Origin of the sequence: Microcoleus sp. Pol7_A1 (genome assembly GCF_036701085.1) — a bacterium.
Lineage (GTDB): Bacteria > Cyanobacteriota > Cyanobacteriia > Cyanobacteriales > Microcoleaceae > Microcoleus > Microcoleus asticus.
In genome coordinates, this window is the sequence record NZ_JAUBQD010000024.1 from 1 (window position 1) to 57671 (window position 57671).

The 57671-nt window shown below is 45.1% G+C and carries 57 protein-coding genes and 1 pseudogene (1 of these 58 running past the window's edge); 29 read left to right on the forward strand and 29 right to left on the reverse strand.

The genetic code is table 11. The annotated features are described in order from the left end of the window. Positions 1-160 precede the first annotated feature (160 nt). The 4 genes from QUA20_RS15200 to ubiG all read right to left on the reverse strand — a co-directional run bounded on the left by QUA20_RS15200 (position 161) and on the right by ubiG (position 3318). A complete protein-coding gene (locus QUA20_RS15200) occupies positions 161-898 on the reverse strand; it encodes an alpha/beta hydrolase (RefSeq protein ID WP_333189640.1) in 738 nt (245 codons plus the stop codon). 129 nt (positions 899-1027) lie between these two features. Further along, the gene (gene fldA / locus QUA20_RS15205; protein WP_333189641.1) at positions 1028-1540 is read right to left on the reverse strand and encodes a flavodoxin FldA; all 513 of its coding nucleotides are present in this window, start codon (positions 1538-1540) and stop codon (positions 1028-1030) included. Positions 1541-1702: 162 nt separating this feature from the next. Then, the gene (locus QUA20_RS15210; RefSeq protein WP_333189642.1) at positions 1703-2029 is read right to left on the reverse strand and encodes a cupin domain-containing protein; all 327 of its coding nucleotides are present in this window, start codon (positions 2027-2029) and stop codon (positions 1703-1705) included. A 443-nt stretch (positions 2030-2472) separates the two neighbouring features. Continuing rightward, on the reverse strand, positions 2473-3318 hold the full coding sequence (ubiG, locus tag QUA20_RS15215; RefSeq protein WP_333189643.1) for a bifunctional 2-polyprenyl-6-hydroxyphenol methylase/3-demethylubiquinol 3-O-methyltransferase UbiG: 846 nt from the start codon (positions 3316-3318) through the stop codon (positions 2473-2475). Positions 3319-3545: 227 nt separating this feature from the next. Between ubiG and QUA20_RS15220 the strand changes: the two genes are divergently transcribed. Continuing rightward, positions 3546-4277: a TIGR04283 family arsenosugar biosynthesis glycosyltransferase gene (locus QUA20_RS15220; RefSeq protein ID WP_333189644.1), complete on the forward strand. Its 732-nt coding sequence runs from the start codon at positions 3546-3548 to the stop codon at positions 4275-4277. A gap of 14 nt (positions 4278-4291) precedes the next feature. Here the strand turns inward: QUA20_RS15220 and QUA20_RS15225 are convergent, their stop codons facing one another. The 4 genes from QUA20_RS15225 to QUA20_RS15240 all read right to left on the reverse strand — a co-directional run bounded on the left by QUA20_RS15225 (position 4292) and on the right by QUA20_RS15240 (position 7826). Continuing rightward, positions 4292-5344 carry an acyltransferase gene (locus QUA20_RS15225; RefSeq protein ID WP_333189645.1) on the reverse strand — a complete coding sequence of 351 codons (1053 nt, stop codon included), beginning with the start codon at positions 5342-5344 and terminating at the stop codon, positions 4292-4294. A gap of 345 nt (positions 5345-5689) precedes the next feature. Next, on the reverse strand, positions 5690-6376 hold the full coding sequence (locus QUA20_RS15230; RefSeq protein ID WP_172191282.1) for a DivIVA domain-containing protein: 687 nt from the start codon (positions 6374-6376) through the stop codon (positions 5690-5692). Beyond that, complete coding sequence (gene coaD, locus QUA20_RS15235; RefSeq protein WP_172191284.1) at positions 6259-6837, reverse strand: pantetheine-phosphate adenylyltransferase; 579 nt, start codon at positions 6835-6837, stop codon at positions 6259-6261. The genes QUA20_RS15230 and coaD overlap by 118 nt, the downstream gene beginning before the upstream one ends. 161 nt (positions 6838-6998) lie before the next feature. Beyond that, the gene (locus QUA20_RS15240; RefSeq protein WP_333189646.1) at positions 6999-7826 is read right to left on the reverse strand and encodes a M15 family metallopeptidase; all 828 of its coding nucleotides are present in this window, start codon (positions 7824-7826) and stop codon (positions 6999-7001) included. Between the two features lie 55 nt (positions 7827-7881). On the opposite strand from QUA20_RS15240, the gene QUA20_RS15245 reads away from it, so the two are divergent. After that, positions 7882-8025 (forward strand): hypothetical protein, encoded by a 144-nt coding sequence (locus QUA20_RS15245; protein WP_172192866.1) that lies wholly within the window; start codon positions 7882-7884, stop codon positions 8023-8025. A 26-nt stretch (positions 8026-8051) separates the two neighbouring features. On the opposite strand, the gene QUA20_RS15250 is transcribed toward QUA20_RS15245, so the two are convergent. The 3 genes and pseudogenes from QUA20_RS15250 to QUA20_RS15260 all read right to left on the reverse strand — a co-directional run bounded on the left by QUA20_RS15250 (position 8052) and on the right by QUA20_RS15260 (position 8963). After that, the gene (locus tag QUA20_RS15250) at positions 8052-8234 is read right to left on the reverse strand and encodes a helix-turn-helix transcriptional regulator (protein ID WP_333189647.1); all 183 of its coding nucleotides are present in this window, start codon (positions 8232-8234) and stop codon (positions 8052-8054) included. 36 nt (positions 8235-8270) lie between these two features. Then, entirely contained in the window at positions 8271-8633 is a 363-nt protein-coding gene (locus QUA20_RS15255; protein ID WP_333189648.1) for a transcriptional regulator, read from the reverse strand. Continuing rightward, positions 8623-8963: pseudogene (locus tag QUA20_RS15260) on the reverse strand (type II toxin-antitoxin system RelE/ParE family toxin). Before QUA20_RS15260 ends, QUA20_RS15255 begins: the two are co-directional and overlap by 11 nt. Before the next feature lie 269 nt (positions 8964-9232). Between QUA20_RS15260 and typA the strand changes: the two are divergent. The 3 genes from typA to QUA20_RS15275 all read left to right on the forward strand — a co-directional run bounded on the left by typA (position 9233) and on the right by QUA20_RS15275 (position 12795). Beyond that, positions 9233-11023 carry a translational GTPase TypA gene (typA, locus tag QUA20_RS15265; RefSeq protein WP_333189649.1) on the forward strand — a complete coding sequence of 597 codons (1791 nt, stop codon included), beginning with the start codon at positions 9233-9235 and terminating at the stop codon, positions 11021-11023. Positions 11024-11479: 456 nt separating this feature from the next. Continuing rightward, a complete protein-coding gene (locus tag QUA20_RS15270; protein WP_172192852.1) occupies positions 11480-12352 on the forward strand; it encodes a ParA family protein in 873 nt (290 codons plus the stop codon). Then, positions 12349-12795: a hypothetical protein gene (locus QUA20_RS15275; protein ID WP_333189650.1), complete on the forward strand. Its 447-nt coding sequence runs from the start codon at positions 12349-12351 to the stop codon at positions 12793-12795. The genes QUA20_RS15270 and QUA20_RS15275 overlap by 4 nt, the downstream gene beginning before the upstream one ends. A gap of 650 nt (positions 12796-13445) precedes the next feature. Here the strand turns inward: QUA20_RS15275 and hpsL are convergent. Further along, on the reverse strand, positions 13446-15110 hold the full coding sequence (hpsL, locus tag QUA20_RS15280; protein WP_333189716.1) for a hormogonium polysaccharide biosynthesis protein HpsL: 1665 nt from the start codon (positions 15108-15110) through the stop codon (positions 13446-13448). Positions 15111-15354: 244 nt separating this feature from the next. On the opposite strand from hpsL, the gene QUA20_RS15285 reads away from it, so the two are divergent. Beyond that, positions 15355-16062: an alpha/beta hydrolase gene (locus QUA20_RS15285; RefSeq protein ID WP_333189651.1), complete on the forward strand. Its 708-nt coding sequence runs from the start codon at positions 15355-15357 to the stop codon at positions 16060-16062. A 131-nt stretch (positions 16063-16193) separates the two neighbouring features. Here the strand turns inward: QUA20_RS15285 and QUA20_RS15290 are convergent, their stop codons facing one another. The 3 genes from QUA20_RS15290 to QUA20_RS15300 form a co-directional block, all read right to left on the reverse strand. Then, complete coding sequence (locus QUA20_RS15290; RefSeq protein ID WP_333189652.1) at positions 16194-17090, reverse strand: CoA-binding protein; 897 nt, start codon at positions 17088-17090, stop codon at positions 16194-16196. A gap of 83 nt (positions 17091-17173) precedes the next feature. Next, positions 17174-18403, reverse strand: coding sequence for a succinate--CoA ligase subunit beta (locus QUA20_RS15295; RefSeq protein WP_333189653.1), 1230 nt, complete (start codon positions 18401-18403; stop codon positions 17174-17176). Positions 18404-18740: 337 nt separating this feature from the next. Next, on the reverse strand, positions 18741-20258 hold the full coding sequence (locus QUA20_RS15300; RefSeq protein ID WP_333189654.1) for a glycosyltransferase family 2 protein: 1518 nt from the start codon (positions 20256-20258) through the stop codon (positions 18741-18743). Positions 20259-20503: 245 nt separating this feature from the next. Here QUA20_RS15300 and ebsA point away from each other — a divergent pair, with 245 nt between their 5' ends. The 12 genes from ebsA to QUA20_RS15360 all read left to right on the forward strand — a co-directional run bounded on the left by ebsA (position 20504) and on the right by QUA20_RS15360 (position 32706). Then, complete coding sequence (ebsA, locus tag QUA20_RS15305; RefSeq protein ID WP_333189655.1) at positions 20504-20878, forward strand: type IV pilus biogenesis protein EbsA; 375 nt, start codon at positions 20504-20506, stop codon at positions 20876-20878. A gap of 1261 nt (positions 20879-22139) precedes the next feature. Beyond that, positions 22140-23237 carry a phosphotransacetylase family protein gene (locus QUA20_RS15310; protein WP_333189656.1) on the forward strand — a complete coding sequence of 366 codons (1098 nt, stop codon included), beginning with the start codon at positions 22140-22142 and terminating at the stop codon, positions 23235-23237. A 292-nt stretch (positions 23238-23529) separates the two neighbouring features. After that, positions 23530-24033: a hypothetical protein gene (locus QUA20_RS15315; RefSeq protein ID WP_039887610.1), complete on the forward strand. Its 504-nt coding sequence runs from the start codon at positions 23530-23532 to the stop codon at positions 24031-24033. A gap of 15 nt (positions 24034-24048) precedes the next feature. Continuing rightward, complete coding sequence (locus tag QUA20_RS15320) at positions 24049-24465, forward strand: MAPEG family protein (RefSeq protein WP_333189717.1); 417 nt, start codon at positions 24049-24051, stop codon at positions 24463-24465. A gap of 123 nt (positions 24466-24588) precedes the next feature. Further along, positions 24589-25080, forward strand: a complete 492-nt coding sequence (locus QUA20_RS15325) for a YajQ family cyclic di-GMP-binding protein (protein ID WP_333189657.1) — start codon at positions 24589-24591, stop codon at positions 25078-25080. A gap of 307 nt (positions 25081-25387) precedes the next feature. Then, the gene (locus tag QUA20_RS15330) at positions 25388-25738 is read left to right on the forward strand and encodes a hypothetical protein (protein WP_333189658.1); all 351 of its coding nucleotides are present in this window, start codon (positions 25388-25390) and stop codon (positions 25736-25738) included. Positions 25739-25774: 36 nt separating this feature from the next. Then, a complete protein-coding gene (locus QUA20_RS15335) occupies positions 25775-26062 on the forward strand; it encodes a hypothetical protein (RefSeq protein ID WP_333189659.1) in 288 nt (95 codons plus the stop codon). A gap of 455 nt (positions 26063-26517) precedes the next feature. Further along, positions 26518-26799: a hypothetical protein gene (locus QUA20_RS15340; RefSeq protein ID WP_333189660.1), complete on the forward strand. Its 282-nt coding sequence runs from the start codon at positions 26518-26520 to the stop codon at positions 26797-26799. Positions 26800-26940: 141 nt separating this feature from the next. After that, positions 26941-27093: a hypothetical protein gene (locus QUA20_RS15345; protein WP_333189661.1), complete on the forward strand. Its 153-nt coding sequence runs from the start codon at positions 26941-26943 to the stop codon at positions 27091-27093. Positions 27094-27267: 174 nt separating this feature from the next. After that, complete coding sequence (locus QUA20_RS15350) at positions 27268-29589, forward strand: ATP-binding protein (RefSeq protein ID WP_333189662.1); 2322 nt, start codon at positions 27268-27270, stop codon at positions 29587-29589. Next, positions 29579-31276 (forward strand): response regulator, encoded by a 1698-nt coding sequence (locus QUA20_RS15355; RefSeq protein WP_333189663.1) that lies wholly within the window; start codon positions 29579-29581, stop codon positions 31274-31276. Before QUA20_RS15350 ends, QUA20_RS15355 begins: the two co-directional genes overlap by 11 nt. 59 nt (positions 31277-31335) lie before the next feature. Then, entirely contained in the window at positions 31336-32706 is a 1371-nt protein-coding gene (locus tag QUA20_RS15360) for a diguanylate cyclase domain-containing protein (protein ID WP_333189664.1), read from the forward strand. A 306-nt stretch (positions 32707-33012) separates the two neighbouring features. Here the strand turns inward: QUA20_RS15360 and QUA20_RS15365 are convergent, their stop codons facing one another. The 6 genes from QUA20_RS15365 to QUA20_RS15390 form a co-directional block, all read right to left on the reverse strand. After that, positions 33013-34677, reverse strand: coding sequence for a mucoidy inhibitor MuiA family protein (locus tag QUA20_RS15365; RefSeq protein WP_333189665.1), 1665 nt, complete (start codon positions 34675-34677; stop codon positions 33013-33015). Between the two features lie 63 nt (positions 34678-34740). After that, entirely contained in the window at positions 34741-35133 is a 393-nt protein-coding gene (locus QUA20_RS15370; protein WP_333189667.1) for a Uma2 family endonuclease, read from the reverse strand. 11 nt (positions 35134-35144) lie between these two features. Then, positions 35145-35339 (reverse strand): hypothetical protein, encoded by a 195-nt coding sequence (locus QUA20_RS15375; protein WP_333189668.1) that lies wholly within the window; start codon positions 35337-35339, stop codon positions 35145-35147. Between the two features lie 113 nt (positions 35340-35452). Then, a complete protein-coding gene (locus tag QUA20_RS15380; protein WP_333189669.1) occupies positions 35453-36343 on the reverse strand; it encodes a methylenetetrahydrofolate reductase in 891 nt (296 codons plus the stop codon). A gap of 124 nt (positions 36344-36467) precedes the next feature. Beyond that, a complete protein-coding gene (trpS, locus tag QUA20_RS15385) occupies positions 36468-37478 on the reverse strand; it encodes a tryptophan--tRNA ligase (protein ID WP_333067839.1) in 1011 nt (336 codons plus the stop codon). A 141-nt stretch (positions 37479-37619) separates the two neighbouring features. Continuing rightward, positions 37620-38735 (reverse strand): HlyD family efflux transporter periplasmic adaptor subunit, encoded by a 1116-nt coding sequence (locus QUA20_RS15390; RefSeq protein ID WP_333189670.1) that lies wholly within the window; start codon positions 38733-38735, stop codon positions 37620-37622. 339 nt (positions 38736-39074) lie between these two features. Here QUA20_RS15390 and QUA20_RS15395 point away from each other — a divergent pair, with 339 nt between their 5' ends. After that, positions 39075-39302 carry a secretion protein HlyD gene (locus tag QUA20_RS15395; RefSeq protein ID WP_333189672.1) on the forward strand — a complete coding sequence of 76 codons (228 nt, stop codon included), beginning with the start codon at positions 39075-39077 and terminating at the stop codon, positions 39300-39302. Positions 39303-39788: 486 nt separating this feature from the next. Then, the gene (locus QUA20_RS15400) at positions 39789-41999 is read left to right on the forward strand and encodes a peptidase domain-containing ABC transporter (RefSeq protein WP_333189673.1); all 2211 of its coding nucleotides are present in this window, start codon (positions 39789-39791) and stop codon (positions 41997-41999) included. A gap of 100 nt (positions 42000-42099) precedes the next feature. Here the strand turns inward: QUA20_RS15400 and cimA are convergent, their stop codons facing one another. Further along, the gene (gene cimA / locus QUA20_RS15405) at positions 42100-43713 is read right to left on the reverse strand and encodes a citramalate synthase (protein WP_333189674.1); all 1614 of its coding nucleotides are present in this window, start codon (positions 43711-43713) and stop codon (positions 42100-42102) included. A gap of 117 nt (positions 43714-43830) precedes the next feature. Here cimA and QUA20_RS15410 point away from each other — a divergent pair, with 117 nt between their 5' ends. The 4 genes from QUA20_RS15410 to QUA20_RS15425 all read left to right on the forward strand — a co-directional run bounded on the left by QUA20_RS15410 (position 43831) and on the right by QUA20_RS15425 (position 46020). Then, a complete protein-coding gene (locus QUA20_RS15410; RefSeq protein WP_172192212.1) occupies positions 43831-44169 on the forward strand; it encodes a 2Fe-2S iron-sulfur cluster-binding protein in 339 nt (112 codons plus the stop codon). A gap of 152 nt (positions 44170-44321) precedes the next feature. Further along, the gene (thiO, locus tag QUA20_RS15415; RefSeq protein ID WP_333189675.1) at positions 44322-45431 is read left to right on the forward strand and encodes a glycine oxidase ThiO; all 1110 of its coding nucleotides are present in this window, start codon (positions 44322-44324) and stop codon (positions 45429-45431) included. A gap of 113 nt (positions 45432-45544) precedes the next feature. Next, positions 45545-45751 (forward strand): hypothetical protein, encoded by a 207-nt coding sequence (locus tag QUA20_RS15420; RefSeq protein WP_333189676.1) that lies wholly within the window; start codon positions 45545-45547, stop codon positions 45749-45751. Between the two features lie 2 nt (positions 45752-45753). Then, positions 45754-46020, forward strand: a complete 267-nt coding sequence (locus QUA20_RS15425; protein WP_333189677.1) for a type II toxin-antitoxin system YafQ family toxin — start codon at positions 45754-45756, stop codon at positions 46018-46020. A gap of 100 nt (positions 46021-46120) precedes the next feature. Here QUA20_RS15425 and QUA20_RS15430 read toward each other — a convergent pair whose 3' ends face one another. Next, positions 46121-46588, reverse strand: a complete 468-nt coding sequence (locus QUA20_RS15430) for a hypothetical protein (protein WP_333189678.1) — start codon at positions 46586-46588, stop codon at positions 46121-46123. 87 nt (positions 46589-46675) lie between these two features. Next, positions 46676-46867, reverse strand: a complete 192-nt coding sequence (locus tag QUA20_RS15435) for a hypothetical protein (RefSeq protein WP_333189679.1) — start codon at positions 46865-46867, stop codon at positions 46676-46678. 1087 nt (positions 46868-47954) lie between these two features. On the opposite strand from QUA20_RS15435, the gene QUA20_RS15440 reads away from it, so the two are divergent. Next, a complete protein-coding gene (locus QUA20_RS15440) occupies positions 47955-49070 on the forward strand; it encodes a fatty acid desaturase (RefSeq protein ID WP_333189680.1) in 1116 nt (371 codons plus the stop codon). Positions 49071-49340: 270 nt separating this feature from the next. On the opposite strand, the gene QUA20_RS15445 is transcribed toward QUA20_RS15440, so the two are convergent. Continuing rightward, positions 49341-51089, reverse strand: a complete 1749-nt coding sequence (locus QUA20_RS15445; protein WP_333189681.1) for an ABC transporter ATP-binding protein — start codon at positions 51087-51089, stop codon at positions 49341-49343. Here QUA20_RS15445 and QUA20_RS15450 point away from each other — a divergent pair. The 3 genes from QUA20_RS15450 to groL all read left to right on the forward strand — a co-directional run bounded on the left by QUA20_RS15450 (position 51066) and on the right by groL (position 53380). Next, entirely contained in the window at positions 51066-51257 is a 192-nt protein-coding gene (locus QUA20_RS15450) for a hypothetical protein (RefSeq protein WP_333189682.1), read from the forward strand. The two genes, QUA20_RS15445 and QUA20_RS15450, sit on opposite strands and share 24 nt — an antisense overlap. A gap of 177 nt (positions 51258-51434) precedes the next feature. Continuing rightward, positions 51435-51617 carry a hypothetical protein gene (locus QUA20_RS15455; RefSeq protein ID WP_333189683.1) on the forward strand — a complete coding sequence of 61 codons (183 nt, stop codon included), beginning with the start codon at positions 51435-51437 and terminating at the stop codon, positions 51615-51617. Positions 51618-51679: 62 nt separating this feature from the next. Then, a complete protein-coding gene (groL, locus tag QUA20_RS15460) occupies positions 51680-53380 on the forward strand; it encodes a chaperonin GroEL (RefSeq protein WP_333189684.1) in 1701 nt (566 codons plus the stop codon). A 319-nt stretch (positions 53381-53699) separates the two neighbouring features. Here the strand turns inward: groL and QUA20_RS15465 are convergent, their stop codons facing one another. From QUA20_RS15465 to QUA20_RS15480, 4 genes are all read right to left on the reverse strand, one after another. Continuing rightward, positions 53700-53957: a DUF2811 domain-containing protein gene (locus QUA20_RS15465; protein WP_050813024.1), complete on the reverse strand. Its 258-nt coding sequence runs from the start codon at positions 53955-53957 to the stop codon at positions 53700-53702. A gap of 564 nt (positions 53958-54521) precedes the next feature. Then, complete coding sequence (locus QUA20_RS15470; protein ID WP_333189685.1) at positions 54522-56027, reverse strand: cryptochrome/photolyase family protein; 1506 nt, start codon at positions 56025-56027, stop codon at positions 54522-54524. Between the two features lie 96 nt (positions 56028-56123). Further along, positions 56124-56783, reverse strand: a complete 660-nt coding sequence (locus tag QUA20_RS15475; protein ID WP_333189686.1) for a class I SAM-dependent methyltransferase — start codon at positions 56781-56783, stop codon at positions 56124-56126. Between the two features lie 165 nt (positions 56784-56948). Next, positions 56949-57260 (reverse strand): hypothetical protein, encoded by a 312-nt coding sequence (locus tag QUA20_RS15480; RefSeq protein WP_333189687.1) that lies wholly within the window; start codon positions 57258-57260, stop codon positions 56949-56951. A 199-nt stretch (positions 57261-57459) separates the two neighbouring features. Here QUA20_RS15480 and QUA20_RS15485 point away from each other — a divergent pair, with 199 nt between their 5' ends. After that, positions 57460-57671, forward strand: partial view of an ATP-binding protein gene (locus QUA20_RS15485; RefSeq protein WP_333189688.1) — the 5' portion only. 1834 nt of this gene lie beyond the right edge of the window; the window shows 212 of its 2046 coding nt (coding positions 1-212); it begins with the start codon at positions 57460-57462; its stop codon lies beyond the right edge, outside the window.

Below are 57671 nucleotides of genomic sequence, written 5' to 3' on the forward strand. Positions count from 1 at the left end.
CTACCAAAATGGAATTATCGTGCAGTTCCGACTATTTAGCAGACGCTAATGTTATTAAATTTTCATTCCTAAGCAGATCTGAACAAATTGCCCGGAATTACCGAAATTAATCTAGTATTTACCGCAGAAAATTTCGGTATCAAAAAATAGCAAATTCGGTCTAAAATTTAAAATTTAGAATTGCTTGGCGGCTGTGTAGTGAGAGCCAAAAATTAAGTATTTCTTCGCCGACTTGTTCTGGATAGAAGTGGTGAAAGAAATGCCTACCGTCTTGACATTCCCAAAGCCGATCGCCTTTTTTAATAAATTTCGACCAGCGGCGCATAACCAGAGGAGATACAACAAAATCCGTTTTGCTGCTGCATATTAACAAAGGTACTTCTACACCTTGCTCGCGGGGATTACTAATCCTAAATAAAGAGTGAGGACAAGGAGAACAGGCTAAGTCATCCTCAAAATATGATATAAATCTTTGATTAATTATTTGATTTGGCAATCCCAGCATATCGCCAACCATTTGAGTCAAAACTTGTTTGCGGCTCCAGGGAAAAGCTGAAAAATGCGTATAGTAATGTGCTTGCCAATTAATAGCAGATGGCACACCGACAGATAAAAGCCCCAAAGAACTTACTTTGTGAGGATAGCGGCGCGCATACATTAAAGCAACTAATCCGCTGGTACTGTGGCCTATTAGATGAATTGGGCGATCGCGCATTGTTAAATAATCGTGCAAAAGTTCAACAGCCATATCTAAAGAGCAAGCTTCATCTTCAGTTTGTTGGTATTCCCATATTTGCACTGGTACAGAATCATTTAAGTACGAAAGCAGCGAGCGATCGAAGAATTGCAAACTCGGACTTACACTTAACCAAAGCACGTCTTCTGAACTAAATTTCATCTATTTTAAGTTGGATATCTAGTTATTAACAATAATAATATATTTGCTAGATTTTTGGGGCGGGTTGAGTGCGTAATTTTGATTGCCGAACATAATCTAATTACAAAACTCACCCTGCTACCGTTAAGTCTACAAGCTAAATTCTTTCTTGAGTTGAGATACCCAAGATTTGATGCGCGATTCCGTCAGATCCGATTGGTTGTCTTCATCAATAGCAAGACCCAAAAAATTGCCATTAACTACAGCTTTAGATTCATTAAAATCATAGCCCTCTACCGGCCAATAACCGACTGTTTCGCCGCCCTGTTCCGAAATTTTTTCAGCCAGAATGCCCATTGCATCCATAAAATTATCCGGGTAGCCTTCTTGGTCGCCAGTTCCCACATAAGCTACTTTTTTGCCGCTAAAATCAATATCGTCAAGTTCGGGAAAAAATCCTTCCCAGTCGCTTTGCAGTTCGCCGATATTCCAAGTCGGACAAGCGATAATCAGACATTCGTATTCGGCAAAATCATCATTTTCAACGCTGCCTATATCGTGCAATGTCACGATATTGCCGCCAAATTCATCCCGAATCATTTCAGCTACCGACTCAGTTTTCCCAGTTGTAGTTCCGTAGAAAAGACCAATTGCTTTTGACATTTTTACTCCGAAGGTGATATTTGATAGTGCTTGAGAATTATTTTTTTTGAGTCAGGATTTGGCATTTCCTGCCTGCAATTCAGACAAAAACAGTAGACACGGTTGTGGCAAACCTGAGAAATTAGGGAGTCAAGGCAGCAAGGACACTGTTTTTTCATCGGGTTAAAGTTGAAAATTCATCAACCAAGCTGACTCGCTCATATCGGGGTCGGGTTCGCAGTCAATTAGTAACAAATTCAGCGTCGTTTGTACTTTTAGACTGCGCGGGATGCCGGCGGGTACAAACACAAATACTCCGGGTTTTAAAGTGACTGTTCGATCGCACACCGTGAGAGTCCCCACTCCTTCTAAGACGGCGAGGGTTACATCTTTAGAGTTATCGAGGTCAGGTATATCGGAATTTTTACCCAAACTCATCAGTTTTTGGCTGTCGGCGGGTTGTCCGTCGCTGATTCGCGAGGCTGACGCGGAAACTATTGCTGCTGTCACGGTGATTGACCTCCAGGTACTCTTAACTTCCGGCACTTATTGCAATTAATATTCAATAAGCTACCATGCAATTTAGATAAATTGTCAAGAGTAAAACATTAAGATTTATTACAAAAGGCTGTCAAGCTAGGTGTCCGCTTAACGCGAGCAGCCCCAAACTAAGACGGGGCGGTATTTTGGGACGCTCAGACTGCGCGTCACAAGGGCTTAACTTAAAAAATAGTTGGTAATTATTTGCAGTTAGTTCTTAAAATTACGTTTGTAGTGCGATGGGCAATACAGCAATTCTCAATTGCCTGCAATACAGTAAGGTGCACCGCTGCGTGCGCACCCTACAAAATGCAATAGAGGCGGGTTTTAGTCGGATTTGTCGATCGCCAAAATCCGTCTCAAACTCGCCCCTAATGACAACAGTTAACACTCAACAATCAACAATTAACCGACTAATTCTTCGCCCCTACGCCAACATACATAATCGACGTATCCTCATTAATTTTGATTTTAAACAAGCCAGACTTTTTGTAATCAAAATAGTTAGCGATATTAGAGATTAGCACTTGAGAAACTTGTTGCAAACTTTCCCCCGAAGGAAATAGCTGCTTTCCACTTGTAAAATTCCCCCAAAAACCGTGCATCTGGGCTAAAATAGCGCCCATTTCTCCAAACATATCAAAACCTTTAATTTCAATTTTGCCGAAACCGGTGTCGCGCATTACCACAGACAGTTCATCCGGGGTAACAAACTTTTCCCAATCGTGAACGCCCCGCTTAATTTCCTGCAATGTATTTTCCATCAGTCCAATCATTACAATTTGCGAGGAAAAAGTTCGGTTGATTGTATCAAAAAAGAACAGTCCCCCAGGCTTGAGAATCCTGTGAACCTCTGACACAACCTTTTTGTAATCTGCCACGTGTTCCAAAACATCCACGCAGATTACAACATCAAAGGTATTGTCGTCGTAGGGCATATTTTCGGCAAAACCTTGCCTGTAGTCAATCTCAAAACCGCTGGTAACTGCGTGATTTTGAGCAGCTACAATACATTTGTCCGATCGATCTATTCCAGAAACAATAGCGCCTCTCTCGGCCATAAACTCGCAAGAAAAGCCGCCGCCGCACCCGACATCTAAGGTTTTCAGCCCTTGCCAATTAGTCGCGTGTCTGTCGAAAAACTCAAATCTGGGTTTATTTAGATGGTATAAGGCATAAATTTTAGCGTTTTCGTCCCACCAATTATCGGCATTTTCCTCATAAAATTCTAAATCATTTTTTACTTCTGTTTTCTGCACGATTTTCTCAGTCCTGATTAGTGGAAAATATAGAGGGCGATCGCACTTTTGCCTGATTTTATAGGAATAGCCAACAAACCCGGTTTCTGTGAAAAATCCGAGGTTTCGTGACGAGTTCGCAGGCAGGAACCGGGTTTCGGAATCCGCGCGCGTAAGTTCTATTTTCTCTAAAGTTGCGAATCGCCACAGCTTTTTATTATAATACTTTTGGCACAAATTTCAACGAAATGGATCGCGTTTCTATTATCATCCCAGCCCTCAACGAAGCGACTTGTCTGGAACGCACCCTCCGCCAACTCAGCATTCTCAATCCTCCGGCTTGGGAAGTGTTGGTGGTAGACGGCGGTAGTCAAGACGAAACAGTGGCGATCGCACTTTCCGCTGCCACCCGCGTTATTCCTAGCAGTACAGCCGGACGTTCCGTGCAAATGAACTTAGGTGCCCAAGTCGCCACCGGCGAAATTCTGTGCTTTCTCCACGCCGATACTTTAGTTCCCGACGACATGGTAGCAGTCATCCAAAAAACATTGTCCGATGCCAAAATTGCCGGCGGCGGGTTTATCTCCTTGATGGGTGGTTTGCAGCAAACAAGATGGGGTTTTTCACTGCACAATTACCTGAAAACTTATTACGCGCCGCTGTTATTTCGACCTCATTTATTTTTCAAAGGATTGCGCCTGCTGTTTGGCGACCAAGTTATTTTTTGCCGCCGTACCGATTTTTGGGAATGCGACGGTTTCGATGCCGCGATGCCAATTATGGAGGAAGCGGATTTGTGTTTGAAGTTAGTGCGACGGGGGAGAATTAAGTTAGTCAATCGGGTAGTAGAAAGTAGCGATCGGCGAGTGGCGAATTGGGGCGAATTTAAAGCAATTGCGATCTATCTTTCCATTGGTTTTTTATGGGGTTTTGGCGTTCCAGCGAGGTATCTCAAGCAGTTTTATGAAGACATCCGCTGACACACAAAAGGCGATTAAATTCCCAGAATGTACTGGCTGTATTTTTTGGGCAAAACTTTCTGAAACAGGTAAATAATCGCCCAACAAACCAACAAAGTCCCGGTAACTAAAAAGCCGAGCTTCAGCAGCGGATGTACGGGGTCAATAAACTTATAAAACACTAACAACACATATTGCACTACTGTAGAATCCAGGAGATATATCGGGAATGAATAAGCTGCCAATATTTTGATTAACCCAGATACTCTACTGGGAAGTGCGATACTATTAGAAAATGCGAGAATCGATAATACGAACAAAATTGCGTATCCTTGAGCAGATAGTTTAAAAAAAGATCGGAGAAACCATGCGTCCGAATTAACTCCACTTATCAGGTAATATTCCCAAATGCTAGCTAGATAAACAAGGATCGTTGCCCCTAAAATTGGCATTTTTTTCCGTTCGAGAACGGGTTGAATTTTGTCATACGAGCCACCCAAAAATAGACCAGTTGAAAATGGCAAAATCCAACTAAAAATCCAGCGCTCCATCAAAGGTAGAGGTATTGATATATATTTGAAAGCGGTTAAGTAGAAGAATATTGTAAAAATTGTTTGAATTGTTAAGCCCAAAGCCAAAACTTTTCTGGGCTCTAAAAATTTTAATTTCACGAGAAGCCACCACCAGCCGTAGCATTGAACAATCACAACGATGAAGTAATAGGGAGGCATTACCGAGCCGGTCAGGATATCTCTGAGTAATGACAGTAAATCAAATTTTTGGAGTTCCCCCCAATTATTTAAAATGTACAAAGCTACTGACCAAAATAGATAGGGGGGTAGAATTCTTGACAGTCTTTTTTTGACTACCAGTGCGGGATTATTTTGATTTTCCAGTTTGTTGGTGAGAAAAAAGCCGCTCAGCAGTAAAAATGCAGGTACGCAGAACAGTTGAAATGTATCGATCGCAACAAATAGAATTCTGCGATCTTTAAATGCCAAGAACCCAGCATGAGTAATCACAACACTGACGATCGCTAAAGCTCGGATCAAATCAAATTCAGCGAACCGATTAGAAGCTTTTTGCATGGTAAAAATTAGATTGCAAAAATTTGATTTAAATTAGGAATTTTTTGTCTGATACGAAATCCGGGTTTGCTACCCTTTTATCATTCGGCGGTTGAAACCGCTGCATAGAGTCAAACGAAGTCCGCCTCCGCGAACTGAGATAAAGGGGGTTTTTAAGCCGGATTTGGTATGAGTAGAATATCATAAAATGTTATATTTGCTCCTATCTTCACAAAACTTATCTCGGCAAAAATAAGTCACCGAGTGCTGGAATTGAGGAATAAAGACTATAAAGACTATTCAAAAAAAAATCTACCTAAATTAGGTAGATTTTTATAAAGGTTCAAGCAATGAGTTAACTGTTGGCTAACCGTTGGTGTGATGGATGTGCGACGCAGAAACACTATCCAACCGATCGCGCCCGTTGCGGATCACGCGCAGCATATCGCTCAGCTTGTGTTCGATATTATCGAGCACTTGGTCGGCATAATCGTCGGCTCCGTTTTGAATTTCCTCGCATTCAGCCATCGCCCTGACTCTCATCTCTTCCAATTCCTCTTGAGCCTGGTAGCGAATTTGTTCGACTTCCGCCAGCGTCGCCTGCTGAATTGCCTCGCAGTCAAGCAAAACTTGCTGCCGCAACTGATCTGCTTCTATCTTCGCCTGCTGGAGCAGGCCCATATCGTTTAAAAGTTCTGCCGCTCTCTGTTCTGCTGCTTCTATGACTTCCTGAGCGTAAAGTTCCGCCTCTTGAAGCAAATCGTCCTTGTGCCGGATGATCGTTTCGGCTTCCTGAAAGGCGATCGGCAAATTTAGCCTCACCAAGTCTAACTGATCGAGCAACTGTTCTTCATCCACCAGAGTGCGTCTGGTCATAGGAATTCGCGGGCTGTCGAGAACAATTTCCTCAAGCCTGTTCAATTCCCGCTGGATGTCTACTCCTGCGGTTCGGGTGGGATCTCCGAAGGCGGCTGTGTTCTGAGGTGATTCGTTCTCAGTGCGGAGGCCGGTACTGTCGGGTTCGATGCGAGTTGGTTCCTGCTGGCGTAACATTTGTAAATATCTAGGGCGACGTGTTTCGGAACAAGATGATCTACGGAGCCACCAAACTTGGCTATTTCTTTAACTACACTACTACTTAAAAAGCTGTACTCGTTAGAAGTTGCCAAAAAAACTGTTTCAATTTCACCCAGAAGGGTTTTATTGGTGTGGGCCATCTGGAGTTCCATTTCAAAATCTGTTAATACCCGGAGCCCCCGCAGCAGCACTTTGGCTTGTCGAATCTTAGCATAGTTTACTGTCAAACCCTCAAAACTGTCTACTTCTACATTTGGCAAGTGTTGGGTAGATCGCCGGATCTGCTCGATCCGTTCCTCTACGGTGAAGAGAGGGGTTTTGCTGGGGTTTCTTACTACCGTAACAATTACCCGATCGAACAGTTTAGATCCCCGCTCGATAATGTCTGCGTGACCGAAGGTAATGGGGTCAAAGCTGCCTGGATAGATTGCAATCACGAGTTTGGCTCAACGGAGTGGGGGGGAGTGGGGGAGTGGGAGAGTGGGGGAGTGGGGGAGTGGGGGAGTGGGAGGGAAATCTTCACGCTTGACTTAATTCTCTCAACATCTATCCGTTAAATCCGTTAAATCCCGTACATTGCTCGTTGTCGAACTTCCTTCTACTTTTTCATGGAATGAGCTTTGTAGAAAGTTTCGAGGCTTTGCTTGTCGCCCACAAACCGCCAGTGCCAAGGCTCGTAACTGACGCCTTGGCGGTTGTTTTTGGGGAAGGACATTTCAAAGCTGAAAGCGACGGCGTTGGCTTCTAACCACTTAAATGCTTGGGTATTTTCAAAACTGGGACTGAGGTTGTTTTCCGGGGCGCTGCCGTCGCCGATGTCGATCGCGTAACCGGTGTGGTGTTCGCTGTAACCTGGAGGGGCGCTGACTTCGGCTCGCTTGCTGGCGTTTTGCCTGCGTTCGGCTTTCACGTCAAAAAATACGTGTTGTTGGTCTTCTAGGGAGCGAAAGCCGGATATGGGAGCGAAGTAAATGCCTGAGGCCGCTGCGGCGTTGGCCATTTCCTGATATTTTGCTGCTGCTGAGGTGCGGAGTGTGACGCTACCGTCGGGGGTGACGCCTACCAAGTCTTTGGCTGGTGCTTCTGCGTACGGCAAGTGTCCCAGCAGGTTGTCTGGGGTTGCGGTGGCTTTTGGGTTGGTAGCTGGACTCGCGACCGACCCAGACGCGGAACTCACCGGTGCTGGGTTTTGTTGAGTTTGCTCTGCCTGACTGGTGGCTGGGAACAAGTTAAAGTTGAGGTGCAGCCAGATGCTGACCCCACAGGCTAATGCGGCCAACCCTAGCAATTTCCAAATCAGCCCTTTTTTCTTAGACTGACTCTGCCCTGCTTCTGGGTATGGGTGGTCTCGCACTGCTTCTGGAATTTCGTCGGCGACAAGCTCCGAGGCTTGCGGGGGTTTTCTTGACAGACTAGCGTTATCCAAGCCAGCTCCACTCCTGCACTTCAATAAGGCTCAACGTTAAAAATTGTAGACCGATATGGGCGATCGAACAGCTACAATTGTCGCTGAGAATATATCATCTCTTTCTGACTTCGCCCCTTCCCATCCGCCAACTCTCGCATCTGTTGCTTGGGCCCACAGTCGATCGTCCCTGCGAGGTCGCACTGGTTGGCGCTGGTAGCACTGGTTTATTTTAAGTGTAATTTGTTACTGTTCGACAAAATCCAACAATTCTTCGATGGACACATCAAACGTCCGCACCAATTTTAGCAGAGCACCGATGCCAGCCATTGCCGTACCGGGCGATCGGGCATAACTTTTTACAGTATTGTAGGATAGCCCAGAGCGATCGGCTACTTCCTTTAGCGATCGGCATTCGAGCGCCCTCAAGGTCTAATTAATAGCTTAAAGCTCGATCGACCCAAATCAAACATTACCAACCTCCACCAACTCAGCACCAGCCACAGAACTTTCCTCTTCCCCTTCATCCTCTTGAGCCACCGCAACTGTTAACTTCAATCCCAGAGCATTCAGCCAATTAGCTAAAGCATAAATTGTAGCCATTCCATTCTGCGACAACAAAATATCTAATTTTTCTCGATGCAATTTAGCATCATCAGCAGACATATTTGGCTCTCTAAGAGCCTCAAATACATTGTTAAATGTGAGTTCGAGCAAACCGGGTTCAGGTTCTTTATCTTCCAAATGCGCCGTTAGATAAGCAGCAGCGTGTATTTTATCCTTAAGGGCTTCAATCAAATAGTCCTGGTAACTATCGCTAGTTGGCATTTTCGCGTTCTCCATATTCTTTCCAATACTCCTTAGCTTTGCGAATATCTTGTTCTTGGCTGCTTTTATCCCCACCGCAGAGAAGAAGAACAATTGTTGACCCCAATTGTCCGAAGTACACGCGATACCCCGGCCCAAAATCAATTTTTAATTCGCAGACTCCTTCCCCAACAGACTTGCTGTTTCCTAAATTCCCCAAGCGAACTCGGTCAAGCCTTTGCTCAATTTTAACTACCGCATTCAAATCTCGCAGGGAACTAAGCCACTCTGCGAAAGGATTTCTACCGTCTGGGGTAATATAACGTCTAATTCCCTCGGTTGTACTTCCATAAGGTCGATCGGTTCTTGCACCCTCATCTTAATACCGACGATCGCCCTATCAAAGCTTGTTCACTTGGGCCAACTCAAAATCACCGATCGAAAGGAACTCTGCCATCAGGCGTGGTGTAACACTTAATTTCCCTCGGTTGCGCTTCCATAATCTTGATTCTAGCCACGGAGAACTCGAATCTTGCAGCCCGCCCGATCGCCCCTTGACTTAATGCGCTACAATTATTAAGAAATCTTTAGTTAAATCCGTTTAACGTCCCAGACGCATTATGAGTCTTCCCATTCGCAACGTCGCTATCATTGCTCACGTCGATCACGGCAAAACCACCCTTGTGGACGCTCTTCTCAGACAGTCCGGGGTCTTCCGCGAAGGGGAAGAAATCCCAGATTGCGTTATGGACTCCAATGATATCGAGCGCGAGCGTGGCATCACAATTCTTTCCAAAAATACCGCCGTCAGGTACGGAGAAACCCTGATCAACATCGTCGATACCCCCGGACACGCGGACTTCGGCGGTGAAGTCGAACGAGTTCTCGGCATGGTAGACGGTTGTTTGCTGATCGTAGACGCCAACGAAGGCCCGATGCCGCAAACCCGCTTCGTGCTCAAAAAAGCCCTAGAAAAAGGACTGCGCCCGATCGTCTTTGTCAACAAGATCGATCGCGATCGAGCCGATCCCCACAAAGCCGTCGATAAAGTTTTGGATCTGTTCCTAGAACTAGGTGCTGACGACGATCAGTGCGAATTTCCCTACCTCTTCGGTTCCGGCTTAAGCGGTTACGCCAAAAAACACCTCGAAGACGAAGGGGTAGATATGAAGCCCCTCTTTGAAGAAATCCTCGACCACGTACCGCCCCCCGTAGGCGACCCCAACAAGCCGCTGCAACTGCAAGTAACAACTTTAGATTACTCAGAATACGTCGGTCGCATCGTCATCGGCCGCATCCACAACGGTACAATTAAAGTCGGTCAACAAGCAGTCTTAATCACCGAAAGCGGCGCGCTTGTCAAATCAAAAATTAGTAAATTGATGGGCTTTGAAGGCCTGAAGCGGATTGATATCCCAGAATCTTCTGCTGGTAATCTTGTCGCCGTTGCTGGTTTTGCTGATGCGTATATTGGCGAAACAATTACCTGTCCCAACGACCCGCAAGCGCTGCCTTTAATCAAGGTAGACGAACCGACTTTGCAGATGACCTTCTCGGTCAACGATTCCCCGTTCTGCGGTCAAGAAGGAAGTTTGGTAACATCGCGTCAAATTCGCGATCGACTGATGCGAGAACTCCAAACCAACGTCGCCTTGCGCGTCGAAGAAACCGACTCTCCCGACAAATTTCTCGTATCCGGCCGCGGCGAACTCCACCTCGGAATCTTGATCGAAAATATGCGTCGCGAAGGATATGAATTCCAAGTATCCCAGCCGCAAGTAATCTTCCGCGAAGTCGGCGGCCGTCCCTGCGAACCCTTTGAATGTTTGGTCTTAGACGTACCCGAAGAAGCAGTCGGCGGCTGCATCGAACGCCTCGGTCAGCGGAAAGCAGAAATGCAAGATATGCACGTCAGCAGCACCGGTCGCACCCAAATAGAATTTTCAGTCCCCGCTCGCGGTTTGATTGGATTCCGAGGCGAGTTTATGCGCTTGACTCGCGGCGCTGGAATTATGAATCACAGCTTCCTCGACTATCGCCCCCTCGGTGGAGAAATTGTCGCCCGTCGCAACGGAGTATTGATTTCCTTTGAAGAAGGAACTGCGACCCAGTATTCACTGAAAAATGCTGAAGACCGCGGCGTATTTTTCATTACTCCCGGAACCAAGGTTTACAGAGGGATGATTATCGGAGAAAACAACCGAGATGAAGACATGGAGCTGAATATTTGCAAGTCGAAGCAGTTGACAAACCACCGCGCATCTGGCGGTGAAGAATTGGCGCAATTGCAAGCGCCAGTCGATATGAGTTTGGAGCGTGCTTTGGAGTACATCGGTCAGGATGAATTGGTGGAAGTAACGCCAAAATCTATTCGCCTGCGGAAGGTTTCTAAGAAGTTGGTCAAACGCTAAAACAAAGGTAGGGTGCACAATGTGCACCTTACGTTTGATCGGCAGTAACAATCTGCCATAACTTAAAAATTTATATATTAGCCAATTGTGCTTTGGTTATTTTACTTAATTATCTAAGAAATTGATATTTATCAGTAGATGTTTCCCTCAAAGCCTTTAAACAGTATGCAAATAAGGGTCTCCGAGAACAACAAGTATTCCGATTAGATAAAACCTTTTCAACATTAAGTCGATCGAGAATTTGATCGCCGTTTTCTTTTTCGTTAAATCCAGAATATATTTGTTTTAGTTCACCTTTGGGATGGCTAATAGTTTGATTTTATTATTTATTTCTATATCATAGTCTGCCTTTTCTGTCAATCGACACATCGGGCTTCTCATGACCGATCGCGCGATCGACTAACCGCCACAATATGTTTTAATTTATATTTGAGCAAAATCCAAGCAAAACCAGCCATGAGTCCTAAATCAATAGCCGTAATCAACTTCAAAGGCGGTGTCGGAAAGACTACCGTCACTTGGAGTCTGGGAAATATTATATCCCAAGGAACCGACTTAGAAGTCTTGATGTTAGACTTAGATCCGCAAATGTCACTCACAGAGGCGATCGGACTTAACGAAAATACCGGTCATTTAGATGACAAGTTTGGTAAGTGGTACGAACAATCTCTCAAGCACAGACTTACCATTTACGACGCTCTAGAAGTCTTTAAAAAAGCCGGACAAAACTTTAAATTCCCCGTTGGTTTCGACACCATTTATCAGATTGACGAACAGTTGCATTTTGTTCCTTCAGTTGAAGAATTATATTGGTTGGATATCGATGGCTTTGAGGGAAAAAGTGTTAAAGACTTCATCCGCAGATTCATCGGCAAAATCGCCAACTCTGCCAATCTCCCCAAATACGACTTGATGCTTTTTGACTGTTCGCCTTCCTTCAGTCTCCTCACCTACAGCGTACTCTCTTGCTGCGACTTAATATTGATTCCCGTCAATCCCGATTATTTTGGTTCTAGGGGATTGAGTTTAGTTTTAAACTCGCTCCAGAAACGGATTGAGCCTTATCCGTTTCCTAAGATAGCAGTCTTTATGAATAAAGCTAAAACCTATGGAGGATTGCTGACAAATGAAGTCCAGTTTTACATGAGAGAAGTAAAGAGACTTTGCGATGAAATATCAAAAGATAATAACATAGAAGTTAGATTTTTAGAATCGACGATTCGCGAAAGCGTCGGGCTAAAACGGGCAATTAATGAGGGAGAACTGCCGCGAGAATTAGTTAGAGAATTTGAAAAACTATGGCGCGAGTGTGAGGAGTATCTGAAATGATTAAAAAAGAAATTTTGGCTGCTTCCGAACAAGAAAGCGGGGGGTTAGTTAAGGAAATTGGCGAACTTAAGGAAATCTTGCGGGACGTTTCTAGAAAATTAACCAGGCTTGAAACTCAAGTCAAGCGGGGAGGGCTTTCTGCTGAGTCAAAAACTTCGGATATTTCCACTGGTGCTGATGTTAATAAACCTGCTAATTTATCGGCGAAAAATGTTCTAGAAGTTTATGAAGAACTGCGTTTACAAGCTAAGAATGGTAATGAAGAAGAGGTGAGGCAAAAATTGTTGGCAATGAGTGCAAGTGACTTGAACTTGATGTGTTGCGAGTTAGGGATGCCGCCCAGCAGCAAGAATCCGTCTCGCAAAAAAATGTTTGAGCTAATTATTGGCAGAATTAAACAGAGTTTGAGGCTGTCGAGACATATCGACAGACAAACACTTTAAAAATTAGCAGATGAATCGATAAAATGCGCTTTAACTTGGATTTCCCCCTGGGATATGGAACAGGCAAGATTCCCGTTCCACAAAAGCCTGTTACACAAAAGTTTAAGTGGAGTGTGGGGTGGGGATCTTGCCCGCGTCTGAAAAGCTTGTTGCAAATTCTGCAACTTTTCAGCTTCAATAAATTATGGCGGATCGGGGCGATCGCCCTTATCTCCCTAACACTCTTAATCAGCTTGTTTTTGAGCCTTCACAGCCCCGGAACACCCGCAGCCTAACCAAGGATACTAGCGTTTACAGCCCTTGATATGCGCGGCAGCGACAACAGATCCCCTTTATTTGCGGTCAATGCTACCAGTTCCGCTCGCCACGAACTTACACCTAATATAGATGTTATCGCTCCCCTAATGTGGTGGCCCAACGGCCAGCGACTGGCTTTCGTTGGCGGATACAGCGACATCTATAGAACCCATTTTGGATCTTTTCTTAAAAAATAAGGCGGACAAAGCAGCCGTCTCACATAACTCAATAGCCACAAGACGAGAAATCATGGGGCAATGGCGGCCAAAGATTTGAAATCCCAATGGCACAAGGCTTACGGTTATAACAACAGATCTCAAATGGGTTCTATAGAGGTTCTGCGTCCGAGAACGTCAAATTGGGGTAGAGGCAAGAATTTTTTTATCCTTTAATTCCTGGTGAATTTGCAAATCATTTGACTCAAGTTCCTGGTGTTTTTCATCCTGCACCTGTTTGTCAATTTTGGGCAACTTTAAAATAGCCCCAGCTAAAACCCAATAATACACGGACACTGGATCTACATCCAGCGGATAGTATTGAGTATTGATCGTAATAAATCCAACAAACACCCAAAAACTAGCTCCGTAACTCCGCAAACTTTTGTCCTTGACTGATCGGTAAGCTCGAAACGTTAGAAAAGCTAAGTGTAAAAGCATGAGCTGAAAAGCAATCATTCCCGGATAACCGAGTTCGTAGATCAACTTAGGTTGGAAAGTTTCGATTAGCTGCGTGGCACCAAAGATCCGCGTTGAATTAGTTGCTCGTCCCACACCTCTACCGAGAGGTCTGTCAATGATAAAATTGTTGCTCTGCTCGAACTGATTAAAGAGAAACTGCTGGGGCGGTGCAGCATTCCAGCGGCTAACAAAACTCTCCCACCGCTGCTCAATAATTCCCGGGTTAATTGCTGCACCGACAAACAGTAAAATCGCCAGTCCTGCACCGATGGGAATAAATCGTTTTAAATTAACTAATTGACCGGTGAGAACTAGCAGGATTGCCGTAGCAACGGGAACCATAATTAAAGCAGCTCTTTGACCGGAAATCACTGCATTGGCAAATACTAATGCCATGCCAAATAAACCGATAACTCGCCACCAGAATGAAGGATCGCAAAAGGCAGAGGCAAAGGTTAAAAAAGCATTAGAAATTAAAAACCACGCCCACTGCCAAGGCGCTACAAAAGTTCCCGGCAAGCGGATAAACTTGACTTCTGGACTGAACACCAAAGAACCGCCGACAAAACATCTAGCTTCCAGCGTTGCTTTATATAATTCTTCTCCGGTCATTCCTCGGGTACCCGCACACTTTCCACTTTGCAGCAACAGGTATTGAATCAAACCGAGAAGGCAGCAAACGATCGCCAAAACGATGTGCATTCGACTAAAAAATACTAAATCCTTCTTCGTGCGGAGCAGATAATAGGTACAAGCGATCAGCGGTATGTAACCTATCAATACTTTTAAGCCGAGAATTCCTTGCAGAATTGGTTTGTCGCCCTTCATAGGATTGAGCTGCATCTCCCCGTTGACAAAAATTAAAGTCAGCATTGCCATCATCAACAGGATGCTAAAGGTAGAAAGCATTTGTTTGGGAATGAACAGGCGCAAATGTTTCTTTTTGCAGCTTTGAATTAGCGCGATGAGAGCTGGTATGTAGAAAGCATCTTTGGCTACTTGAAATGCAGCATTCCCGCCGCCAATTGCGTAAGTAATTGTACCGCTGAAAGGCAGGTAAATTAGAAAAGCCCACAAAGCTTGACGGGGGTACTTGTAGGAAAGCAGCAAGATGGCTGCGGCTGCGCCTCCTGAAATAGCAATCTTAGGGCGGGCTACGAACAACAGGGGGATGCTGACAGCAAAGCTGACTAAGCAGCTTATGGCGATCGCCTGCACCAATTCATTGCGCTTTTGTGAAGTTTTGCGTTTTTGTGCTGCTACTTCTTTTTTGCTTAGCGCTGTTGTTTTTTCACTATGCTTGTGTTTGGATTTCTTGGCTTTACGTTTGGTTTTCAACATAACTTCTAGAAGGCACTCAGATGTAGAAGGCACTCAGATGTAGAAGGTAGAAGGCAGAATGAATAGAAGCAAAAATATTGCGGTAGATGTGGTTACTTATTCTTAAAGTCAAGATCGAGAAAAAGTCTCGGTCGAGATTGTGGGTGTGACGCGGGCAAAAATTAGACAGGCGACCTTGTAGAATATAACTGCTGGATCTATAATGTACAAATCTCGAAAAAATAATTTTAATCGAGCGGTAAAAATGAATATGAAATTAACAAAATTTGTATCGATCGGCTTTGCCCTTCTTTTAGGAGCAAGCGCGAGCATATTATCTAGCAGCAGTACAGCATTAGCGGCCGAAAAAATTGTCCTCACATTTGGCCCGATCAGACAAACCATCAATATCACTGACTTAGAAGACTTTGCTAAAGATGGCACGACGACCCCAACCCTCCAACAAATTATCCGGTTTTCCAAAATGGACGCGCAAGTATTGCGGGGGTTCATGGGTCTAGAAATCGGTTTAAAGCCTGCTAATCTGGCCAGGGTAGTTTACAGCACCCCGGGAGAGAAAATCACTGACGAAATCGGTCAAGCAATTCGCACTCAGCGCCGCACAGAAAGCGGCAAAGCTCTGCGGGCGGCGATGATGCTGGCGGCCGGGGACGACGGTAAAGTTTCGCTGCTGGAAATCCTGAAAAAGTATCCTCTGACCGAGGTTTACGTAGATGTTGCCAGCATTAGCGCCGCTGTTGGGAAAGTTCAGAGTTTAGCCGGAAATATGCAAAGCCTGCTTCAAGATGTGATGCGATCGACCAGTCGCACAACTGAAACAACTCGCACCGAAAGTCCGATCGAACCTCGCCGCAGCGTGCAGCCAACAACTCCGCCTCCAGCGCCGCGCCGCGCCACCCCCTTGCCAGCACCCGCACCGCAGCCTGTGACGCCGGTCAGAGGGCTTTGGTAAAAAAATCATAAATGTGTCTTAGGGGCGGGTTTAGCCCGCATTTGCGGCATTCTGCAGACAATTTTGAGACAAAACCCGCCCCCGCCCTACCCCTATCCCAACCGCCAACAGGGTTAGGACTCCCGAAGCAATCAATTTTTCTTGAGCAATTTTTTGAGCAACTTCGGAACCTCCGAAGGCCGAGCCGCCACAGGTATGCCCGCCTCTTCAAAAGCCGCCATTTTGTTTGGCGCCGTAACTCCAAAGGCTTTCTGGGCAGCAGCGCGAGAACTGATCAGGATGCCGGCGTGGCCCAAAGACGGCCCCTTGGGAGCGTAGCGGCCGGCCAGATAAGCAACCACGGGTTTGTCGATCGCCGAGGCGATGTAAGAAGCAGCAGCTTGTTCGCTCCACCCGTCAACTTCCCCCACCAAAACCATCGCTTCCGTACTGTCGTCTTCGTCCAAAATTTGCAGCCACTGCATAAAAGAAGAACCGACAATCGCGTCGCAGCCAATACAAACTGCCATCGACTGTCCCAACCCAGCCTCAGTCAGTTCTAGGGCAACTTCGTAAGTCAAAGTGCTGCTGCGGCTGATCACCCCCACCGGGCCGGGAGTGTAAAATTCCTTGGGGTGAGTTCCCAGCAGCAGTTTGTCGGGCACAATTATTCCCGGACCGTTAGGCCCGATTACCAAAGTTTCAGTAGCCTCTGCTTTTCTGACTAAGCGCACCATATCCAGAGGAGGCACTCCCCCTGTGACGATCGCGATTTGCCGAATTCCTCCCGCGATCGCTTCTAGAGCCGCATCCAGCACCGAGTAAGCGTCTACAAAAATTACCGCAGTGTCAACGTGACCCACTGCCGCCACTGCTTGTTCTACCAAATCAAAAATTGGAATTCCCTCCATTTCCAGCCCACCCCGACCGGGACTGACACCGGCGACTACATTTGTGCCGTATGCTTTCATCATCAGGGCGGCGCGGGTTGACGCGGAAGATTCTGTAATGCCCTGTACAAGGACTTTGCTTTCAGGAGTTAAATTCATTTTTTCCCACTTGACACTCGATCTGTAAAAAGCAGAAGGCCTTCATCTGTAGAGAAATCTCGTTTTTTGCCGATCGACTGCCGCTACTTGACTGAGGATACAGAAGCGGCCGCGGCCTCATCCAAAGTGCTAGCTAGCTGCACCGGCAACTGTCCCAAACGCTTTTTAACAGCATCAGCATCGATCTCTACCAGGCGCAGCACAACTTGGATGTGGCGGTTAGCGCGAGCTTTCCGTTCCAAATACCCCGCTACTGCGGCGATGATTTCCTCGCTCTTGGAGGCGCTGCCCAAAATATTTACAAGTATCACCTTAACGCTTTTATCCTGAGCGACTAACTCCAGACCCAAATCTGCGCGATCGCGCAGGGCATTTGCTGCATCGTAGCGCTCTAGGGAACCCATATTCACAAAATTAGCTGGTTTTCCTCCTTGGTGGGTTACAGCATCCAGAGTTGCCATTGTCAGGCCCACTCCGTTGCACAAAATCCCGATATTCCCGTCTAGTTCGATTAATTGCAGGGATTCGGAATTCGAGATTGGGGATTGAGATTTGGGGTCAAACTCCGGCGATTGCTGAGCCTTCGAGTGGGAATGGGAGCGATCGCCAGGGACATGGAAACTTCTCCTTTCCCGTACCAACCCCCCCAAGAGCCTATTCTCCGAGAGTGCTGCCAAATCTGGATGTCGCCCCAAGGCCTCGTTGTTGGCAGTGACTTTACCGTCTAAAGCCATTACCTCTCCCGTCGGACTGATGCCGAGAGGATTGATTTCTACTAAATCTAAATCTTTTTCGACAAACAGCCGGTACATTTTCTCGACAATCGTGCTCACGGATTGAATCAAGTCTCCCTGCAATCCCATTTTCAGCGTGAGACGCCTCGCGTAGAATGGGGAAAATTCCTGGTCTACGGCAACTTGCTGCATTTGCTCGATCGACCCTTCGACATCCATGCCTCCTTGTCTGGAACCCAGAAGAACCGGGCGTCGCGCTACGGGGTCTAGGAGTACCGCTAAGTACAATTCTTGGTCGGCGTTGTACTTTGCTTCTGCCAGCAGGACTTGGGGATATTCATTCTCGATCGGCAAATTAAAAATTGTTTGGGCGGCAGCTACTGCATCGATCGTATTTTCCACAAACTTGATACCGCCCGCCCTGCCCCGTCCCCCAGCCCGCACTTGCGATTTGAGTACAACGGGGTAGGGAATTTTTAGTCCTTTGAGGTCGGCGGGATTGTCAATCCGCTGCGACGGCAAAATCGGAATTGCCATCTGGCGAAATAAAGATTTAGCTTGGTACTCTAACAAATCCATTATCAATTACGGGTGACGGGTAGTTGGCAACAAGCAATTCGTCCTAATTGGCAATTCATAATTAATAGATAGTAATTGGTTTTTTGTCAAGTTAAAAGTTAAAAAGTTTCGCTTTTATCTTTTAATTTTCGACTTTTGTATTGCCCATTACTTATTCGCTATTACCGCTCGCCGATTACCTATTACCTAAGCTGTTTCAAAGTGTTTTTTTCTCGGAATTGCCAAATTTTACTCTTAGGCTCGGGTGGGGACATATTTGGCGAGGGTTGGTGTTTTTTTGTCTCCGAAAATCTTCGGACTTTGGGCAATACTGTGCCGAGATATTTCTGCTAATTGTTTACTTGATGCTACTAGCAGCGCCTTGATGGACGGTTTTAACCCATTTGAGCCGCTTGGGCCGCACCGCAATCCGAGCCGTCACAGTCCCTACCAACAGCCAGTGGAACATATACACAGTACCCCGCAGCGTTTGCAGCAAGGTGACAAAAACTCGCCTTACCTCAAATTTGGTCTCTTTGCGAGTGCGGCGCAAACCGACAAACATTCCCACCACCGACAAAGTAAGGGTCATCACAGTTAGGGGACTGGCGATCGGCATCCGGCGCAGCACAATTGACATCAAAAAGTCGGGTAGCGCTACTGTGGGCAAGAAATATTGAGATACCCAAAATCCAAATAAATCCCAAGTTTTCCGAGTTCCCATGCGGTTGCGCACAATTAGCCGCCAGTAGTCAAGATAACGCTGATAGCCGCCTTCTGCCCAGCGATTGCGCTGGTGCCACAGAGCGCGAGCGTTAGTGACTCCTTCTTCTGACACGGCTGGGAAAGCCAGAAATTCAATGTCCCATTGGTCTAGGTGCAGCCTCACCGTCAAATCCAGGTCGTCGGTAATCGTTTCCTCGTTCCAGCCGCCGCAGCGTTCCAAGGCGTTGCGACGCATGAATTGGCCGTTACCGCGCAATTCTCCAATGCCGCCGATCGCAATCCGCTGCTGTTGGAAAAAACTGTCGAGAGCCATTTCTGCTTCTTGGCCGCGAGTCCACAAATTTACCGCAGCATTGGCGATGGCTTTTCTGACTTGCACAGCCCCTACCTGTTCTCGATCGAACACCGGCAGCACCCGGCGCAGCAAATCCGGCGTTACTGTCGCGTCGGCGTCAAATATCCCCACAAATTCTCCGCGAGTCAGCGGCAACACTTGATTCAGGGCTCCCGACTTGCCGCCGCTGGCATTTGCTCCTCTGCGAAATACTTTGAGCTGGGGGTACTTTTTGGTGAGCTGTTCCAATACTAGCGGCGTGGCGTCGCTGCTGTGATCGTCGATCGCCCAAACTTCGTAGCGGTCGATCGGATAGTCTACATTGCAGATTGATTCTACGAATCTGGCAATCACCGCTTCCTCATTTTTCGCCGCCACCAACAGCGACACGTAGGGCCAATCCTCTCGACTTTCATCGGCAAGAGGCGGCAGTGCGGGCTTGGGCGAAGCAAACAAAACTCGAAATGCGTGCATCCACAGCAGTCCGGTCAACCCCCACACTAACCACGCACCCCAAGAAATCAAGTGCAGGGCGATCGTGCCGCCCCAAATCGCAGTCAGCACTGCGGCGGCTTTTCCGCGGCGTCCCCGGTACAGATTTTGAGGAAAAGAGGGAGTTCCCGGCACAGACACCGCAACCGGGAGCTTTGCTTTTGTTTCCGCGTCAAACACCCTGTCGCCAATGTCTGGTATAGCAAATACTTTGCCGAGCTTCGAGTTCGAGGTCAAACTCTTGAGCTCTTCTTGAGCTAAATCAGAGATGTCCAAGTTAAGCTCGCTGCGAGCGTCGTTTTCTGGCCAAGAACTCTGCTGCATAGGTTACTTGATTCAACCACCAATAGTTTTTGATTTTAGAGATAAGTATTTACTGTACCAGTTTCTGGTCTTTTGTCGAAAGCACACGGGAGGACAAGCAGCGGCCTGGCTGCTTGTCCTCCCGTGTAAACGGGCATTGCAGAGAGTATTTGGGATGACTTTTACTTGCGATCGACCAGGAATATCTGCTAGTTTTTTCTGGGGATCTCAACTATCTGTTAGTAATAATTGTCTGAGGTGGAAATATGTCTATTCCTCAACTCAAGCCAGCCGACGACAAAGAAGTGAAAGTCTACGCGCCTTTCTGTCAAGAGCCCAGGCGCAAGTTTTTACCGCACGCTATTGGCCTCTACAAGCTCAAAAGCTTGGAGGGGGCAAGAAAAATTGACGGCGGCGAGGACGTGCCGTTTGTCGCTAGTTGGAATATCTCGTCGCTGCCGATCGACTTAACCCGCTGTCGGGTGTTGTTTGACGGCAATGCTGAACTCAGCTACGAAGTGACTATGCAAAGCTCTGAGTTTGTCAGTTGCTTAATTGAGGTACTCCTGACTTTTCAGCGGACTCGTACCGTCGATTTTTCTAAAACGTTTTACCGCAAGCTGATGCGCATGGATGAATAACTTTCACCGCAGCCGCCCTGCCGAAAGTTCGCAATTGACAATCAAGCAATTTAATCCGGGGCCCCCGGATTGATTCGTGGCTCGATAAAAAAGCTCCGAATCCAGATCGCCAGCCCCTGGATTTATCAGTGAGGTCGCTTTCTTCAATCTAAAATCTAAAATCTAAAATCTAAAATCGATTGACGGGCGCTATAACTGGCGCACCAATAGTGTAAAGCCTCGACGGCAACATTACATGATTGGTGCGCCAGCCCTATTTGAGAAGCGGAAAGAGTAAGTGAGTTCTTGCATTATTCTCAACAATCCCTTTGGGCGCGAACACTTATCCCCACTGCTTGCAGCAAATCTACAGCAGTTTTCCGTTGAGCGGGATACAGATTTCGCGTAGGAACTCAGACAAAGCCTGAGTCCCTACGTGTATTTCATCCAATTGAAAACTGCTGTAGATTTGCTGTCGAACAAGCTCAAGAGCCTATTTCGGACATTCATTATTTGTGCAAGCAAGTGCGATCGCGCAATCTGATTTCGTTCAACTTTTGCGGCTCGGTAGCTGAGAGGAAAGCGCTGTATATCCGCCCAAGGAAACTCAATCTACAGCCCTTGAACTGCGACCGGGCTGGCATCGCAATCAGCCTTTGGGCTGCTGCCGAAATGCCAGCCCACCCCACCTGACAATTTATGTGTTTAGAAGCTAGAAGCCCGCTCCTAAACAGCTTATCGCTTGCAGTGCAAGATATCAGTTTGAACGAGGGCGATCGCACTAATAATTAATAACTAATAATACATATCCGTTTTCAATTGTATGCAAAACTGACTAGGACACAGACCATGCTATCTCCCTACCGAATTCTTGTATTTTATAGATATAAAACAGCCCTCAATTCCCCGGCAAAGGCTTTTGTAGGGATAACAAATCCCATTTATACCGTGCTGCTTTTATTTGATACTGCTCGTACTCAATCTTTAAAAAACGCAATTAAATTTGCTAAATAATGTCATTAAATAAACATTTAACAAGGCGATTATTATCTCTCATAGAGTTGTTAAACAATGCGAAGACAATCTGAGAAAAGCGATTTTTTTTAAAAAAATAGGTAAAAAAATCCCAAGAGAAGCGGTATCAACAGGTGAATAAAAGTTTCAATCAAAAAAACATTCTGCGCAAAAGCGACAAAATCGAGTATAATAGCATTGCCAAATTGAGTCGCAGTGCAGAAATACTGTTGAATAAATTAAAATTCTTGAAATAGACAGGTGCAAATTGAGGAGTGAAGGCGTACCCAAATTGACTAAATATTTGCTGATCGGTTCCACAAAAGCTTACAGCGGCAAGTCCGCGATCGCCCTGGGGATGGCACTCGGACTCCGGGCAAAAGGACTGGGCGTCGCCTACGGCAAACCTCTGGGAACCAGTTTCAGCTCCGAGGGAGCTGGGATCGAGGACGAAGACGTGCGGTTCGCGGTAGAGACGCTGAAGCTCTCAGAAAGTCAGATGCCGTCCACACTGCTGTATTTGGACGAAGAGACGGTTCACAAGCGTTTGCGGGGAGAAGACAAGACAGATTACCGCCAGTCTTTAGCGCAATATTTGCAAGATCCTAGCGGAGACTTGGTGCTGTTAGAAGGCCCAGCTAATTTGGAGGAAGGCAGTCTGTTTGACTTGTCTTTAGCTCAAGTCGCTGAGGCAGTTGATGCCTCTGTGCTCTTGGTAGCCCGCCCGATCGATCTGTATATAGACGATTTGCTGTCGGCTAAGGGGCGTTTGGGTTCGCGCTTGGCTGGCGTGGTACTCAACGACGTTCCCTCGGACAAACTCGAAGCGGTAACGGCGACTGTGCGGCCTTTTCTGGAGGCACAGGGGATTCCAGTGTTGGGAATGCTGCCGAGAAGCGCTTTGCTGCGCAGTGTCAGTGTCAAAGAATTGGTGCACCAATTGAAAGCTGACGTGCTCTGCCGTCGAGACCGTTTGGACTTGATGGTGGAAACCTTGACAATTGGCGCGATGAATGTTAGCTCTGCTCTTAAGTATTTCCGCAAAGCGAGAAATATGGCGGTGGTGACGGGGGGCGATCGCACGGACATTCAGCTAGCGGCTCTGGAAAGCTCGACTCAGTGCTTAATTTTGACAGGCCACTTGCCTCCTTCTCCCCTAGTGATCGGCAGGGCAGAAGAAATGGAAATTCCAGTTTTGTCTGTTGATTTGGATACTTTAACCACGGTAGAAATTATCGACAGCACCTTTGGCAGCGTGCGGCTGCACGAACCGATCAAGGTGGAATGCGTTACTCAGCTAATGGCAGAACATTTTGACCTTGAGCGTCTGATGGCATCTTTGAGCCTGGGCGATCGAGTCCATTAATAAGGCTGCCGGATCTCAGGCAAGAAGGTATTCGGCAGTAGGCATTCGGCAGAGAGAATTTTTTGTTTAAATAAATAAAAAGCCAAAATTCTTAAATTCTCAATTTTTCTTGAATTCTACTTTGAGCTCCGGCTGCCGAATGCCTTCAGACATTCTGCCTTCTGGCTTCCTCAAATCTCCCCATCTTCTCGTCAAATCTCGTAAATCAGCAATTCTTAACTTCTTTTTGGCGGCAATGGCTAGTGAGTCTGCTAAAATCCACAACGTAGTTTTATTTAATTTAATAAATTCTTTGAGTCAATCAATTGAGCTACCCAGAGTAGATGATTTTTTACAAGAACTTGCGGCGATCCAGCAAACCAGCTCCAAGCGGATTGCTCTTTTGGGTTCTCGCCACGTTCCTATTACCCACCAGCAGCTAATTGAGATGCTGAGCTACGCCATAGTTCTGGGAGGCAATCAGCTCATCACTTCTGGCGCTACAGGCACCAATTCAGCCGCAATTCGGGGGGCAATGCGAGCAGATCCTAATCTGCTGACGGTGATTTTGCCGCAAAGCATGAGCCGCCAGCCCCGGGAGTCTCGCGACCAACTCGAACAAGTGATACATTTGGTAGAAAATCCCAAAAATGATAGCTTGTCTCTCCCGGAAGCAAGCGCCATGTGCAATCAGGAGATTATTTCTCGGTGTCAGCAACTGATCTGTTTTGCTTTTCACGAAAGCCACACTTTGCTGAAAACTTGCCAGGATGCGGAGGAACAGCGCAAAGTGGTTACTCTGTTCTATTTTGATTGAACTGCGAGGCGGATGATGCTGTTGGGATTGCCTGTGCCTGTTATTCTGCTTGATTGTATTGCTGCTGCTGCTGCGCTGGTTTACGCACCGTTTGTGGTGGTTGCGTTCGCCCGCTTGCAGCTAGGCTACGACCAAGCAGCCCCTCGCGCTATGTTTGAGAAGTTGCCTGCTTACGCTCAGCGGGCAACTTGGGCTCACCAAAATTCGTTTGAGACGTTTATGCTGTTTTCAGCGGCGGCTTTGATGGCTTTTGTGACGGGGGTAGATGCGGAGGCGGCGGGCTGGGCTGCGATCGCTTTTACGATCGCCCGGTTGTTGTTTTCGGTTTTCTATATTCTGAATGTGCCGCTGGGGCGATCGCTCATGTTTGCGATTAGTTCTTCTTGCACAGCTACTTTATTCTATTTCAGTTTAATGGCTGTTAATGGCTAATTGTTATTAGTCACTGGTAATTAGTCATTAGTCATTAGTTAAGAGACACTTAATTAATGACTAATTACCAACTACCAATTACCCATTACCAACTACCAATTACCCATTACCAATTACTAATTTATGGCTGCTAGTTATTCATTTGATATTGTCAGCGATTTCGATCGGCAAGAGTTAGTTAATGCTGTTGACCAAACAGTCCGGGAAATTCAAAGCCGGTACGACTTGAAAGACACCAAAACTACCGTCGAATTGGGCGCTGAAGCAATTACTGTCAATACGGACAGCGAATTTACTCTCGACGCGATTCACACTGTTTTGCAAACTAAAGCCGCCAAGCGCAATTTATCTTTGAAAATTTTTGATTACGGCAAAGCTGAACCTGCTAGCGGCAGTCGGGTGCGTCAAGAAATCAAACTCAAAAAAGGGATTGACCAGGAAATTGCCAAAAAAATCACTAAATTAATTCGAGATGAGTTTAAAAAGATTCAAGGTTCGATTCAAGGTGATGCAGTGCGCGTTTCTGCCAAGGATAAAGATGATTTGCAGTTGGTAATTCAACGGTTGAAGCAAGAAGATTATCCGGTGGCTTTGCAGTTTACAAATTACAGGTAAATTTTTCAAAGCTAAGTATGGGATTCCCAGTTGTGCGATCGCCTCTTTGAGTGCGATAGAAATTGCGTTGCGCTTGCTGGAATTCGGAAATTTTGCTTTGTTGCAAGCTGATGCTGATGCTGACTAGATATTTGCACCAAATCAACTTGTATATCGCTTTGGCAATAGACTTCAGTACAATCAGTTTTCTTCAACGGTCTGAACAAATCGATTCAGCCAAGCCTGAAGCTACTATGAGAATTTTGATGACAGGAAATTCGGCGATCAATGGGAATAATACCACGGATCGGATACAAACATTACAGAATTGTTGGCAGCGCGTTTGTTGGGCATCAAAAAGCAGGTTCAGGTGCTAAATGCTTCTGCGGGCTTTTGGGGAATTGGCAATCAATTGGGATATATTTGCAAGTTTGGCACTTTTGAAAGCGATGCTGTGATATTGCAAATTGGTACTCACGATTTGCAACAACATCCAAGTAGCAGCACGGGGTTGAAAAATAACCCCCTGATGCCGAATCGCCAACCCTTATTGGCAATGCAAGAAGTGTTTGACAGATACGTTATGCTCCGATTTTCCAGTGTTTTTGTGCCGAATTACCCTGTGGCTGATGTGCCGGTGGCCGAAGCGCAACGGTTTAGGGAAAATATGCAGCGATAGCAAATAGTGGCTTTGGTGCGAGAGCGGAATATTGCGTTGTTTGTGTTGTATACTTGCGATCGCTCCGATTTACTGCCGGTACCGAATCAGCCAAGGTTTAAATCTGAGCTTGTCGATCGGCTAAAAGCTTTGAAAATTCCAGTCACAGACACTCACGCAGCCTGGTCAAAATTGCCGCAAACCACGGTAGAAAGTTATTTGCGGGATGGCGTACACCCCACAGCCCCAGCCTATGAATCAATCGCAGATTTAGTCTTTCAGCAGTTGTGTACTGAGAAAAAATTAGCTGCTTGCTCGTTAACTAATACCAACTCTCAAAAGTAGTGCGACACATATATTTTACGCGATCGTCTGTAAGGAAACGGTATTGCCCTTTCCCGATCCGGCTCGGCGAATTTCAATAATTGGTAGAAAATTTAATTGTGTAGCAATATCCGATCGAAATTGATATTAATATCTAAACTCATAACCAAGAATTTCTTGATGGTACCCGCCACGTGATTTATCCGTGGAATCAATCCAAAATCTAAAATCTAAAATGCTCAAGCCCCCGAATTTGTCCGTGGGGTAAATCCAAAATCCACAATCTAAAATCTAAAATCGAATGACTCTTTTAGTCTCAATTTTATCGGCACTTGCTGCAAGTTGGTCACACTTAACCGACGTAAATCCTGCGGCGCTGACTGCCGATGGAAAACCCGATTTCTGCATCCACGACTATATTTTACGTTGTTTTAACTGGATCTATTTAGCTGCCGAAAGATGGGATGGACATCAGGATGTCTGTGACGGATGGCGGCGAAGCCACAAAATACGTCAAATATACCACCAAAGCCAATGCTACAGCTATAATTGCTTTAACGGCAAGTGTTGTGGAAGAAGAAAGAGCGATTCCTCTTTCAGCAGGTTGTAAAGAACATATAATTTTTGCAACATTAACTAAACATTTAGGGGGAAAATATATTTATGAGGCAATGCAATCCCATAATGGTGATAATCTAACGAAAGCAGAAGCAACATCAGAAACATTTAAAGTAAGTAGGTCGGCGGGATTAAACTGAACTATGTAACTTTATGTAAACAGGGTCTCCTAGTGCTGCTTTCTTGGGATTTTGATACTTGACGCATCGTTTACATAGTTGCGTTTTACAGCGCCGACCTACTTAAGACCCCATGAATGGATGATAAGCTTATATAAAGCTGTGTTAGAAGCAAACACACAAAAAGTTATGAAAGTAATTCAGGAAATTCCTGAAACTGAACTATTTTTAATCAAAAGCCTGACTAAATTAGCACGTGAATTTCAATTTGAGCAAATTCTTGATTTAATTGAACCTTTAATGGTTCATCATTGAGATTGGACAGTTTTTGTAATGCAAGTTGATACCTGAAAAATGATCGCAAAAAAACAGTTTTTTAACCTCTTAAATGGTCTCGGCTTAGAAATAAAAAATCCCCACTGGTGGCTTCAAGTTCTGATTGTTTCCATTGTTTATCCTTTAATTTGTTGGTTTCTCCCGAATCATAAAATGTCCAGTATTACGATTATTCCACCATATATTTCACCCGTTTGGCCCGGAACAGGATGGATGTTCGCCACTTTATTGGAGTGGGGTTATTCTCGTTGGTTAGGTATCTTTATGGGTCAATTTATTGCGACCTTAATCATGACCTGGTCGATATCCCAAACTTTATGGAATATTGTTTTCAATAGTATTAGTGTAACGATTTGGAATTTATTGGCAGTATTTGTGATTCGACGGTCAACTCGCACAAAATTTCCTTTTAATGAAGTCAATCATGTAGTAATTTTTATCGCCGTTAGTTTTTTGGGAGTTAGTTTACCCAACGCTTTGATCGGGGCTTGTTCATTCACTTATCAAAAAATTGTCCCCATGTCTGACTTTCTAAAAACTTTCACGGGTTGGTGGATTGGTGATAGTATAGGTATCTTACTTTTTACACCTTTATTGTTAATTTTTTTAAAAAAACAAAAATTTTATGCCCCGCAGTCTTGGCTTAGTGGAGAATTTATGATTATTGCTATTCTTTTGGGAATAGTCATTAAATTTGCCTTATTTGAGAGTCAACCTGTAGAATATTTACTTTTACCCCCTCTCTTATGGTCGGTTTTTCGTTTTAGTCAGAAAGTTACTACTATTCTAGTCACCGCCATTTGTAGTATGGCTTTTATCACTACGGCTTATAAAATTAGTGTTTTTTATAAGGCGGTATTGGCTACTAATTCCCTTTTGTTACTACTTTTATTTGTGGGGGTACTTTCCCTTACGACGATGGTGACATCTGCGATTGTTTCGGAAAATCGTCAAGCGGCTTTGAAATTACAACAAGCTAATGCGGAATTAGAAGAAAGAGTGATTCAGCGTACTATGGCTTTGCAGGAAAGTGAGAAGATTTCCCGAGAGTTGGCAGTGAAAGCAGAAACCGCTAATCAAGCCAAAAGTACATTTATTGCCAATATGAGCCACGAATTGCGATCGCCCCTCAATGCTATTCTCGGCTTTTCGCAATTGATGGTACGCGCCACAAATATGCCCCCCGAACAATACGAGAATGCCGGAATTATCTATCGCAGCGGTGATTATCTGTTAACGCTAATTAATAATGTACTCGATTTATCAAAAATCGAAGCAGGTAAAACCACGCTTAATCTTACAGACTTTGACCTACATATCTTGCTGAATGATTTAGAAGATATGTTGCATCTGCGGGCTAATAATGCCGGAGTGAATTTGGTATTCCAGCGAACAGAAAATGTGCCGCGCTATATCTGTACCGATCAAGTAAAACTGCGTCAGGTTTTAATTAATTTACTCAGCAATGCCATCAAATTTACTTCCCAGGGTCAAATCACTTTGAATGTCTTTCTGGGAGAACAAGAAACTACAGATGTTTTTAATTTGCATTTCCGTATTCGCGATACTGGGGTGGGTATTGCAGCAGCAGAACTGCCAAAACTATTTGATGCCTTTAGTCAAGCTCAAGCTGGAAAAGATCTGCAGGAAGGAACGGGTTTAGGTTTAGCAATTAGCCGGAAATTTGTGCAATTGATGGGTGGGGATATTTCTGTAGAAAGCGAATTAGGAAAAGGTACAAGTTTCCAATTGTATATTCAGACCAAGTTGGGTCAAAAAACCAACAGCGAGAGTACAGGAGAATATCCAAGAGTTCTGGGACTGGTTCCCGGTCAACTTAGCTACAAAATTCTCACAGTCGATGATAAATCTATTAATCGACAATTACTAATTAAGTTGTTGAGTCCCTTGGGATTTGAGGTGAAAGAAGCTAGTAACGGACAAGAGGCGATCGCCATTTGGGAGGAATGGGAACCGCACCTAATCTGGATGGATATGAGGATGCCAGTTATGGATGGCTACGAAGCGACAAAATACATCAAATCTACCACCAAAGGCAATGCTACGGCTGTAATCGCGTTAACGGCGAGTGTGTTGGAAGAAGAAAAGGCGATCGTGCTTTCGGCTGGATGTGATGACTTTGTTCGCAAACCCTTCGTTGAACACACAATTTTTGACGCACTAGCCAAGCATTTGGGAGTCAAATATATCTATGCAGAAACAATATCTCCTGTCTTGGATGATACAGAAACACGCCCCTTGACATCGGAAGATTTAACCTGTATGACTCAAGAATGGATTACTCAACTCTACGCAGCGGCACTTGAGGCAAATACTAACCTCGTGTTACAAGTCGTAGGAGAAATTCCCAAAACAGAAACTCGTTTGATAAAATCATTGACCAAACTTGCACGTGAATTTAAGTTTGAGCAAATTCTTGATTTAGTAGAACCCCGGAGTGGCAATGAATCTTAATTCTAAAATCGAAAATCAAGGTAATATTTTAATTGTAGACGATCTTCTAGAAAATCTACAATTACTAAGCGAGGCGCTCCTCAAACTCGGCTACACTGTTCGCAGCGTTACCAGTGGGCGGATGGCACTAAAAACGGTGAAGGTAAAGCGACCAGATGTGATTCTTTTAGATGTTAAGATGCCTGAAATGGATGGTTATCAAGTCTGTAGAACTCTCAAAGCCGATGCAGATTTTAGCCACATTCCAGTAATTTTCATTAGTGCTTTAGATGATCTCTTCGACAAAGTAACCGCCTTTGATTCAGGGGCTATAGACTACATCACTAAACCATTTCAAATCGAAGAAGTAGTGGCGCGTCTGGAAAATCAGTTAACCATTCAACGCCAGCAACAGCTTCTGGAACAAGAAAACATTAAGCGCCGGGAAGCAGAAGAGGTACTTTATCAATCGAGGGCTTTACTGGCTAGTGTTTTGAATAGTTCCCTTGATGGTATTGCGGCAATGCAGGCTGTTCGTAACACCGAAACAGGCGAGATTGAGGATTTTCGGTGTTTAGTCGTCAACCCCGTGATTGCTAGAGCTTTTAAAAGCAGTCGTGAAGAGATGATTGGCAAATTGGTACTAAAAAAGTTTTTGACTAAGATTGAGCCAAAACTATTTAATTGCTTCGCTAATATTGTCGAGACGGGAAAATCTTTAGAACAGGATTTTTACTATGAATCAGGAAAATCTTGCTGGTTGCACTTCGCAGCAGTCAAGCTAGGAGATGGTTTCTCCATTACTATCCGTGATATCACCGCCCGCAAACAAGCCGAATTTGAATTACAACAACAAGCTAAAAATTTAGAACTTACTCTGCGCGAACTAAAGCGCACCCAAGCCCAACTCATCCAGAGTGAGAAAATGTCTTCTATTGGGAATCTGGTTGCAGGGGTAGCCCATGAAATTAACAATCCGGTGAATTTTATTCACGCCAATCTGATTCCTGCTACTGAATATTTCAAAGATTTATTGTATTTGGTAAAACTATATCAACAACACTTTCCCGATCCCCCGATACAAATTAAAGTAGAAATTGAGGCTATTAACCTAGATTTTATGCAAGAAGACTTGCTCAAACTTCTGAATTCTATGCAGCTAGGAACCGATCGCATTCAGCGAATAGTTTTGTCCTTGCGGAATTTCTCCCATCACGATGAGGCTGAATACAAACGAGTGGATATTCATCAAGGTATCGACAGTACGCTGATGCTCCTCCAAAATCGCCTGAAAGGCACAGCAGAACATCCAGAAATTATCGTGACTAAAGATTATGCTCAGTTGCCCAGAATTCAGTGTTATTCTGGTCAACTAAATCAGGTATTTATGAATCTTCTGGATAATGCTATTGATTCTATTTACACCCAATGTATCGGCGCTCAAGGACAAATAAAAATTAAAACTATGTTTGTGAACAAAAATCAAATATTAATTAAAATATCCGATAATGGTGTAGGAGTTTCTGAGGAAATACAATCACAATTATTCGATCCATTTTTTACTACTAAACCCGTGGGAAAAGGTACGGGACTAGGACTGTTTATCTGTCACAAAATTGTGGTAGAGCAACATGGTGGCAATTTATATTGTAACTCGGATTTCGGAAAAGGAGCCGAATTTGTCGTTGAAATTCCCATTGCCAAATAATTGTGAATTGAGGATGCTGAATAAGCACTTACAACTAACTAATTAAAATTGAGAAAGATATGAATAATGATTGTCAAGTTGAAAATCAAGGTAATATTTTAATTGTAGACGATCTTCTAGAAAATCTACAATTACTAAGCGAGGCGCTCCTCAAACTCGGCTACACTGTTCGCAGCGTTACCAGTGGGCGGATGGCACTAAAAACGGTGAAGGTAAAGCGACCAGATGTGATTCTTTTAGATGTTAAGATGCCTGAAATGGATGGTTATCAAGTCTGTAGAACTCTCAAAGCCGATGCAGATTTTAGCCACATTCCAGTAATTTTCATTAGTGCTTTAGATGATCTCTTCGACAAAGTAACCGCCTTTGATTCAGGGGCTATAGACTACATCACTAAACCATTTCAAATCGAAGAAGTAGTGGCGCGTCTGGAAAATCAGTTAACCATTCAACGCCAGCAACAGCTTCTGGAACAAGAAAACATTAAGCGCCGGGAAGCAGAAGAGGTACTTTATCAATCGAGGGCTTTACTGGCTAGTGTTTTGAATAGTTCCCTTGATGGTATTGCGGCAATGCAGGCTGTTCATAACACCGAAACAGGGGAGATTGAGGATTTTCGGTGTTTAGTCGTCAACCCCGTGATTGCTAGAGCTTTTAAAAGCAGTCGTGAAGAGATAATTGGCAAATTGGTACTAAAAAAGTTGTTGACTAAGATTGAGCCAAAACTATTTAATTGCTTCGTTAATATTGTCGAGACGGGGGAATCTTTAGAACAGGATTTTTACTATGAATCAGAAAAATCTTGCTGGTTGCACTTCGCAGCAGTCAAGCTAGGAGATGGTTTTTCCGTTACTATCCGTGATATTACCGCCCGCAAACAAATAGAATTGGCTCTCCAAGATGCCAATCAAAAATTAAACGAACTGGCCAATCTAGATGGTTTGACTCAGGTGGCTAACCGTCGCTGTTTCAACAATCGCCTTCAAAGTGAATGGCAACGCCTAGCGCCAGAAAAGCAGCCACTGTCTCTAATTTTATTTGACGTTGATAAATTCAAATCCTATAACGACTACTACGGTCATCTAGCTGGGGATGATTGCTTAATTAGAATAGGGCAAACATTACAAAAAGTAGTCCGTCGTCCCACCGATTTAGCAGCGCGTTACGGTGGAGAAGAATTTGTGGTACTTCTGGCGAATACGGATTTAAAAGGAGGGATTAAGGTGGCACAAAACATTCAGCAAGGAATTCACGATCTGGCGATTCCCCATGCAGAGTCTGACGTGAAGGAGATCGTCACAGTCAGTTTGGGTATTGCCTCACTCATACCCACCTTGGAAGTTCAACCAGATACACTGGTAGCCTATGCAGACAAAGCTTTGTACGATGCTAAACAACAGGGGCGCGATCGCTGGAGTACAAATTGTTGAAAAATCGGGGCGTTTTTTTGAGGAAGGGGGAATTATACCGTTAGACAAGACTTTTCGCCAGTTGTAATTCATCCTGGTTTTTTGTTGATAGTCCGATCGTCAAATTTTTGATAAGTAATACCACTTGGAAATAGTCTTGCTACAATTACCAACTTTATACAAATTATCTTTGATTTGCACAACCCCCCGCCGGACACGGCAGTGCCGTTTCCCTACAGATGCTCGTCTCTAATTGATATGTAGCAATATTTTTCATAATTAGTATAAGCTGTAGCTGGCGTTACAGATTAAGAGTGTAAATCCTAATTAAATATCTAAACCCGTGACTGCTAAATCTGGAGGATGTTCGACAACAAACTGATAATATAACTCTTGCTTTGCTTGCGGCGGCAGAGACATTATCCATTCTAGCAATCCCATTTCACCTGCTACTATCTTCGGATTAGTGAGAGTCGATCGCACTTTAATTTGTTCATTGCGACTTACTGGCAATTGCTCTTTTAGTGTCAGGTGTACCTGCACCTGATGCAAGTTTGTCACATTTAAGCGATAAGCGTAACTCATGCGCCTCTGCTGGCCGATCAGTTTTTTATCTACTTGTCTTTCCACTAATTCCCGCTCTATTTTTAACCGTTCATCTATTCCTAAATTAACTTTATATTCTTGCCCCGGGGAAACATTTTCTAACTGCACAGTACCGACAAAAGTGTTGTCGCGAAAGATATTTGCTTTACCGGGAAGCAGAGTTGCGCCTGTCAGCGGATTCACAACAACTGCTTGCAAATAGGCAAAACTGACTAATCGCGGGACGGCTATATATTCAGGTTTAAACGGATAATTTTCGCTAAAAATAGTCACTTTGTGCGGTGTACCGTCGCTGGGAATATTAGTATTTCCCCCTACTTGAAATGAGACGGTGCCTCCTTCTTTAGATACTTGTGCGATCGCTGTTGTAGCGTCTATCGGTTCGGGTGCGCCAGCAGCAGCGCCCAGAGCCATCATTGGCAATGGTACCTCGTCTTCCATCTCTAATTCCATAAAGTCTATTGCCATTTCTGCTTTCTCAGTCTGTCGGCTGCGTTTCATCAAAACTTCTCGGTTTTGAGCAGATTTTGGGTGAACAATATCGATAAACCAGGGTTGGAGTTTTGGTGGCAAAGTTCCCATTCCGGGTTTTGCTGTAGATAAAGTCACCGCTACTCCCGTCCAATCTTCGCCTGTATTTTGATTGACTTCGGCTAGGTAATTGAGATTAATTTGGTTGTTAGTAGTGTTTACTCGCAAGTCGTAAAGGGGAGTCCAACGGGCTCGCATGACTACATAGGAAACTTCTAGTTCAAAATTGCCGCTGCCGCTGGTTTCTATGGCAACAATGATGTTAAAACTTTGCTGGGAATGGGGAGTGTGTACTTGCCACAACTGCTGCTGCAAAGCTTCTATTTGCTTGTCTAATTCGTGCTGCTGTCTTTCGTATTGAGCGATCGCACTTACGTATTTTAGGTAATGGGTTCCTAAAAAGTTGAGCAATTCGCCAGTTTCGTTTAAACCTACCTGCTGTTTGGCGATGCTGCTGGAAAAGAAACCGACGCTTTTTTCGCTCAAACCTTCAACAAATTTGAGCTGAATTTTTCTGGCGGTTATTTTGTCGTTAATTGCCCGTTTTTGGGTTTCTAATTCTTGGATTTGTTGGGTTAATTCGGCAGTGCGATCGTCCACTGGTTCACTGCTAAACACTGTTTCGCTTCGCACTCCCAAAAGTCGCACAGCAACTGTACCCGCACCCGTAGCCCTGACTGACTCTGTGTCGAGGGTTGCGGGGAGAGAGGCGATCGCCAATTCTCGCTCGTTTCCCGTCAAAGCCACCGTGCCGCGGCGCGTCACCAGCGCGCGATCGGTGTAAACAGTAACTTCTGATATGCTGGTATCTAGTGTTTTGATGGTATCAGAATTAAGGATTTCTGAGTCAGTCATTGCCAGTTGCTCCTATTTAATAACCGTTTAGTCGATCGAGCATTGTTCAAAGTAGTTTATCGATCAATTTTCCCGATCGCCCATTCCTCTAGAAAACTCCTCAAGCGCATCCAAAGGCGAAGCAAACAAAATGCAGCGTTGAAGCAAAGACAAGTCTAACTCCGGCAGTATTTTACTGCTAGCAATGCGATCGTAACCTTCATCTCGCAGATAGTAAAGCTCTAGAGTGCCATCTTCCCAAAACCAGACTTCCGGGACTCCCATCAGTCGGTATTTCTGAAGCTTAATCGGACTAGCGCTAGTGATAACAATCTCAATACATAAATCTGGAACATCTTTAATAGTTCCGGAACAATAAGACAAATCTGTCTGATACTCGACTCGATCTTCGACAATCCGACTATAAGTACCGCTGGGAAAAAATACAATTCTTCTTTGCAGAAAATACTGTCCCATTAGCAAGCCCATCAAACACATAATTGCTTCATGCAACCTTCCAGTACCACAATTTCTAAAACTCCATCGCAATAAAATAAGCGTACATTCGGCACGTCTTCAAAACCAGCTTGAATGGTCTTGATTCGATGCCATGTAAAACCGCGCCAAGTGAAACGTTGTTCGACTGCGGGAGAAGTGCTTGGATTGTCTACAGTTTGAAGCATGATTGTTTTATTGATGTTCAAAATGGTAGCGCGGGAGTGGGCGGGTTTACGAGTTTACGAAATCCTTAGTTTTAGGAATTGATAATTGGTAAAACCCGCCCCTACGGTTAATTTTAGCTCACTGGATCGATTCCTGCCAAATCCAAAATTTGAGGAATTAAATCTTCTCGTTTGACGGCCATCATGTGAACTCCTTGACAAATCTGCCGCGCTAGCTTGACTTGTTCGGCAGCAATTTTTATGCCTTCCTGCAATGGTTCTGGAGCTTTAGCCAAACGGTCGATCGTCTCTTGCGGAATATGAACTCCCGGCACGTATTTTTTAATAAATTCAGCATTTTTAGCTGATTTAAATAGAAAGATTCCTGCTAAAACTGGTTTGTTGCAGCCAGCAGCAATATTGTGCATAAACTTATCTAAAAGTTCAAAATCGGTAATTAATTGACTTTGAAAAAACTGTGCTCCTGCTTCTAATTTTTTCTCGAATCGACTTTGCAAACCAGACAAACTGGGGCATTGCGGATCGACGGCAGCACCGACAAATAAATCGGTAACTCCGTCTGTTAAAGGTTTGTCATTCCAGTCTTGGCCGCCGTTCATTTTTTGAATAACTTGCAACAGCCGAACTGATTCCAAATCGAATACACTTTTTGCTTTAGGATGGTCGCCCGCTTTTACGGGATCGCCTGTAAGTGCTAATACATTGCGAATGCCTAAAGCGTGGGCGCCCATAAGATCCGCTTGCAAGCCAATTAGATTGCGATCGCGACAAGCAACTTGACAAATTGGCTCAATTCCGTGCTGCACTAAAATCGCCGAAACTGCTAGGGGGCACATTCGCAACACTGCGCGACTCCCGTCTGTGACATTAATTGCATGAACTCTGTTTTTGAGGCGTTCAGCCATTTGAATTGTGTGAGTTATGTCGCCGCCTTTGGGCGGGGCAACTTCGGCAGTAATTATAAATTCTCCGGGGGTGGTGCAGGCTGTGCGCAAACGGTTCATGATTATTTGTCTGTTATTGGTTATTTGTTATTTGAGAGTTGAGAGTTGGCAGTTGGCAGTTGTTAGTGGGCAGTTGGCAGTTGTCATTCTTAACCAGTAACCAATAACAACTCACAACTAATAACTAAACAGGTAAAGAATAACCGAAAGCTGTCTTAACCTTAGTTAGAGTTTGATTAGCAATAGCTTCTGCTTGTTCTCTTCCGCGACGCAGTACAGACTCTAAATATCCCGGATCGTCCATGATTTCCTTGTATTTATCCTGAATTGGTTTGAGGGCATTAATTGTCGTCTCTGTCAGCAAGGGTTTAAAATCTCCCCAACCCATGTTTTCACACTCTGTTGCTACTTCTTCCTTAGATTTGCCGGAAAGCAGGAGATAAAGTGTCAGCAAATTTCTAGCTTCGGGGCGATCGGGGTCGTCAAAAGTCAAACCCCGCACGGCATCTGTTTTGCAGCGCTTGATTTTTTTGGCGATCGTATCTGGCGAATCCAATAAATTAATTCGACTTTGTTCGGAAGGGTCTGATTTCGACATTTTGCGCGTGCCGTCAGTCAAACTCATCACCCTCGCACCGTCAGTACGAATTAACGGTTCGGGAAGTTTCAATACTGGCTTTTCGGGTGTGCCGAATTGGTGATTTAATCTGATGACTATATCGCGGGTGAGTTCCAAATGCTGTTTTTGGTCTTCTCCCACGGGCACTTTGTCGGCATCGTAAAGCAAAATGTCTGCTGCCATTAACACCGGATAATTTAGCAAGCCTGCGTTAACATTTTCGCCTTGTTTAACTGCTTTTTCTTTAAACTGAATCATATCTTCGAGCCAGTTAATCGGCGTAATACAGTTGAGCAGCCATGCTAGTTCTGTGTGCGCCGAGACGTGGGATTGCACGAAAATAGTAGAATATTCTAAATCGATGCCGCAAGCTAAATAGAGTGCGGCGATCGTGTAAGTGTCGGAGGCTAGAGTTGCTGGATTGTGCGGTGCGGTAATTGCGTGCAAATCGACTACGCAGAAGTAATTTTCGTACTGACTTTGACCTTCTACCCAGTTGCGAATGGCACCGAGATAATTACCGAGGTGAAGGTTGCCTGTTGGCTGAACTCCCGAAAGAACGCGCTGTTTGCCCATGAGGAAAGAATAGAATTGAACTCACATTTCTATATTGACACGTTATTTCAATTTCAGAGCCTCTAATTTTCTGGCGGTTGACTGCTGACTGTTGACTGCTGACTGTTGACTGCTGACAACTGACAACTGACAACTGACTAATTACCAATCTGTCAGCAACCTTGCTTTGTGCAAAACAAATGTCAGAACAGTTTCTTCGCCGGTAATAATATCGGCTCTGCCCTCCATTCCCGATTGAATGGAATACTGGCGGGGGACGTTGGCTTGGGGGGTTCCGAAGAATTGGCCGCTGGTAGATTTGAGTTTTGTTAAATAAGTTTGTTCGGGCTTAATTGCTACTTCGTAATAAGCTGTACCTAAATTATTAGTGGGATTTTGAGTGGCGATCGCATCTGGGGCGATTTCGCTGACAGTTCCTTTTAATGTACCGTAATCGGGGAAAGGCAAAGCCGAAATCCTGATCTGTACGGGTTGGCCGATTTGGATGCGGGCGATGTCTTGGGATGTCACCTTGGCTTTGACTACCAGGGGTACGTCGCTGGGGACGATTTGGGCGATCGCGCTGCCGGCTTGTACGGTTTGACCCGTATTTCGTACTTCCAATCTGAGAATTGTACCATCCGTGGGCGTGCGGATCACGCTATTTTCGAGTTTTAACTCAATTTGATTGAGTTCTTTTTTAGCTTGAATTAGTTGTTGTTGAATGGACGATCGCTTGACTAGCAAAACCCGCCGACTTCTGCCCAGTCTTTCGGCGACATCCGGCAGCGAGGTGGCGAATTTTACTAAAGCTGATTCGATTAATTCCTGTTGGGCGGAACTTTCACTTTGGATGGTTTTAAATTGGGCGCTGGCCAAAATTTGATTTTCTAAGTCGCGCAGTTGCTGGTTGATTTGCTGTGCTGCTGTTTGAGACTGATTAATTATTTCTTGTAACTGCTTTTTTTGAGCGTCCAAACGCGAAGCGTCTACAACTGCGATCGCATCTCCTTCTTTTACTGTCTGATTCTCGCTGACAGCAATGCTTTCGACGCTTCCTTCGGTGGCTGCTTGCACAACGCGCACTTCTCCGGCTGGACGGACGATCGCGTCTGCTTTGACTGTAGCGCTGTATTTGGTGACGCTAGCGAGGGCGATCGCCCCGCCAAAGGTCGCCACCATCAAAATGCCTCCCAAAGTCGTCCAGCGGCTGACAGGGGGCAAAAACTGGTCGTTATCAAAGGTTTCAGCGGGTGTGGCTTCGGGAGTGAGAGACATGGCGGCAAGGGGGAGAGGGGAATACTTTGGAGTTTTGAGTTTTGAGTTGGGGGAGAGGCAGAGATGGATCGCTTATTTCTTTTGTCACCTTTACGATCTGCTTTCCGGAAACCAAGAATAGGTTTAGAAGTCTAAATCAAAATTCACAGGGTCAGTGTAAAAATCCGCACAGCTTTGCCGTCTCTACCCACAAACTTCGCCAAACATCAACAGGAGTGAAGCCAGCGGGCAAGGCTTATGAAAGTATGGCTTTTCAGCAATAAGTTTTAGCGCTGTTACCGGGTTTTTCATATATCCGTAGGTAGTAAGTAAGTACATAGGTACTAATAGGAGTTCTTGATGTCAGAAAATCAACAACATTCACTCTTGACCGAACTCACCGATCGAGAATCTGCTACTGTCAGCGGTGGCAGCATTACCAGCGGTGTCAGCGGCGCTAACAGCAGCAGCCAAACCGATAACAGCCGCAGCAATAGCCTCAATATGCTGTTTTTCCTGCCGCCGCCTAGCCAGCTTTATCTGTACGATCCTCGCCGCGATCGCCCTTACAAAACCCTTGTGGTTTAGATAGCTGAGTCAGGTTGTGCGATCGGCTAAACTTTGAAAGTTTATCCGTAATATTCCGGAGAACGACCGGCATTTGAGAAATATAGATTAGTAGTTAAACGATACTAGAAAAATTCAATAGTTTCTAGTTTGTATTCACTCAATTTCATCAACCAAACGGAGTCTATCATGCAAAAAACTACAGACACCTCACTGTTTACTGAAGTCACCCCTGAAGAATCTGCCAGCGTCAACGGTGGCTACTATTATTCGACGAGATACAACTCCAACTGTTACCGTGCAACACGTCACATTGTGTACCGCCGGAATTGTGATGGTACTTTCAGAGCAGTAGCTCGCTACTGGTAAAGTTCAGTTGTGTAAAATTCGATCGATCTATTGATGTGAATTCATAAAGCACCCATAAGTTTATGGGTGCTTTGTTCTGATTAGGTACTCGGTGAGGGGTAATCTTCATTAGGCTCTACTCATTATTCATTTTGCCAAATGTTAAAGAACATTCCTTTTATCCGAGAAATGCCTTTCTCCGGACGAGTAAATAGGTTGATGAAATATCAGGTTGTGCTCCAGCAGAGCGAAGAAGATTGTGGCGCGGCTTGTCTGGCTTCGATCGCTAAATTTTACGGACAGAATTTTACAATTAGCCGTTTGCGAGAATTTGTCGGCACTGGGCAACAAGGGACGACTTTACTGGGCTTGAAACAAGGTGCTGAGGCGATCGGCTTTAATGCGCGATCTGTGCGAGCGGCCGCTGCAATTTTAGACAAGCTTGATGATGCCCCTCTACCGATGATTATTCACTGGAACGGTTATCACTGGGTTGTTTTGTACGGCAAACAGGGCAACAAATATGCGATCGGCGATCCGGCTGTCGGTATGCGCTATGTTTCTAAAGCAGAATTAGCAGCAGCTTGGACAGATTGGCTGTGCTTGCTAGTAGAACCCGATCCGCAACGGTTTTTTGCCGCAGCAGACGGTCAACCCCCCGCCAATTCCTTACAAAAATGGATGCGCCGGATTGGGATTTACCGCCAGATTTTAATGGAAGCATTTTTGCTGAATGCAGTGTTGGGTTTGCTGTCGATTTCTTCGCCTTTTCTAGTTCAACTGCTCACCGACGACATCCTGGTGCGGGGCGACAGACAACTCCTGGGGAGTGTGGCGATCGCAGTTATAGTTATGAACCTGTTTAGCAGCAGTTTAGGATTGGTACAGTCCAACTTGATCGCTCAGTTTTCCCAGCGTTTAGAGTTGGGATTAGTGATGGAATTCGCGCGCAAATTCCTGCGATTGCCTTTGAGTTTTTACGAAACCAGACGCAGCGGCGAAATCGTCAGTAGATTACAAGATATCCAAGAAATAAATAAATTAGTTTCTCAAGTCGCTATCAGCTTGCCCAGTCAATTTTTTATAGCTATAGTTTCTTTTATTTTTATGCTGTTTTACAGCAAGGAATTGACGCTGGCAGCTACAGTAATTGCTGTGTTAATGACTGCCTCTACAGTGGTGTTTTTGCCAGTTTTGCAGCACAAAACTCGCAGTTTATTTGTGCTGGAAGCAGAAACTCAAGGCGTTTTAGTAGAAACTTTTAAAGGCGCGCTGACTGTCAAAACTACTAGCAGTACCCAGGAACTTTGGGAAGAATTTCAAAGCCGCTTCGGCCGCTTAGCAAATCTCACTTTCCGCACTACGCAAATCGGCATTCTAAACAATATATTTTCCGGTTTTATTGCTTCGGCGGGCAGCATTACTCTGCTGTGGTTGGGCAGCGGTTTGGTGATTGACAAGGTATTGAGTATCGGTCAGTTGCTAGCGTTTATTAGCATGAATCAAAACGTTACTACTTGGGTGACTTCCTTAGTCGGATTTTCGGATGAAATCACTCGCGTCCAGACAGCAACTCAACGGCTTTCGGAAGTCATCGACGCTGAACCGGAAACTAAAAACGATAGTAATAAACCTTTTGTAACCATTCAGGACCGCGACGGTATTGTTTGCAAGGGTGTTAGTTTTCACTACCCCGGCAGACTTGACTTGCTGGAAAATTTTTCCGTCACGTTTCCCGGCGGTCAAGCAATTGCTTTGATCGGCTATTCCGGCTGCGGAAAAAGTACGCTAGCTAAAGTAATTGCTGGTCTGTATCCGCTGCAATCGGGTAATATTAGAATTGGCGGTTACAACTTGCAGGATTTGTCTCTCGACAGTCTGAGACAGCAGGTAGTATTGGTTCCTCAAGAAGCGCATTTTTGGAGCCGTTCGATTCTCGAAAATTTTCGTTTGGGAAGTCCAGAAATTAGCTTTGAACAGATTGTGAAAGCGTGTAAAATTGCGGGTGCGGATGAATTTATCAGCCAATTACCTGATAAATATCAAACAGTTTTAGGGGAGTTTGGAGCGAATATTTCTGGCGGACAAAGACAGAGATTGGCGATCGCCCGCGCCATTCTCAACAACCCACCCGTATTGATTTTAGACGAATCTACCGCAGGGCTTGACCCCGCAAGCGAAGCGGAAGTCTTAGAAAATTTGTTGATGTACCGGCACGGGAAAACGACGATTTTTATCAGTCACAGGCCGCGAGTGATCGATCGCGCCGATTGGATTATCATGTTAGAGCGCGGCAGGTTGAAACTGCAAGGATCGGCTGCAAAATTGCGATCGATTCCCGGAGATCATTTAGAGTTTTTGGAACCTTGAAAACTTGTAGGGTTCGTCAGCATATAATCTCTCAATTTATAGATTAAATAATCCTAACTCCCTAGGGACACGGCATTGCCGTGTCCCTACAAAGGCTTGGTTAATGTACCCTGCAAACTAGGGCGATCGCCTCTTGATTTTCTAGCACCAAACCGTACTCCAAACCTTCAACAACAGCCTGACAAGAAGCATCCAAAATATTACCAGAAACCCCGACAGTTGTCCAGCGGTCTTGACCGTTACTAAACTCAGCCAAGACGCGAGTTTTAGCAGAAGTTCCCGCACCGCCGTCAAGAATCCGTACCTTGTAATCTGTCAAGTAAAAATGGGCGATCGCCGGATAAAAATTCACCAAAGCTTTCCGCAAAGCCGCATCCAAAGCTGAAACCGGGCCGTTTCCTTCCGCAGCTTCCAAAATATTTGTACCGTTTACTGACAATTTCACCGTTGCCAAAGCCATACAGTCTTCGCCAACCTTATCGCAGTGGACTTGAAATCCCTTAATTTCAAACCACGGCGGCCGTTGCTCCAAGGCTTCCCGCATTAACAATTCAAAAGACGCCTCAGCACCCTCAAATTGATATCCCTGGCTTTCCAAATCTTTCAATTTTTCCAGAATTTGGCGGCAAGCAGGATTTTTGCGATCGAGTTCAATGCCAAAAGTCCGAGCCTTCGCCAAAACATTGCTCAAACCAGCTTGATCGGAAATCACAATGCGGCGACAGTTGCCGATTTTTTCTGGTTCCAAGTGTTCGTAAGTCAGCGGATTTTTCTCAACCGCCGATACGTGAATTCCGCCCTTGTGAGCAAAAGCGGAAAGACCGACAAAAGGAGCACGGTCATCGGGAGCAAGATTGACAATTTCGCTGACCGATCGACTTACTTGAGTTAATCTAACTAATTGCTCGTCTTGAATGCAATCATAACCCAACTTGAGCTGAAAATTAGGAATCAACGAACATAAATTAGCATTGCCGCAGCGTTCGCCGTAACCGTTAATAGTTCCCTGTACCATCGTCACTCCTTCCCGCACAGCAGCCAAAGCATTAGCAACCGCAACTCCCGAGTCGTTGTGAGTGTGAACTCCTAACTGTAAAGATTTTTCGCTATTGCTTCCTAAAGCTTCTAGAACCTCGCGAACAACCTGACTGACTTCGTGAGGCAAAGTACCGCCGTTAGTATCGCAAAGCACCAGCCATTCTGCACCGGCATCCGCCGCCACTTCTAAAGTTTTAATAGCATAATCTCGATTGTGCTTGTAGCCGTCAAACCAGTGTTCGGCATCGTAAATAACGCGCCTTCCCTGACTCCGCAAATATTCAATTGTATCTCGAATCATCGCCAGATTTTCTTCTAGCGTCGTCTTCAAACTTTCAATAACGTGCAAATCCCACGACTTACCAAACAGTGTCACCCAGCGAGTACCGGCGGACAAAATAGCCTGCAACATTTCATCATTTGCTGCAGTTGTTCCCGGCCGCCTTGTCGAACAAAAAGCGACAACTTCGGCTTGAGTTAGCGGCTGTTCTTTGAGCCGCCAAAAAAATTGTACGTCTTTAGGATTCGCCCCCGGCCAGCCGCCTTCAATAAAGGGAATTCCTAAAGTGTCTAATTGCCGAGCAATTCGCAGTTTATCTTCGAGAGATAAGCACAGTCCCTCGCACTGAGCACCGTCTCGCAGCGTGGTATCGTAGATCCAGAGCCGATTTGTCATGGGAAATTGCGATCGAGAAATTGGTAATATATCACTTACTATATTAGATGGATTTATTTGAAATTAATGCGATAATATATATGAAAATTAACATAAATCTAACAGGGGTAAATTACTGTGGTCAAAGTACAAGCGCAAGGAAAAACATTTGAGTGCGATCGCGGAGCCAATCTCCGTGAAGTTTTGCTCAAAAACGACATCGATCTCTACAACGGCAACGCCAAAGTCATCAACTGCCACGGCCTCGGTACTTGCGGCACCTGCGCCGTCACCGTCGAAGGCGAAGTTTCCGAGTCCCAGTGGCGCGAAAAAGCCCGACTTTCGGTTCCTCCCCATTCTTCCGCCTCCAACCGCCGCTTGTCCTGCCAAACCAAGGTTTTAGGCGATATTAAGGTGACAAAATATGACGGTTTCTGGGGCCAGGGCTCTGAAACTGTCTGGAAACCCCAAGCATAGATTTTTTGTTAAGGAAGGCAGATAGGACGATCGCCTTGCAAGATAATATGTAAGACTTGCGCAAGAATTCTAACTGTAAGGTGCACACACCAGCACCTTACCATCAAGAAAGCCCAGAGGTCAAAAAAGTCAGAAAGTCCATATAAAAGTCAATGAATTCATCTAAAGATATTCTGATTATTGGCGGCGGAATAATTGGTCTTTCGCTAGCAGTTGAACTGAAATTGCGAAGGGCATCTGTCGCTGTACTCACCGCCGATTCTAAACAACCGACTGCCCGGGCTGCCGCCGGAATGCTTGCCCCACAAGCCGAACGAATTCCTCCCAGTCCGATGCTGGATTTGTGCTTGCAAAGTCGCGCACTGTATCCCGCCTGGGTGGAACGGCTAGAAGATATTACAGGATTGAAAACGGGATATTGGCGATCGGGAATTCTTGCGCCCGTGTGTCAAAACGAGCCTCAAGAAAAGCCGCTTTTGTCAAACCTTAATTATCAATGGTTGGACAGAGACTCTGTTCACCAGCACCAGTTGGGATTGGGTCAAGAAGTAATGGGCGGTTGGTGGTATCCTGACGACGCTCAAGTTGACAACCGCGCTTTATTTCGGACGCTTCAAGTTGCAAGTAAAGAATTAAAAATTGATATTATTCAAGGCAGTGCCGAGGAAATTATTCGGCAGGGAAACCGAGTTATTGGAGTGGAAACAACGGCAGGAAAATTACAAGCTGACCGTTATATTTTGGCGGCAGGTGCTTGGTCTGAGAAATTATTGAATATTCCTGTTTATCCAATAAAGGGGCAAATGCTGTCAGTATGCGTACCAGAAAATAGTGGAGTGATGCAGCCGCTGCAAACAGTTTTATTCGGGACTGGAATTTATATTGTGCCGCGTCAAGATGGCAGAATTATTATTGGTGCAACTAGCGAAAATGTGGATTTTACGCCTGGAAATACGCCTGCGGGAATGCAAAGTTTGTTAGCAGGAGCGATTAAGTTATATCCAGAATTACAAAATTATCCGATTCTGGAGTTTTGGTGGGGATTTCGGCCGGCTACTCCTGATGAGTTGCCGATTTTGGGTGCTAGTGCTTGGGAGAATTTGACGCTGGCTGCGGGGCATTACCGCAATGGCATTTTGTTGGCTCCGGTGACGGCTAAATTGTTGGCTGATTTAATTTGCGATCGGAAATCAGATCCGTTATTGGCTGCTTTTCATTATTCGAGGTTTCCTGAATCTTGGAAATTTGAAAATGGTAAATAGTGAGATTTTTGGCTTTTTTAAAGACGAGGCAGAGCCGGGGAACGAGAAACGAAAGTCAACCAAAAAGATATTTTTTGCTATAATCTAATCAGCACAATAGGGTTTTGTAAGTTATGACTTTCAGTGATGTGGTCGAGACGATCAAGAATCTTTCTACTGACGAAAAGCAAGAGCTTCAACTGTTGTTGAAGCAATATCTCCGGGAAGAACGTCGCGAAGAAATGTATCAAAACTTTAAGTCAGCGCAGATTGAACAACAAAAAGGTGAACTGAAATTTTTCGCTAACATCAATGAACTCAGACTAATGATAGAGGAATAATCGTGGAAGTCAGTTTCAGCTCTTCATTCAAGCGTGCTTTCAAAAAGCGGAGCAAAGGCGATGCTGATTTGGAGGCTAGGTTTTGGCAAAAGCTGGAACAGTTCATCAGAGAGCCGTTTGAACCAAGCTTAAAAACTCATAAATTGTCCGGTAGGCTCAAGGAGTTTTGGAGCTTTAGCGTAGATTACGACGAAAGGGTACTTTTCTACTTTACAGAAGACGGAAAAGCCGTGTTTGTAGATTTGGGAAGTCATGATGAAGTATATTAATCGACAGAACAGTTGCTACAGTAATCTGTATCTGTAGCGTGCGCAGTGCGCACCTTACCGCTGTAAGTAGCGCGCCAAACCATTTTTTGGTAAGTCCTGATTAGTTCGCATCCTGTTTTTTGGGTTGGTTCAATTCTCTGCATTTAGCGGCAGCCAAATCGTAAGCATTTTGGTAATCGCTACCGCCTAACATCAAATCGCCGTAATATTCATAAGGTTGATTGCCATAAACTGGCAGCGGGTCGTCTTCAGGATAATCTTCTTTTGATTCTTCTAGGATTGCTTTGAGTTTCTTGACGCTGAAGCGCTGTACAGGGAAGTAATGAATGTCTTGAGCGATTAAACCGAGATGGGGAAAGGTTGGGTCAACAATTCGCTCGTCGAGTTCAATCCAGCTATACTCGATGGGTTTATACGGTGCTCCGGGCACAGCTAAAAATCCTTGAACATAAATTGCCCCCTCGGTAGCTAATGCAGCTTTACAAGCGTTGTCAAAGCAGTTTTTACGGTTGCTTTTGATGCGCGCCGCTATTTCAATAGAAAGCGTCTCATCTAATAGTTCGGTCATAATCCCTTTTAGTCGCGTGTGCGATTAGATTGTAGCAAGTTAGAGCTCCGAGCACAAAAAACGATCGCCAGCAAGTGCGGTTATTTCTCAAATTCCCGTCTTCAGGAGTAGATACAGAATCAAGCAAAAAGTTGTGGATGTTTTGTCAGCTTTGGTTTCCAGGGCGGGCTGTTTGTCGATCGCCCCTATAGCCCGCAAATCACAAGTTTTCGGGAGTAGCCCAACTTTTGAACCTGCGATCGAGTTGGGCGTAGAGCCTGGAAGGGTAAAATGTGCCACAGACGATACAAGCAACAATACTGGCTTACATAACCGAACGCCGATCGTGCAACCAACCAATCATATTAATGCTTTCCGGTGCAGCGATTTGTTCGGCTGCTGGCAGGCTTCACAGTTTTTTCTGCAAAAAAACCAGAGTTGTGATAACCTCATAAATGTGCAAAAATCGGTTCCAACTAAAAAAAACCGTTGGAAGAAACAGCGAAAGTCCGGCGTAGATCCGGCGCTGTCCCGCAAATGTGATGAGATTATACAGTCTCTTAGTCAGAATGCCCGCCGATATCCCAAACCTGTTCTTTTTCGTCTAAGAGGCATAGATGATCGTTAATTCAGCATTCTCAAAATTAATGTATTATGGCGAGCGGTCTATTCACTTAGAAAGATATTGATTAGATTTCACTTATTCCTGATAGATTTTTAGTCAAGTAATAGTTTATTCATGACTATGAATCCTAGGCTATCGTCCACCAATTGCTAAGCTAATCAGCATTTAAGTTGCACATCAACAAATAATCAAACCATGAGTATGCCATTGCCCCGACGCCGCCCCAAATATGCAATTTAAATGTGCAATATCTGAATTATTTCACTGTAGTTGGGCGCTACTTTTTGCAAATAATACCCTGTAATGGTCTCAACTCAGTCTCAGTATATTTTCGCTGTCAATACGGTTCCGCATCACTTGCAATTCCTAACTGAATTATCGCTAACAGATTATCTGTAACGACCGTCAAGAGAGGCATCCGCTATCTCAATTTTGCTTGAAATCATTGCGACCTACAATACCACCCAATAAATTATTATTCTGCTAATAGGTCACGGTTAAATAGAAATCGATTTACTGCAACGATTAGCAATTACTCTTGCCGTTTGTTATGAGCAAGTACCTCAACGTTGAGATGAATTTAAGCTTTGCGAGACACCCAAAGGAGGAGCTAATGAACTAAATATTACCAGCAGGTTTGTAAAGCATGGGCTGAATTTAAACCGCAATTCATGCAATTACCTGCAACAAAACAATGCCAAAAATAGCCACCATATGCTGATGCTAAGCTAAGCACTTATCCACACACCATAGACATACTGAATGAAAAGCGCGATCAAAAAGTCCGATTTTGTGCTAGCTCCTTATATGAAGAGCCACAATTTGAAAGCTACTTGCCAAATACTCAATACAGTGATTCCTTATATATTCTTATGGTTTTTAGCATTTAAAGCGGCTGCCATTTCTGTATTCCTTCTTCCGCCGATAATCGTGTTGATGACACTTTTTTCAGGACGTTGTTTCTCTTTGATGCACGATTGCGGGCATTATTCTCTTTTTAGCTCCAAAAAAGTCAATCGCATTATGGGTTTTATCCTAGGTATCATCAATGCGATTCCTCAGTACCCCTGGTCGAGGGGACACGCTTATCACCACAAACATAATGGTAATTGGGATATGTACCGAGGCCCTTCGGCGTTGATATCCACCGAAAAATTTGCGGCCCTAAGTCCATTTAGTCAAAAGATGTATCAGTTACTCAGACACCCATTGATGCTGTTTCCAGGTGGTTTTTTCTATCTAATTATTAAGCCAAGACTAGCGCTGATATTGGGAACCACGGGTTTTATCCGACATATTTTTGCTTGTCTCAATCAAGATTTTGGCATGGGTTTATCTGCAATCATTGCTTCTTATAAATCCAAACATTGGTATACGACGGCTGAGTTTTGGGATTTACTGTTCAACAATATTTGTGTTATGGGTAGCTGGATTTATCTGAGCAACTTACTGGGGTTTGGCTTTTTCTGGAGTGTTTACTCAATTGTCATGACCTGTTCAGCAGCGATATTTATCTGTATTTTCTTTGTTCAGCATAATTTTGACGGTTCCTACGCTCATAAAGCTGAGGGTTGGGACTATCTTCTTGGGGCAATTGAAGGCAGTAGTTACCTAAAATTACCAACTATTCTCAATTGGTTTTCGGCTGATATTGCTTACCACAATATTCATCATCTCTCTGAGCGAATACCTAATTATAATCTTCTGGCTTGTCACAATGCTAATATTCACCTGCTTGCTAATTCAAAATTACTGACAATTCGCGATATTCCTGACTGCTTCCAATTCATTCTTTGGGATGCTGCTTCAGATAGTCTGCAATCGATTAAATTATTTCAAGAAGCCGAAGAAATTCCCTTGAATAATGTAGCTAATTAAAATCGGTTGGCAATGAATTTGGTCGCTTTTTTATCAGTCACCAAAATCCTATGATTAGGGATGCAGCTAGTGGGAGAAATTTTAACAGTAACTTTCCTAGTTAAGTAGGTGGTTAAAAATAAACATTAGATGGGTCTGGCGGGTTTAATCGGGAGCTATGCTAGCAGCCAGTTTATTCTGACAAAACCCGCCCTCCTCGTGACCAGTTTATTTGCACCAGCCTACTTATCTAGGGTCTAAGTATAGATGACTCAAAGTATCTGTCACTGGTCAATGCAGCAATTCCTCTAATTTTTGCTGGTTCCACAAATACTGATAAAGCCCTGTTTGCCCTACCAATTCAGCGTGAGTGCCGCTCTGAACTATTTCTCCTTTCTCCATCACAAAAATGCGATCGGCAGTGGCCGCCGCTGACATTTGATGCGAGATAAAAATTACTGTTTTGCGATCGGTTCCCGTTGCCAAGTTTTGCAAAATATCGGTAGCAGTTTGATTGTCAACGCTGGAAAGAGCGTCATCCAAAATTAACACCGGGGCGTCAACTAACAAAGCGCGAGCAAGTGCCGTCCGCTGCCGCTGTCCGCCGGATAAAGTAATGCCGCGCTCGCCGACAACTGTTTTGTACTGCTGCGGAAAATTGAGGATTTCGGGGTGAATTTGCGCTTGTTTTGCCGCCGCTTCAATCTCCGGCTGTTCCGCTAAAGGGTTTCCGTAGCGGATGTTATTCTTGATGGTAGTGCCGAACAGAAAACTTTCTTGCGGAACGTAGGCGATCGCCCCGCGCAATTGGGTCAATTTTACCTTGGTAATATCCTGTCCGTCTACAAATAACTGACCCGGATCGATATCGAGCAAGCGTGGCAGCGCATTAGCTAAAGTTGATTTTCCCGAGCCGATCGCGCCAACAATTGCGACAGTTTCTCCCGGTTGTATGGTAAAATCAACATCTTTTAGCGCGGGTATCTTAGCACCGGGATAAGTATAATTTAGATGGCGAGCCGCAATTTCGCCTTTGACTGGAGTCGGCAGTTCAACTGCACCGGCAGCATCCTTAATTTGCGGTTCCACAGTCAGAATTGATTCGATGCGATCGACACTCACTTCTCCCCGCTGGTAAGCAGTAATTGTGAAACCCAACAGCGCCGTGGGAAACACCAAACGCTCGACATAAATCAGCAACGCCACAAAATCGCCAATGCTAATTTGACCCTTAGCAATTGACCCGCCACCAGCCGAAAGCAGCACCAACAAACTGATGCTTGCCAAACCGCCCAGCAGCGGAAAAAGAAAGTTTCTAGTTTTTGCTAATTCCAAATTAGCTGATAGCAACTGCGCGTTGCAATCGCGAAAAGCTCGGCGTTCGTTTTCTTCTTGAGCGTAGATTTTAATTACGGAAATCCCGCTCATATCCTCCTGAATTAAATCGCTCATCGCCGACAGTTCTTCCTGTACACTTAACTGCTGGATACGAAGTTTGTCGCTAAATAACTGTACCAAAACCAGCATTAAAGGATAAACTGCGATCGCCAGCAGCGTCAGCCTTACATTAATCCCCAGCATCACCGGCAAACTCAAAGCATAAGCAAAAGCTGTATTCGCCAAACTGAGCACCGCAAACCCCACCAAGCGCCGAATATTGTCCAAATCGGAAGTAGCGCGGTTAATTAAATCCCCTACCGTATTGGCGGCAAAATAAGACGGTTCTAATGTTAATAAATGATTAAATATTTGCTGTTTGAGGTCAAATTCGACTTGACGCCCCACGCCAAACAGCAAAATCCGCGACACCATCCGAATCACCCACATAATTGAGGCGAGGAGCAGAATTAGTGCCACGTAGTTGAAAACTTGGTCAAATTTAGTCGCAACTTGGAGAGTGTCAACTGCATTCCGAATTAGCAGGGGAATGTAAACGCCCACAGCATTGACAATTAACAGCGAAAAAACGCCCCAGAATGTTGGTTTCCAGTGCGGGCGCATATAAGAGCCGAGTTTTTGCAGTCGAGAATAACGAGCCATAGGAAGAAGGAAGAAGGAAGAAGGAAGAAGGAAGAAGGAAGAAGGAAGAAGGAAGAAGGAAGAAGGAAGAAGGAAGAAGGAAGGAGGTTCGGCAGCGGATTTTGTAACGGATTTAACGGATGGATGCTGAAGGAAGAAGGAGTCTTCCCCAAGGTTTTTAGCAATTAAGAACGTCCTAATAGTCTTGGCGGTTGCTATAGAAGGTAGAAGTTTGAAAAAAGAATAGAAGCTCTATCGAAAGGTAGATGACCGAAAACACAAGTTAAGAAATTTTGAATAAAAATTCTGCTTGGGGATGACGCGCCATAAAAGTTGGGTTTGGGGCATAACCAAAATTCGATCGAGATGTCACAAACCACATTATATCTGCGGGACACGATATCTGTGGGGACACGATATCTGCGGGGACACGATATCTGTGAGGACACGGCAGTGCCGTGTCCCTACCCACCCGGAACGATCGCCCAAATCTCCAATCCGCCCCCGGAATCCCCCGCAGCATTGGGGCGCGCTACAATCAAAAATTGATCGGTTTAGCACTCAGACTCAGAGAGTGCTAAATTTGCTAATGTAAGCGACAGGAGACAAACATGACCAAAATAGTTGCATTTAGCGACAAATCTCGGCGGGCACTAGAACGCGGCGTCAATCAACTTGCCGATGCTGTCCGCATCACCTTGGGCCCGAAAGGCCGGAATGTCCTATTGGAAAAGAAATACGGCGCTCCCCAAATCGTTAACGACGGTATCACCGTTGCTAGGGATATCGAGCTCGAAGACCCCCTGGAAAATGCCGGCGCTCGCTTAATTCAAGAAGTCGCCTCCAAAACTAAAGATATCGCAGGCGACGGCACTACAACCGCAACGGTCATAGCTCAATCCCTGATTCGCGAAGGTTTGAAGAATGTCGCAGCAGGCGCGAACCCAGTCGCGCTGCGCCGGGGTATTGAAAAAACGATCGCCCACTTGGTACTGGAAATCGAGAAATTGGCGAAACCCGTCGAAGGGGCTGCAATTGCTCAGGTCGCCACAGTCTCCGCCGGTAACGACGAAGAAGTCGGCGCAATGATTGCCCAAGCAATGGAAAAAGTCACGAAAGACGGCGTAATTACTGTTGAAGAGTCGAAATCTCTGACAACAGAATTGGAAGTTGTCGAAGGGATGCAGTACGATCGCGGATATCTTTCTCCGTATTTCGTCACTAACACCGATCGCATGGAAGTTGAGTACGAAAACGCTCGCATCCTGATTACCGACAAAAAAATTAGCTCAATTCAAGAACTAATTCCAGTTCTCGAAAAAATCGCCCGCACAGGTCAACCGCTGCTAATTATCGCCGAAGATATTGAAGGCGAAGCTTTGGCAACTCTGGTAGTCAACAAAGCCCGCGGCGTATTGAACATCGCAGCAACGAAATCTCCCGGATTTGGCGATCGGCGCAAGGCTATGCTTCAAGATATCGCCGTGCTCACCGGCGGTCAACTGATTTCCGAAGAAGTCGGACTCAGCATCGATACCGCAACCCTAGAAATGCTCGGTACCGCCCGCAAAATTACGATCGACAAAGAAAACACGATCATTGTTGCTGGCGAAGAACACAAAGCTGACGTGCTAAAACGGATCGAGCAAATCCGCAAGCAGCTAGAAGCGACGGATTCCGACTACGACAAGGAAAAGCTAACCGAACGCATCGCCAAACTCGCCGGCGGTATCGCTGTAATTAAAGTCGGCGCAGCTACCGAAACCGAGCTCAAAGACCGCAAACTGCGTATTGAAGACGCTCTGAACGCTACTAAAGCTGCTGTGGAAGAAGGTATCGTTGCCGGAGGCGGCACGACGCTACTTCACCTGATTACAAAAATAGATGCGATCAGAAATACTTTAGACGCCGAAGAACAAGTAGGCGCTGACTTGGTTGCTAAAGCTTTGGAATCACCTTTGCGTCAAATCGCTGATAATGCCGGCGTTGAAGGTTCCATCGTCATCGAGCGAGTGCGGGCGAGCGAGTTCAACATTGGCTACAACGCTCTCACCGACGTGTACGAAGATATGATTGCCGCTGGGATTATTGACCCCGCTAAGGTGGTGCGATCGGCTTTGCAAAATGCCGGTTCCATCGCTGGTATGGTTTTGACCACTGAAGCTGTGATTGTCGAAAAACCCGAGAAGAAAAAAGCTGGTGGCGACATGGGCGACATGGGCGGCATGGGCGGCATGGGCGGCATGGGCGGCATGGGCGGCATGGGCGGCATGGGCGGCATGGGCGGCATGGGCGGCATGGGCATGATGTAGTGTTCAGTCTTCAGTCATTAGTCTGTAGGGTGCGCCACAAGCACCATTGGTGTAAACAAGCGCGTCTTATGTAGTACCGTCTAATGTTTGAGGATTAGGGCAGCTTATCCCCCCGGCGCCCCCCTGATAGTCCGGGGGGACTTGAAGCTATCAAAGTCCCCTTTCTTAAGGGAGATGCAATAAGGATCGGGACTAAGCTAAAAGCGAGAGTTCTCATGAATTTTAAGCTTGAGTTGGCACCTATGCAGTGCGCGCCTTACCCCGATCGATCGACTAAGATTTTTCCAAGAAACGGCGTCTCCCCGTCTCCCAATCTCCTTTAAGACGACGGAGTTACATTGTTGCTGTGCAAGTCTTGAGGAGATTGAAACAGAGTTTCGAGATAAACTCTCGCAGCTTGGCGATAGCTGCGCGAAGCTTCAGGCGTACCGCTATCGGCATTTTGCAACAAAAACAGCGACAGGGCCGCGCAAAATACTCGGTCTAGATCCCATTCGGGATGGGTTTCCAGGTACGTTTTGAGAGAATCGTGCAGCGTTTCGGGAATTTCGGCAAAAATACTGACTGTTGGGTTCATCATTTTTTTTAGTCTCGCTAATAAATTGAAAACAGAACCCCCCTTCGGCCGGATACAGGTGCAGGCACAGCCGAAATCAGAGCGCTTTTTTTTTAGGTCGGTCGCATCATTGTGCGCTATCAGGGGGTGGGTTTGTCAATGTTGCGAAATATTACAAATTCCTTTAGATAAAAAAAAGGTTTACCAAATAATAAGCTTTTCAGGGCATTTTTTGTTACATATCTTTATGGTGTCAGGGTTTTATGAGGGATTGGGCAGCAAGTTAACGAAATCCCCAATTCCGCAGCAAGATGCTACCGTGCCGTTAATATCTGTGGAAAACTTTGTCGAATCTGTGGAAAACCTCAGACTTGCCTGTGGAAACGCTGTGGAATGTTTAGGGAAAAGTCAGGGAAAAAATAAGAATTGCAAAGGGCATGGGACATGGGCATGGGGCATGGGGCATGGGGCATGGGGCATGGGGCATTGTTGACTGTTGACTGTTGACTGTTGATTAATGTTATTGGTTATTTGTTATTAGCCACTGCAAAGGATTAACAACTGACAACTGACAACTGACAACAGTCAACTGACTAAGTGCCACTCTGCCGCTTTTTGGCGGATGGTTGCCAATTCTGCAGGCGACATTTTGTCGAGATTGGCTAAGATAAAGCTCATGCGACCGATCGACTGAAGTTTGTCCCGGTGGCGCGCTAGGAAATCCCAGTAGAAGAAGTTGAAGGGGCAGGCATTTTCGCCGGATCGCACTGTGCGATCGAATTTGCACCCCCGACAATAATCGCTCATTTTATTGATGTAATTCGCAGAAGCAGCATAGGGCTTTGACGCCAACACACCGCCGTCAGCAAACAAACCCATGCCCAGCACATTAGTCTGCATTACCCAGTCGTAGGCATCAACAAACGCACTGTGGAACCACTTTTCTACCTCAGTCGGCGAGATTCCCGCAATTAGACCAAAATTGCTCAAAATCATCAACCGCTGGATATGGTGCGCGTAACCGCTGCCTTCGACTTGAGTTAAAGCTTGGCGCAAACAGTTCATATCTGTTTTGCTGGCGTCCCAAAAAAACTTCGGCAGCGGCTGAGTGTGGTTGAACCAATTCTTCTCAAAATAATCAGCATCCACGTAAAAATACATACCGCGAATGTATTCTCGCCAGCCCAGAATTTGGCGGATAAAACCTTCGACGCTGTTTAAATTTAAGTTTTTTTCTAGGTAGGCTGTTTCGGCAGCTTGAATAACTTCTAAAGGATGCAGCAAGCCAATATTGAGATACGGAGAAATTAGGGAATGCCACATTGTTTCCTCCCCCGTTACCATCGCGTCTTGATAAGGGCCAAAAGCGGGGAGACACTGTTCGATGAAATTATCTAATACTTGCAGTGCTTGCTCTCGTGTAACCGCCCAGCGAAAAGGTTCAATGTTTCCGTAAGTTGGGAAAGATAGAGATTTAACTTGTGCGATAACTTCTTGAGTTATGGCGTCCGGTTCAAACCGCAGAGGTTTCGGTGTATCCAGTTTTCCTTTGGGTGGCTGACGATTTTCTTTGTCAAAATTCCACTGACCTCCGACAGGCTTATCGCCCTCCATTAAAACTTGGAAACGCTGGCGGCTGGCTCGATAGAAGTCTTCCATTAACAAACGTTTGCGGCTTGACGCCCAATCTTTGAATTCTGTTTCTGTCCAGAGGAATTGATTGTTGGGAATCAGGGTTGTTTTGCAGGGGAGTTGCAAGTTTTGAATGAGCTGTAAAAAAGGTCGATCGTTCGGAGCCATCACCCGCACTTCGGTGATATTGTGAGCTTGTATCCAAGCTTTGAGAGGTGCTTCAAAGTCCCCCGATGTTGTGTAAGTGACTTGGCAGCCCCCGCCGCGCAATTCTTCAGCGAAGTGCCGCATTGCCGACCAAATTAATACTAATTTTTGTTGGTGGTAGCGGCGCTGTTGAACGTGCTGCCAAGATTCAATTAAAATTACGGGTAGGGAAGATTTATCATCTTCTGTGCGGTTGAGAGCAGCTTGGTTCTGCCAAAGTTGATCGCCTAATATCCAAACGCCAACAGTCATTTTACTTTTTTTACCCTAAAAGTTATATTTTAATTTTCCTGAGCGCTGATTGTCTGTTACGACAACTTAATGGGATGAAAAGTTACAACTCAAAACTTATGATTTTTCCGCTTTTCCCGAGAACTCACTAGAGCATAACATTGATTTCCAAAGATAGGGAGACCGACCCGCAAATTTAAATTTTATGTCTGTGTATCCTTCAGATCTTAATAACTTGGTTAGCGTCTTTACTGAAAAAAATTTAATGTGACCGTTATCCCAAAGTACGGTAAAATGTTGATCGAGTTTGCCAGAAATAGCTAACGCCAGGTTTTTCAAATAGCCGTGATAGGGTGTGGAAATAATTAGCCTTCCTCCCGGCTTGAGGCATTTTTTTGCAGCTTTTGCTAATTCTTTAGGATAAAGCAAGTGTTCGATTACTTCAATGGCTAAGACAACATCAAATGATTGCAGCATATCGGTATCTGGGAGGTCGTAAATATCTGCTTGGATAAACTGACAGTCGGGGAAACTTTGACGGGAGATGGCAATTCCGGGCGCAGAAGTGTCAACGCCGACAACTTCGCAGCCGTGCTCTGCGATGACGTGACTGAGGCTGCCATTGCCGCAGCCGAGATCCAAAACTCGGAGTTGTGTCTTGCTGGCCTCCTGAAGTGTCGCCAGCATTTCTAAAAGGGGAGATATCAAATAAGCGTGATGATATCTGGGACGGTTGTTTGTGTAATAATACGTATAATTGCTAAAGTTTTTTTTCATCGATTAGGTTATGGAAATTATTGCCGAGACCGCCAATTTACGGAGCGCGGGTGTACTGTTTGGGCCAAAGTTCGCCAGCTTAGGGTTGTCAGAGTCGATCTGCAGCTCGATCGTCTCATTCTTTTTTTTTGACAGGTGAATTGTTATCACCGGATCAATCGGATGTCAAAAGAAATCTTTCACAGGGTGCAAAATCTCGAATCGCCCATCTCTGCCCATCTCTCGCCCATCTCTCGAAGGCATTCGGAAAGAAAAAGTCCCATTGAGCAAAAATTCTCTCCGTACACTAGCCGGAAACCGAACTTTTTGCCTCTTAACTTTGGCCGAGTCCATCCATGCGATTCTAGCTTCAAACAACTGCGGTATGTCCAGCCGAGGCTTTTTTGCAGCCTGAAAAATCTGCCCTGGGGCGATCGGGTGCAAGTCGATCGGAGAAGTGAGGAGGGATGTGTGACGGAAATCACAGGCATTCGCCAAACAAATTGCTGAGCATCTTTAAGTCCACACACTTAGAATCGAGATTACTACAAGTGGCTTCTATAATTGTGTTTAAATGTTGTTCGGACGCTGTGTTGTCCCGTCAGCAGAGCACCCTAGACTGATTGGCGCTTTGGATCTGGTTTATTTCACTTTAATGGTCGCTGTTGGGTGTTGCACCTTAAGTTAGATACGTCCTATGGTTAAGTTAGGTCAATCCTCCTTTCGCCGTATTTTACTGTCGCGGATTTTGTTGCTCAGCGTACCTGTTCTACTGGTGGGGGAGTATGTTACCTATCGCAAGGCACGCTCGACGCTTCTGGAAACTGCTCGTCAAAACTTGACAGAAAGTGCAGTCAGAAAAGCAGAAACTATTGAACAGTGGGCGAAATCGCTGAAGTCGAATCTGAT

Coding starts and splice junctions, on each gene's coding strand:
- QUA20_RS15380 (WP_333189669.1), bottom strand. CDS start 36,343: ATGAACCGTTTGCGCACAGCCTGCACCACCCCCGGAGAATTTATAATT.
- QUA20_RS15445 (WP_333189681.1), bottom strand. CDS start 51,089: ATGGCTCGTTATTCTCGACTGCAAAAACTCGGCTCTTATATGCGCCCG.
- QUA20_RS15245 (WP_172192866.1), top strand. CDS start 7,882: ATGGGCGATCGAACAGCTACAATTGTCGCTGAGAATATATCATCTCTT.
- QUA20_RS15360 (WP_333189664.1), top strand. CDS start 31,336: ATGAATAATGATTGTCAAGTTGAAAATCAAGGTAATATTTTAATTGTA.
- QUA20_RS15320 (WP_333189717.1), top strand. CDS start 24,049: ATGCTGTTGGGATTGCCTGTGCCTGTTATTCTGCTTGATTGTATTGCT.
- QUA20_RS15325 (WP_333189657.1), top strand. CDS start 24,589: ATGGCTGCTAGTTATTCATTTGATATTGTCAGCGATTTCGATCGGCAA.
- QUA20_RS15230 (WP_172191282.1), bottom strand. CDS start 6,376: ATGTTACGCCAGCAGGAACCAACTCGCATCGAACCCGACAGTACCGGC.
- QUA20_RS15355 (WP_333189663.1), top strand. CDS start 29,579: ATGAATCTTAATTCTAAAATCGAAAATCAAGGTAATATTTTAATTGTA.
- QUA20_RS15300 (WP_333189654.1), bottom strand. CDS start 20,258: ATGCAGCAGAGTTCTTGGCCAGAAAACGACGCTCGCAGCGAGCTTAAC.
- hpsL (WP_333189716.1), bottom strand. CDS start 15,110: ATGTTGAAAACCAAACGTAAAGCCAAGAAATCCAAACACAAGCATAGT.
- QUA20_RS15220 (WP_333189644.1), top strand. CDS start 3,546: ATGGATCGCGTTTCTATTATCATCCCAGCCCTCAACGAAGCGACTTGT.
- QUA20_RS15200 (WP_333189640.1), bottom strand. CDS start 898: ATGAAATTTAGTTCAGAAGACGTGCTTTGGTTAAGTGTAAGTCCGAGT.
- QUA20_RS15420 (WP_333189676.1), top strand. CDS start 45,545: ATGACTTTCAGTGATGTGGTCGAGACGATCAAGAATCTTTCTACTGAC.
- QUA20_RS15350 (WP_333189662.1), top strand. CDS start 27,268: ATGTCCAGTATTACGATTATTCCACCATATATTTCACCCGTTTGGCCC.
- QUA20_RS15225 (WP_333189645.1), bottom strand. CDS start 5,344: ATGCAAAAAGCTTCTAATCGGTTCGCTGAATTTGATTTGATCCGAGCT.
- QUA20_RS15340 (WP_333189660.1), top strand. CDS start 26,518: ATGTCTGTGACGGATGGCGGCGAAGCCACAAAATACGTCAAATATACC.
- QUA20_RS15400 (WP_333189673.1), top strand. CDS start 39,789: ATGTTAAAGAACATTCCTTTTATCCGAGAAATGCCTTTCTCCGGACGA.
- QUA20_RS15365 (WP_333189665.1), bottom strand. CDS start 34,677: ATGACTGACTCAGAAATCCTTAATTCTGATACCATCAAAACACTAGAT.
- QUA20_RS15255 (WP_333189648.1), bottom strand. CDS start 8,633: ATGCCAACTAGCGATAGTTACCAGGACTATTTGATTGAAGCCCTTAAG.
- QUA20_RS15270 (WP_172192852.1), top strand. CDS start 11,480: ATGAGTCCTAAATCAATAGCCGTAATCAACTTCAAAGGCGGTGTCGGA.
- QUA20_RS15370 (WP_333189667.1), bottom strand. CDS start 35,133: ATGGGACAGTATTTTCTGCAAAGAAGAATTGTATTTTTTCCCAGCGGT.
- groL (WP_333189684.1), top strand. CDS start 51,680: ATGACCAAAATAGTTGCATTTAGCGACAAATCTCGGCGGGCACTAGAA.
- ebsA (WP_333189655.1), top strand. CDS start 20,504: ATGTCTATTCCTCAACTCAAGCCAGCCGACGACAAAGAAGTGAAAGTC.
- QUA20_RS15285 (WP_333189651.1), top strand. CDS start 15,355: ATGAATATGAAATTAACAAAATTTGTATCGATCGGCTTTGCCCTTCTT.
- cimA (WP_333189674.1), bottom strand. CDS start 43,713: ATGACAAATCGGCTCTGGATCTACGATACCACGCTGCGAGACGGTGCT.
- trpS (WP_333067839.1), bottom strand. CDS start 37,478: ATGGGCAAACAGCGCGTTCTTTCGGGAGTTCAGCCAACAGGCAACCTT.
- QUA20_RS15375 (WP_333189668.1), bottom strand. CDS start 35,339: ATGCTTCAAACTGTAGACAATCCAAGCACTTCTCCCGCAGTCGAACAA.
- QUA20_RS15275 (WP_333189650.1), top strand. CDS start 12,349: ATGATTAAAAAAGAAATTTTGGCTGCTTCCGAACAAGAAAGCGGGGGG.
- QUA20_RS15455 (WP_333189683.1), top strand. CDS start 51,435: ATGTCACAAACCACATTATATCTGCGGGACACGATATCTGTGGGGACA.
- fldA (WP_333189641.1), bottom strand. CDS start 1,540: ATGTCAAAAGCAATTGGTCTTTTCTACGGAACTACAACTGGGAAAACT.
- typA (WP_333189649.1), top strand. CDS start 9,233: ATGAGTCTTCCCATTCGCAACGTCGCTATCATTGCTCACGTCGATCAC.
- QUA20_RS15475 (WP_333189686.1), bottom strand. CDS start 56,783: ATGAAAAAAAACTTTAGCAATTATACGTATTATTACACAAACAACCGT.
- QUA20_RS15395 (WP_333189672.1), top strand. CDS start 39,075: ATGTCAGAAAATCAACAACATTCACTCTTGACCGAACTCACCGATCGA.
- QUA20_RS15295 (WP_333189653.1), bottom strand. CDS start 18,403: ATGGATTTGTTAGAGTACCAAGCTAAATCTTTATTTCGCCAGATGGCA.
- QUA20_RS15290 (WP_333189652.1), bottom strand. CDS start 17,090: ATGAATTTAACTCCTGAAAGCAAAGTCCTTGTACAGGGCATTACAGAA.
- QUA20_RS15440 (WP_333189680.1), top strand. CDS start 47,955: ATGAAAAGCGCGATCAAAAAGTCCGATTTTGTGCTAGCTCCTTATATG.
- QUA20_RS15465 (WP_050813024.1), bottom strand. CDS start 53,957: ATGAACCCAACAGTCAGTATTTTTGCCGAAATTCCCGAAACGCTGCAC.
- thiO (WP_333189675.1), top strand. CDS start 44,322: ATGAATTCATCTAAAGATATTCTGATTATTGGCGGCGGAATAATTGGT.
- QUA20_RS15430 (WP_333189678.1), bottom strand. CDS start 46,588: ATGACCGAACTATTAGATGAGACGCTTTCTATTGAAATAGCGGCGCGC.
- QUA20_RS15390 (WP_333189670.1), bottom strand. CDS start 38,735: ATGTCTCTCACTCCCGAAGCCACACCCGCTGAAACCTTTGATAACGAC.
- QUA20_RS15470 (WP_333189685.1), bottom strand. CDS start 56,027: ATGACTGTTGGCGTTTGGATATTAGGCGATCAACTTTGGCAGAACCAA.